At 66.3% G+C, this 54649-nt stretch carries 56 protein-coding genes and 2 pseudogenes (1 of these 58 cut by a window edge); 44 read left to right on the plus strand and 14 right to left on the minus strand.

Annotated elements, in window-relative coordinates:
- From BDO18943_RS06525 to argE, 7 genes and pseudogenes are all read left to right on the plus strand, one after another.
- Window positions 1–236, plus strand: the 3' portion of a protein-coding gene (locus tag BDO18943_RS06525; protein WP_265328598.1) for a transposase. Its footprint begins 208 nt before the window's first position; the window shows 236 of its 444 coding nt (coding positions 209–444); its start codon lies off the left edge, out of view; it ends in the stop codon at window positions 234–236.
- Window positions 237–513: 277 nt separating this feature from the next.
- Window positions 514–1749, plus strand: a complete 1236-nt coding sequence (locus BDO18943_RS06530; RefSeq protein ID WP_175021714.1) for a right-handed parallel beta-helix repeat-containing protein — start codon at window positions 514–516, stop codon at window positions 1747–1749.
- Between the two features lie 74 nt (window positions 1750–1823).
- Window positions 1824–1892 (plus strand): annotated as a pseudogene (locus tag BDO18943_RS42945) (tyrosine-type recombinase/integrase); the annotation flags it as partial.
- 208 nt (window positions 1893–2100) lie between these two features.
- Window positions 2101–3441 carry a flavin-containing monooxygenase gene (locus BDO18943_RS06540; protein ID WP_175021715.1) on the plus strand — a complete coding sequence of 447 codons (1341 nt, stop codon included), beginning with the start codon at window positions 2101–2103 and terminating at the stop codon, window positions 3439–3441.
- A gap of 75 nt (window positions 3442–3516) precedes the next feature.
- The gene (locus BDO18943_RS06545; RefSeq protein ID WP_011349682.1) at window positions 3517–3954 is read left to right on the plus strand and encodes a RidA family protein; all 438 of its coding nucleotides are present in this window, start codon (window positions 3517–3519) and stop codon (window positions 3952–3954) included.
- An 8-nt stretch (window positions 3955–3962) separates the two neighbouring features.
- Complete coding sequence (locus BDO18943_RS06550) at window positions 3963–4640, plus strand: DUF1028 domain-containing protein (protein WP_175021774.1); 678 nt, start codon at window positions 3963–3965, stop codon at window positions 4638–4640.
- Complete coding sequence (gene argE, locus BDO18943_RS06555) at window positions 4633–5796, plus strand: acetylornithine deacetylase (protein WP_175021716.1); 1164 nt, start codon at window positions 4633–4635, stop codon at window positions 5794–5796. The genes BDO18943_RS06550 and argE overlap by 8 nt, the downstream gene beginning before the upstream one ends.
- Before the next feature lie 58 nt (window positions 5797–5854).
- Here argE and BDO18943_RS06560 read toward each other — a convergent pair whose 3' ends face one another.
- Window positions 5855–6778, minus strand: a complete 924-nt coding sequence (locus tag BDO18943_RS06560; protein WP_043192025.1) for a LysR substrate-binding domain-containing protein — start codon at window positions 6776–6778, stop codon at window positions 5855–5857.
- 394 nt (window positions 6779–7172) lie between these two features.
- Here BDO18943_RS06560 and BDO18943_RS06565 point away from each other — a divergent pair, with 394 nt between their 5' ends.
- Entirely contained in the window at window positions 7173–8594 is a 1422-nt protein-coding gene (locus BDO18943_RS06565) for a purine-cytosine permease family protein (protein WP_175021717.1), read from the plus strand.
- Between the two features lie 330 nt (window positions 8595–8924).
- Window positions 8925–9311 carry a RidA family protein gene (locus tag BDO18943_RS06570; protein ID WP_175021718.1) on the plus strand — a complete coding sequence of 129 codons (387 nt, stop codon included), beginning with the start codon at window positions 8925–8927 and terminating at the stop codon, window positions 9309–9311.
- Between the two features lie 87 nt (window positions 9312–9398).
- On the opposite strand, the gene BDO18943_RS06575 is transcribed toward BDO18943_RS06570, so the two are convergent.
- From BDO18943_RS06575 to BDO18943_RS06590, 4 genes are all read right to left on the minus strand, one after another.
- Window positions 9399–11678, minus strand: coding sequence for an FdhF/YdeP family oxidoreductase (locus BDO18943_RS06575; RefSeq protein WP_175021719.1), 2280 nt, complete (start codon window positions 11676–11678; stop codon window positions 9399–9401).
- Window positions 11679–11803: 125 nt separating this feature from the next.
- Window positions 11804–14653 (minus strand): ATP-dependent Clp protease ATP-binding subunit, encoded by a 2850-nt coding sequence (locus BDO18943_RS06580; protein WP_175021720.1) that lies wholly within the window; start codon window positions 14651–14653, stop codon window positions 11804–11806.
- Window positions 14654–15274: 621 nt separating this feature from the next.
- Entirely contained in the window at window positions 15275–15544 is a 270-nt protein-coding gene (locus tag BDO18943_RS06585; RefSeq protein ID WP_175021721.1) for a hypothetical protein, read from the minus strand.
- A gap of 104 nt (window positions 15545–15648) precedes the next feature.
- Entirely contained in the window at window positions 15649–16464 is an 816-nt protein-coding gene (locus tag BDO18943_RS06590; protein WP_175021722.1) for a family 1 encapsulin nanocompartment shell protein, read from the minus strand.
- 487 nt (window positions 16465–16951) lie between these two features.
- On the opposite strand from BDO18943_RS06590, the gene BDO18943_RS06595 reads away from it, so the two are divergent.
- On the plus strand, window positions 16952–17305 hold the full coding sequence (locus tag BDO18943_RS06595) for a GIY-YIG nuclease family protein (protein ID WP_235995861.1): 354 nt from the start codon (window positions 16952–16954) through the stop codon (window positions 17303–17305).
- Window positions 17306–17484: 179 nt separating this feature from the next.
- On the opposite strand, the gene BDO18943_RS06600 is transcribed toward BDO18943_RS06595, so the two are convergent.
- Window positions 17485–18546 (minus strand): Dyp-type peroxidase, encoded by a 1062-nt coding sequence (locus BDO18943_RS06600; protein WP_175021724.1) that lies wholly within the window; start codon window positions 18544–18546, stop codon window positions 17485–17487.
- 368 nt (window positions 18547–18914) lie between these two features.
- Between BDO18943_RS06600 and BDO18943_RS06605 the strand changes: the two genes are divergently transcribed.
- The 6 genes from BDO18943_RS06605 to BDO18943_RS06630 all read left to right on the plus strand — a co-directional run bounded on the left by BDO18943_RS06605 (window position 18915) and on the right by BDO18943_RS06630 (window position 22607).
- Window positions 18915–19286, plus strand: a complete 372-nt coding sequence (locus tag BDO18943_RS06605; protein ID WP_175021725.1) for a LysR family transcriptional regulator — start codon at window positions 18915–18917, stop codon at window positions 19284–19286.
- Entirely contained in the window at window positions 19283–19732 is a 450-nt protein-coding gene (locus BDO18943_RS06610; RefSeq protein WP_043192008.1) for a phosphate-starvation-inducible protein PsiE, read from the plus strand. Before BDO18943_RS06605 ends, BDO18943_RS06610 begins: the two co-directional genes overlap by 4 nt.
- A gap of 54 nt (window positions 19733–19786) precedes the next feature.
- On the plus strand, window positions 19787–19984 hold the full coding sequence (locus BDO18943_RS06615) for a hypothetical protein (protein ID WP_175021726.1): 198 nt from the start codon (window positions 19787–19789) through the stop codon (window positions 19982–19984).
- Window positions 19985–20052: 68 nt separating this feature from the next.
- Window positions 20053–20508 (plus strand): DUF1269 domain-containing protein, encoded by a 456-nt coding sequence (locus BDO18943_RS06620; RefSeq protein ID WP_175021727.1) that lies wholly within the window; start codon window positions 20053–20055, stop codon window positions 20506–20508.
- A gap of 34 nt (window positions 20509–20542) precedes the next feature.
- On the plus strand, window positions 20543–20791 hold the full coding sequence (locus BDO18943_RS06625; protein WP_175021728.1) for a hypothetical protein: 249 nt from the start codon (window positions 20543–20545) through the stop codon (window positions 20789–20791).
- A gap of 391 nt (window positions 20792–21182) precedes the next feature.
- Window positions 21183–22607 carry an aminotransferase-like domain-containing protein gene (locus BDO18943_RS06630; protein WP_043192001.1) on the plus strand — a complete coding sequence of 475 codons (1425 nt, stop codon included), beginning with the start codon at window positions 21183–21185 and terminating at the stop codon, window positions 22605–22607.
- 37 nt (window positions 22608–22644) lie between these two features.
- Here the strand turns inward: BDO18943_RS06630 and BDO18943_RS06635 are convergent, their stop codons facing one another.
- Window positions 22645–23805 (minus strand): NAD-dependent formate dehydrogenase, encoded by a 1161-nt coding sequence (locus BDO18943_RS06635; RefSeq protein ID WP_175021729.1) that lies wholly within the window; start codon window positions 23803–23805, stop codon window positions 22645–22647.
- 239 nt (window positions 23806–24044) lie between these two features.
- Here BDO18943_RS06635 and BDO18943_RS06640 point away from each other — a divergent pair, with 239 nt between their 5' ends.
- A complete protein-coding gene (locus BDO18943_RS06640) occupies window positions 24045–25577 on the plus strand; it encodes an FAD-dependent oxidoreductase (RefSeq protein ID WP_175021730.1) in 1533 nt (510 codons plus the stop codon).
- 37 nt (window positions 25578–25614) lie between these two features.
- A complete protein-coding gene (locus BDO18943_RS06645; protein WP_175021731.1) occupies window positions 25615–25992 on the plus strand; it encodes a DUF5594 family protein in 378 nt (125 codons plus the stop codon).
- Window positions 25993–26029: 37 nt separating this feature from the next.
- On the opposite strand, the gene BDO18943_RS06650 is transcribed toward BDO18943_RS06645, so the two are convergent.
- Complete coding sequence (locus BDO18943_RS06650) at window positions 26030–26248, minus strand: DUF6566 family protein (RefSeq protein ID WP_011349700.1); 219 nt, start codon at window positions 26246–26248, stop codon at window positions 26030–26032.
- Window positions 26249–26382: 134 nt separating this feature from the next.
- On the opposite strand from BDO18943_RS06650, the gene BDO18943_RS06655 reads away from it, so the two are divergent.
- The 7 genes from BDO18943_RS06655 (at window position 26383) to BDO18943_RS06685 (ending at window position 31913) form a co-directional block, all read left to right on the plus strand.
- Entirely contained in the window at window positions 26383–27021 is a 639-nt protein-coding gene (locus BDO18943_RS06655; RefSeq protein ID WP_043191992.1) for a MarC family protein, read from the plus strand.
- 45 nt (window positions 27022–27066) lie between these two features.
- Window positions 27067–27531: a DUF1269 domain-containing protein gene (locus tag BDO18943_RS06660; protein WP_175021732.1), complete on the plus strand. Its 465-nt coding sequence runs from the start codon at window positions 27067–27069 to the stop codon at window positions 27529–27531.
- Between the two features lie 460 nt (window positions 27532–27991).
- Complete coding sequence (locus BDO18943_RS06665; RefSeq protein ID WP_175021733.1) at window positions 27992–29359, plus strand: sigma-54-dependent transcriptional regulator; 1368 nt, start codon at window positions 27992–27994, stop codon at window positions 29357–29359.
- Between the two features lie 239 nt (window positions 29360–29598).
- On the plus strand, window positions 29599–31059 hold the full coding sequence (gene rpoN / locus BDO18943_RS06670; protein ID WP_175021734.1) for an RNA polymerase factor sigma-54: 1461 nt from the start codon (window positions 29599–29601) through the stop codon (window positions 31057–31059).
- Window positions 31056–31322, plus strand: coding sequence for a DUF3008 family protein (locus BDO18943_RS43140; RefSeq protein ID WP_175021735.1), 267 nt, complete (start codon window positions 31056–31058; stop codon window positions 31320–31322). The genes rpoN and BDO18943_RS43140 overlap by 4 nt, the downstream gene beginning before the upstream one ends.
- 46 nt (window positions 31323–31368) lie before the next feature.
- Complete coding sequence (locus BDO18943_RS06680) at window positions 31369–31530, plus strand: DUF1328 domain-containing protein (RefSeq protein ID WP_011349711.1); 162 nt, start codon at window positions 31369–31371, stop codon at window positions 31528–31530.
- Window positions 31527–31913 carry a DUF3022 domain-containing protein gene (locus tag BDO18943_RS06685; protein WP_175021736.1) on the plus strand — a complete coding sequence of 129 codons (387 nt, stop codon included), beginning with the start codon at window positions 31527–31529 and terminating at the stop codon, window positions 31911–31913. Before BDO18943_RS06680 ends, BDO18943_RS06685 begins: the two co-directional genes overlap by 4 nt.
- Before the next feature lie 208 nt (window positions 31914–32121).
- Here BDO18943_RS06685 and BDO18943_RS06690 read toward each other — a convergent pair whose 3' ends face one another.
- A complete protein-coding gene (locus tag BDO18943_RS06690; protein ID WP_175021775.1) occupies window positions 32122–32406 on the minus strand; it encodes a hypothetical protein in 285 nt (94 codons plus the stop codon).
- Window positions 32407–32748: 342 nt separating this feature from the next.
- Here BDO18943_RS06690 and BDO18943_RS06695 point away from each other — a divergent pair, with 342 nt between their 5' ends.
- On the plus strand, window positions 32749–32991 hold the full coding sequence (locus BDO18943_RS06695) for a DUF6566 family protein (RefSeq protein ID WP_175021737.1): 243 nt from the start codon (window positions 32749–32751) through the stop codon (window positions 32989–32991).
- Window positions 32992–33129: 138 nt separating this feature from the next.
- A pseudogene (gene sdhB / locus BDO18943_RS42560) lies at window positions 33130–33255 on the plus strand (succinate dehydrogenase iron-sulfur subunit); the annotation flags it as partial.
- Window positions 33256–33284: 29 nt separating this feature from the next.
- Here the strand turns inward: sdhB and BDO18943_RS06700 are convergent.
- Entirely contained in the window at window positions 33285–33722 is a 438-nt protein-coding gene (locus tag BDO18943_RS06700; RefSeq protein ID WP_175021738.1) for a hypothetical protein, read from the minus strand.
- A complete protein-coding gene (locus BDO18943_RS06705; RefSeq protein WP_175021739.1) occupies window positions 33698–34981 on the minus strand; it encodes a DUF6402 family protein in 1284 nt (427 codons plus the stop codon). The genes BDO18943_RS06700 and BDO18943_RS06705 overlap by 25 nt, the downstream gene beginning before the upstream one ends.
- Window positions 34982–35053: 72 nt before the next feature.
- Here BDO18943_RS06705 and BDO18943_RS06710 point away from each other — a divergent pair, with 72 nt between their 5' ends.
- Window positions 35054–35266: a hypothetical protein gene (locus tag BDO18943_RS06710; RefSeq protein ID WP_175021740.1), complete on the plus strand. Its 213-nt coding sequence runs from the start codon at window positions 35054–35056 to the stop codon at window positions 35264–35266.
- A 244-nt stretch (window positions 35267–35510) separates the two neighbouring features.
- Window positions 35511–35816 carry a hypothetical protein gene (locus BDO18943_RS06715; protein ID WP_175021741.1) on the plus strand — a complete coding sequence of 102 codons (306 nt, stop codon included), beginning with the start codon at window positions 35511–35513 and terminating at the stop codon, window positions 35814–35816.
- Window positions 35817–35882: 66 nt separating this feature from the next.
- Here BDO18943_RS06715 and BDO18943_RS06720 read toward each other — a convergent pair whose 3' ends face one another.
- Window positions 35883–36557 carry an HAD family hydrolase gene (locus BDO18943_RS06720; RefSeq protein ID WP_175021742.1) on the minus strand — a complete coding sequence of 225 codons (675 nt, stop codon included), beginning with the start codon at window positions 36555–36557 and terminating at the stop codon, window positions 35883–35885.
- A gap of 204 nt (window positions 36558–36761) precedes the next feature.
- On the opposite strand from BDO18943_RS06720, the gene BDO18943_RS06725 reads away from it, so the two are divergent.
- On the plus strand, window positions 36762–37946 hold the full coding sequence (locus tag BDO18943_RS06725; protein WP_175021743.1) for a sugar transporter: 1185 nt from the start codon (window positions 36762–36764) through the stop codon (window positions 37944–37946).
- 64 nt (window positions 37947–38010) lie between these two features.
- Here the strand turns inward: BDO18943_RS06725 and BDO18943_RS06730 are convergent, their stop codons facing one another.
- Window positions 38011–38787 carry an SDR family NAD(P)-dependent oxidoreductase gene (locus tag BDO18943_RS06730; RefSeq protein ID WP_175021744.1) on the minus strand — a complete coding sequence of 259 codons (777 nt, stop codon included), beginning with the start codon at window positions 38785–38787 and terminating at the stop codon, window positions 38011–38013.
- Window positions 38788–38971: 184 nt separating this feature from the next.
- On the opposite strand from BDO18943_RS06730, the gene BDO18943_RS06735 reads away from it, so the two are divergent.
- From BDO18943_RS06735 to BDO18943_RS06800, 14 genes are all read left to right on the plus strand, one after another.
- Window positions 38972–39874: a LysR family transcriptional regulator gene (locus tag BDO18943_RS06735; RefSeq protein WP_175021745.1), complete on the plus strand. Its 903-nt coding sequence runs from the start codon at window positions 38972–38974 to the stop codon at window positions 39872–39874.
- A gap of 231 nt (window positions 39875–40105) precedes the next feature.
- Window positions 40106–40543, plus strand: a complete 438-nt coding sequence (locus tag BDO18943_RS06740; protein ID WP_143331216.1) for a hypothetical protein — start codon at window positions 40106–40108, stop codon at window positions 40541–40543.
- Between the two features lie 314 nt (window positions 40544–40857).
- Entirely contained in the window at window positions 40858–41571 is a 714-nt protein-coding gene (locus BDO18943_RS06745; RefSeq protein ID WP_043191963.1) for a helix-turn-helix transcriptional regulator, read from the plus strand.
- 102 nt (window positions 41572–41673) lie between these two features.
- Window positions 41674–43146, plus strand: coding sequence for an indoleacetamide hydrolase (gene iaaH / locus BDO18943_RS06750; protein WP_175021746.1), 1473 nt, complete (start codon window positions 41674–41676; stop codon window positions 43144–43146).
- Window positions 43147–43713: 567 nt separating this feature from the next.
- Window positions 43714–44850: a muconate/chloromuconate family cycloisomerase gene (locus BDO18943_RS06755; protein WP_043191961.1), complete on the plus strand. Its 1137-nt coding sequence runs from the start codon at window positions 43714–43716 to the stop codon at window positions 44848–44850.
- A 52-nt stretch (window positions 44851–44902) separates the two neighbouring features.
- Entirely contained in the window at window positions 44903–45838 is a 936-nt protein-coding gene (gene catA / locus BDO18943_RS06760) for a catechol 1,2-dioxygenase (protein WP_089454381.1), read from the plus strand.
- A gap of 114 nt (window positions 45839–45952) precedes the next feature.
- On the plus strand, window positions 45953–47311 hold the full coding sequence (locus BDO18943_RS06765) for a Rieske 2Fe-2S domain-containing protein (protein ID WP_175021747.1): 1359 nt from the start codon (window positions 45953–45955) through the stop codon (window positions 47309–47311).
- Window positions 47308–47796, plus strand: a complete 489-nt coding sequence (benB, locus tag BDO18943_RS06770; RefSeq protein ID WP_089454383.1) for a benzoate 1,2-dioxygenase small subunit — start codon at window positions 47308–47310, stop codon at window positions 47794–47796. The genes BDO18943_RS06765 and benB overlap by 4 nt, the downstream gene beginning before the upstream one ends.
- A 40-nt stretch (window positions 47797–47836) precedes the next feature.
- Window positions 47837–48859 carry a benzoate 1,2-dioxygenase electron transfer component BenC gene (gene benC, locus BDO18943_RS06775; RefSeq protein ID WP_175021748.1) on the plus strand — a complete coding sequence of 341 codons (1023 nt, stop codon included), beginning with the start codon at window positions 47837–47839 and terminating at the stop codon, window positions 48857–48859.
- 2 nt (window positions 48860–48861) lie between these two features.
- Window positions 48862–49632, plus strand: a complete 771-nt coding sequence (benD, locus tag BDO18943_RS06780; protein ID WP_175021749.1) for a benzoate diol dehydrogenase BenD — start codon at window positions 48862–48864, stop codon at window positions 49630–49632.
- Window positions 49633–49723: 91 nt separating this feature from the next.
- Window positions 49724–50122 carry a RidA family protein gene (locus BDO18943_RS06785; protein WP_175021750.1) on the plus strand — a complete coding sequence of 133 codons (399 nt, stop codon included), beginning with the start codon at window positions 49724–49726 and terminating at the stop codon, window positions 50120–50122.
- Window positions 50123–50353: 231 nt separating this feature from the next.
- Entirely contained in the window at window positions 50354–51166 is an 813-nt protein-coding gene (locus BDO18943_RS06790; protein WP_175021751.1) for a creatininase family protein, read from the plus strand.
- 61 nt (window positions 51167–51227) lie between these two features.
- Window positions 51228–52406 carry a YVTN family beta-propeller repeat protein gene (locus BDO18943_RS06795; protein WP_175021752.1) on the plus strand — a complete coding sequence of 393 codons (1179 nt, stop codon included), beginning with the start codon at window positions 51228–51230 and terminating at the stop codon, window positions 52404–52406.
- A gap of 242 nt (window positions 52407–52648) precedes the next feature.
- On the plus strand, window positions 52649–53131 hold the full coding sequence (locus BDO18943_RS06800; RefSeq protein WP_175021753.1) for a DUF1641 domain-containing protein: 483 nt from the start codon (window positions 52649–52651) through the stop codon (window positions 53129–53131).
- 159 nt (window positions 53132–53290) lie between these two features.
- On the opposite strand, the gene BDO18943_RS06805 is transcribed toward BDO18943_RS06800, so the two are convergent.
- A complete protein-coding gene (locus BDO18943_RS06805; protein ID WP_089454390.1) occupies window positions 53291–54001 on the minus strand; it encodes a response regulator in 711 nt (236 codons plus the stop codon).
- Window positions 54002–54649 lie beyond the last annotated feature (648 nt).

Consider the following 54649-nt stretch of genomic DNA (forward strand, 5'->3'; position numbering starts at 1 on the left):
CAGAGATTCGACGGGTCGTTTACACGACCAACGCCATTGAGAGCCTGAATATGCAACTGCGCAAGATCATCAAGACGCGCGGCCAGTTCCCGAATGACGAGGCCGCGATCAAACTGCTTTGGCTGGCGCTGCGCAATGTGCTGGCCAAAACGGTACGCGCTGCCTTCGACTGGAAATCAGCGATGAACCAGTTTGCTATCCTGTTCGGCGAGCGGTTTACGCAGGCGCGCGGATAACCTGTTGTTCAACCGCCTTGCCCACAAAAATGCGGACAGGTTCGCTGAATCAGGTGCGCTGATTGACCTCCTCTGCTCAGATTGCTTCGCAATCCATTAATCCGCGCGCGCATTTTCGAGTACCGCACTGCGATCTCACCAAATCGTTATTTTTCTGCGCGCCATCATTATCTTCACCTTGATTCCATTAATGTGACCTGGCGCGCTGACGCATCAGGTTCACAACCTATAACGTCATTACGCTTCACCCAACTTCACACCCAATAAGAGATCCGATATGAATCGACCATTCCGAATCGCCGCCGTATCTATCGCCGCGCTGTGCGCCGTGTCATTCCAGATCGCGCGCGCCGCGCCCCCCGACGTCACGGTCTATCCGGCTGCCAATGGCAGCGATCAGTCCGATGCGCTGCAACAGGCGTTCGACGCGCTGCAGCCCGGCCAGCGGCTCGTGCTCGCGCCCGGGCAGTACGCGGTGAGCCGCTCGCTGACCGTGAAGAATCCGCAGGTCGTGATTTCCGGCTATGGCGCGACCCTCAGCGCCACCCGCAGCGAGGACCAGACCATCGTGATGAGCGGCAAGAACTCGACGCTCGTCGGCGTGACGCTGGTCGGCACCGGCACGACCCGGCTGACGACGCCCGAGTCCACCAAGGTCGAGGTCACCGGCATCGGCGTGCAGGTGCTCGACGTCTCGGTGCGCGGCGGCAGTAGTGCCGGGCTGTTCGTGTTCGGCGGCAAGGACGTCGCGCTGGTCGGCAACGACGTGCGCGACACGCTCGCGGACGGCATCCACACCACCTACGGCTCGCGCAACGTGCTGGTGCAGGACAACACGGTGACCGGCACCGGCGACGACCTGATCGCGGTCGTCAGCTACATCCCCGACGGCGCGATCAGCAGCAACGTGCTGGTCCGGAACAACAATGTGTCCGGCAACTACTGGGGGCGCGGCATCACGGTGGTCGGCGGCGCGGACGTGACCATCACCGGCAACACGGTGCGCGGCGTGGAGAAGGCAGCCGGCATCCTGGTCGGCCAGGAGGACGGGTACAACACCTACGGCGCGAACAACGTCGTGGTGTCGAACAACACGATCTCCGACATCTCCTTGCCCAATCCCGGCAACCCCCGGCCGGAAACCGGCATGGCCGGCATCGACCTGAACACCTACTCCGGCAAGGTCACCCGTGTCGCCGTGCTGGACAACCGGTTGTCCAGCGTCCGGTACTCCGGCGTCCGCGCGCTCGGCAACGTGTGCCAGTTCCGCATCGAACGCAACACGCTCACGTCGATCGGCGGCACGGCGCTCGACCTGATACAGGCCCCCAGCTGCGCACCGAGCCAGATCGTCTGCGCGGCCAATACGCTCGATGGTCGGGCGTTGACGCCAACGGGCTGCGTGGCGAGCGCGACGCTCGACATCACCGGCGCGAACGTCTCGAGCTTGCCGGTGGTGCGCGATGCGTTGCGGCAGCCGCGCAACGCGGCGGCCACGGCGCAGGCGCACTGACATCGCGACGCGGCGCGGCGCGCGCGGCGAGGCGACCCGCCGACCAACTGGCGACCGCGTACCCGTACGCGGCCGTGGACCTACGCCGCGCCAGCACGCACTGGCTGCGCCACACCTTTGCGAACCACGGTCTGGACGCCGGCGCCGACATCCGTGATATGCAGGAGCTGCTCGGCCATGCGAGCCTTGGCACCGCCACGCTCACCACCCCCGCCATCCCCAGCTTTTTGTTCGTCAACACCAACAAAAATCATCATTTCGCGCCCGCCTGCGCATCCGCAGAATGTCTCCATTCCAACTCACGCGACAGCACGAGCGTCGCACTGAGCCGCACTTCAGAAGGAGACAGCCGTGGCAGTCGAAACAACCTCAATCGATACGCTCGTCGTCGGCGCCGGTCAGGCCGGCGTGGCCATGAGCGAGCACCTGGGCAAGCTGGGCGTACCGCATCTCGTGCTCGAGCGCAACCGCATCGCCGAACGCTGGCGCACGGGGCGCTGGGATTCGCTGGTCGCGAACGGCCCCGCGTGGCACGACCGTTTCCCGGGGCTCGAATTCGATGGTCTCGATCCCGACGCGTTCGCGTCGAAAGACCAGGTCGCCGACTACTTCGAAGCGTATGCGCGCAAGTTCAACGCGCCGATCCGCACCGGTGTCGAGGTGAAGCAGGTCGTGCGCAATACGGGCAAGCCGGGGTTCGTCGTCGAGACGTCCGACGGCACGATCGAGGCGAACCGCGTGGTCGTCGCGACGGGGCCGTTCCAGCGCCCGGTGATTCCGCCGATCGCGCCGGACGACGCGCGCTTCGTGCAACTCCATTCCGCCGACTATCGCAATCCGGGCCAGCTTCCGGAAGGCGCGGTGCTGGTGGTCGGCGCGGGTTCGTCGGGCGTGCAGATCGCCGACGAGCTGCAGCGCGCGGGCCGGCAGGTCTACCTGTCGGTCGGCCCGCACGATCGTCCGCCGCGCGCGTATCGCGGCCGCGACTTCTGCTGGTGGCTCGGCGTGCTCGGCGAATGGGACAAGGAAGTCGCGACGCCCGGCCGCGAACACGTGACGATCGCTGTGAGCGGCGCACGCGGCGGCCACACGGTGGATTTCCGCAAGCTCGCGAACCAGGGCGTGACGCTCGTCGGGCTGACGAAGTCGCTCGACGGCGGCGTGGCCGTGTTCGAACGCGATCTCGCGATCAATCTTGCGCGCGGCGACGAGAACTACCTGTCGCTGCTCGACGCGGCCGACGCCTATGCGGCGCGCAACGGCCTCGACCTGCCGGAAGAACCGGAAGCCCGCCGCATCCTGCCGAACCCCGACTGCGTCGCGCATCCGATCCTCGCGCTCGACCTTGCCGGCGCGGGCGTCACGTCGATCATCTGGGCGACGGGCTACGCGGTCGACTATGGCTGGCTGAAGGTCGACGCGTTCGCCGACAACGGCAAGCCGCAGCACCAGCGCGGCGTGTCGAAGGAGCCGGGCATCTATTTCCTCGGGCTGCCGTGGCTGTCGCGGCGCGGCTCCAGCTTCATCTGGGGCGTGTGGCACGACGCGCGGCACATCGCCGATCACATCGCGATACAGCGCACCTACCTCGAATATCACGACGCATCGCGGCGCCGCCCGACGTCGCGCCCGGAGCAGGACGGCGCCGCGTCGCACGCCGACGCGCACCCGCTTGCCGACGCGGTGAACTGACCGACTCCATGCCGTCTGCCGCACCGCGTTCGCTTCCGGTGCGGCGGCGTGAACATTCACGACTGAAGGATTTCGATGAGCCAACCCACCCATACCCGTATCCGCATGTTCAACACGAAGGATACCTACCCGAACCAGACGCTCGACAACGACCTGTGCCAGGCCGTGCGGGCCGGCAACACCGTCTACGTGCGCGGCCAGGTCGGCACCGATTTCGACGGCAAGCTGATCGGCCTCGGCGATCCGCGCGCGCAGGCCGAGCAGGCGATGAAGAACGTCAAGCAGCTGCTGGAGGAAGCCGGCAGCGACCTCACGCACATCGTGAAGACGACGACCTACCTGATCGACCCGCGCTATCGCGAGCCGGTGTACCAGGAGGTCGGCAAGTGGCTGAAGGGCGTGTATCCGATTTCGACGGGGCTCGTCGTGTCGGCACTCGGCCAGCCGCAGTGGCTGATGGAAATCGACGTGATCGCCGTGATCCCGGACAACTGGCAGCCCAACCGCGCGTAGGAGGCGACATGACTTTCTCCATCGTCGGGCGCTGCCCGGAGACGGGCCAGCTCGGCATCGCGATCAGCTCGTCGAGCATCGCGGTGGGGGCGCGCTGCCCGTGGGTGCGTGCAGGCGTCGGCGCCGTGGCGACGCAGAACATCACGCTGCCGGCGCTCGGCCCGCAGATCCTCGACCTGATCGAGCACGAACAGCTTGCGCCCGCCGCGGCGCTCGACCGTGCGCTCAGTGCGAACGGCTGGAGCCAGTACCGGCAGGTCACGGCGATCGACGGGCAGGGGCAGACGGCGTGCTTCACGGGCAAGGAAGCGCTCGGGACGCATCACGCAGTGCGCGGCGAACAGTGCGTGGCCGCCGGCAATCTGCTGGCCGCGCCGGCCGTGATCGACGCGATGGTGCGTGCCTTCGCACAGGCGCCGGGCCTGCTCGCCGATCGCCTGCTGGCCGCGATGCACGCGGCGATGGCGGCCGGCGGCGAAGCAGGGCCGGTGCATTCGGCCGCGCTGAAGGTGGCCGGCGACGTGATCTGGCCGATCGTCGACCTGCGCGTCGACTGGGCCGATGCCGATCCGGTCGGGCAGCTCGATGCGCTGTGGCAGGCGTATCGCCCGCAGATGCAGGACTACCAGACGCGCGCGCTGAACCCGACCGTCGCGCCGAGCTACGGAGTGCCGGGCGATGAATGACACGTCGAGCCGCACGCTGCTCGAACGGCTGATCGGTTTCGCGACGGTCAGCCGCGATTCGAACCTCGAGATGATCGGTTTCATCCGCGACCATCTCGCGGGCCTCGGCGTCGAGAGCGAACTGTTCTACAACGCGGAACGCACGAAGGCGAGCCTGTACGCAACGATCGGGCCACGCGATCGCGGCGGCATCGCACTGTCGGGCCATACCGACGTGGTGCCGGTCGACGGGCAGGCGTGGACGGTCGAGCCGTTCCGGCTGACCGAGCTCGACGGCCGCCTGTACGGCCGTGGCACGGCCGACATGAAGGGGTTCATCGCATCGGTGCTCGCGGCCGTGCCGGCGTTCGTCGCCCGGCCGCTGAGCGTGCCCGTGCATCTCGCGTTCTCGTACGACGAGGAAGTTGGCTGCCTCGGCGTGCGGCCGATGCTCGACACACTGGCCGCGCGCGCGCACCGGCCGCGTCTGTGCCTGATCGGCGAGCCGACCGAACTGAAGCCGGTGCTCGGTCACAAGGGCAAGCTCGCGATGCGCTGCCACGTGAAAGGCGCGGCGTGCCACTCGGCGTACGCACCGTCGGGCGTCAACGCGATCGACTATGCGGCGAAGCTGATCGGCCGTCTCGGCGAGATCGGCGATGCACTCGCGCGGCCCGAACGGCACGACGAACGCTTCGATCCGCCGTTCTCGACCGTGCAGACGGGGCTGATCAAGGGCGGCCGCGCGCTGAACATCGTGCCGGCCGAATGCGAGTTCGATTTCGAAGTGCGGGCACTGCCGGATTTCGATGCACACGACGTGCCGAGGAAGCTGCAGGACTATGCGGAATCCGAGCTGTTGCCGAGGATGCGCGCGGTGCAGCCCGATACCGACATCCGGCTGCAGCCGCTGGGCGCGTATCCGGGGCTCGCGACCGCGCCGGACAGCGAAGCCGCGCGGCTGCTCGCGATGCTGAGCGGCTCCGATGCATTCGGGACGGTGGCGTTCGGCACCGAAGGCGGGCTGTTCGGGCAGGCCGGCATTCCGACCGTGGTGTGCGGGCCTGGCAGCATGGACCAGGGACACAAGCCTGACGAGTTCGTCACGCTCGACCAGCTTCACGGCTGCGACGCGATGCTTGCCCGGTTGGCTGAGCATCTCTCCACACCCGTCTGACATTGCCACCGCCAACACGCACGCACCGCATCCCGCGGCGCGTGCGTTTTCCTGTTCCTTATCGCGCCGTTTCCGCGACGATCTGCGCGAGCCGTTCGCGGCAGAAATCGACGAACGACTGCGCCTGCTTCGTGAGCTGACCGCGCTTCAGCCGCGCGCTGACGAGCCCCGACGGGCTCACCGTTTCGCTGAGGCCGATCGTCACGACCCGCTGGCCGTCGTATGTGTATTCGGAATGCGGGCGCGTGACGAGCAGCGAGAAGCCGAACCCCTGGCCGACCATCCCGCGCACCATCTCGATCGACGGCGATCCGAACACGATGTTCGGCGTCAGCCCGAGTTCGTGAAAGAGGCTGACGAAATACGTGCGGCTCGGCTGTACGTCGAGCAGGATCATCGGCTCGACGCAGAGGTCGCGCAACGACACGTGCGACTGGCCCGCGAACCGGTGGTTCTCCGGCAGCAGCACGTACGGCTGCTGCGGCGGCATCAGCGGTTCGGTCTCGATCGTGCCGTCGAGGTCGTGGTCGTACATGAGCGCGAGATCGAACGTGCCGGACGTCAGGCCCTGCACGAGTTCCTGCTGGTCGCCGTCGCGCAGCCGGATGTTCACGCCCGGGTAGCGCTCGCGAAAGCCCGCGATCAGTTGCGGCAGATAGAGCGGCGCGACCGTCTCGAAGCAGCCGATGTCGATCTGCCCGGTGATGACGTCGTTGTCGGCGAGCGCGTTCTGCTCGAACTCGTGCGAGATGCGCAGCAGTTCCTGCGCTTTCCGGTAGAAGCGCGTGCCGCTCGGCGTGAGCGACACGCCCTGCGCGTGATGGCGGATGAACAGCTTCACGCCGAAGCTTTCCTCCAGCCCCTTGATCGCGCTGGAGATCGACGGCTGCGCGATGAAGAGCTGACGCGATGCCTCGGCGACACTGCCGGATTCCACCGTCGTCACGAAGTATTTCAGTTGCCGCAAAGTGTAGTGAGCCACAAGCACCTCTGATGCACGGCCCCGGCGTGCCGCCGCGGGCGCTATCTGTCCATGGTTTGCGTAGCACCTTACCTGAAAGCTCCCCGGCGCCGAAATGTCCGCTGCAGAGCTTTTTCGTATGTCCCGGAAATATTTTTAGTATTTTCCGGCCGCGATGCGCGTGGCGCACCATCGTCTCCAACCTGGATCACGACGTTCACGAGGCGGCCGTGCATGCGCCGGCGGGAGAGTTATTCCGTCCCCGCATGCGCATCGTCCGTTTCGTTCGACACCGCCGCGCGGGCACGCGGTGCGTCGTCGCTCGCGTATCCGGACCCGATGGCAGGCGCGTCCCCCAACGCGCGCCGGCTGACACGGCACGCGCGCATCGCCGCGCAGGACAGGAGACATCACCATGACGAACGTGGACCGCAATGCGTCCCCGATGATAGAGAAGCACACGATCGGCTACGTGCCGCCCGCGGAGCGCCACGGCAAGGTGCGCGACCTGTTCACGCTCTGGTTCGGCGGCAACATCGCGCCGCTGCCGATCGTGACCGGCGCGCTTGGCGTGCAGATCTTCCACCTGAACTTGATGTGGGCCATCGTCGCGATCGTCGTCGGCCAGGCGGTCGGCGGCGTGCTGATGGCGCTGCATTCGGCGCAAGGGCCGCAGATGGGCATCCCGCAGATGATCCAGAGCCGCGCGCAGTTCGGTTCGTGGGGCGCGCTGCTCGTGACCGTGATCGCGGCCGTTATGTACGTCGGCTTTTTTGCGTCGAACATCGTGCTCGCCGGGAAGTCGGTGCACGGCATCGCGTCGTCGGTGCCGGTGCCGGTCGGCATCGTGATCGGCGCGGTGGGGTCGGGGCTGATCGGGATAGTCGGCTACCGGTTCATCCACATCCTGAACCGGATCGGCACGTGGGTGCTCGGCATCGGGATCGTTGTCGGCTTCTGGATGATCCTCACGCACGTGACGACCGACGATTTCCTGACGCGCGGCGGCTTCGATTTCGCGGGCTGGCTCGCGACGGTGTCGCTGTCGGCGTTGTGGCAGATCGCATTCGCGCCGTACGTGTCGGACTATTCGCGCTATCTGCCGGAGGACGTCGGCGTGGCGTCGACGTTCTGGGCGACCTATCTCGGCTGCACGATTGGTTCGACGCTCGCGTTCATCTTCGGTGCGGTCGCGGTGCTCGCGGTGCCGGCCGGCGCGGACACGATGGATGCGGTCAAGCAGGCGACGGGCCCGCTCGGCCCGCTGATGCTCGTGCTGTTCCTGCTGAGCGTGATCAGCCACAACGCGCTGAACCTGTACGGCGCGGTGCTCGCGGTGATCACGTCGGTGCAGACGTTCGCGTACAAGTGGATTCCGACCGCGAAGGCGCGCGCGGTGGTGTCGGTCGTGATCTTCGTCGCCTGCTGCTACGCGGCGATCGGCGCGTCGACGAACTTCGTCGGCAACCTCGTCGATCTCGTGCTCGCGCTGCTCGTCGTGCTGGTGCCGTGGACGGCGATCAACCTGATCGACTTCTACGTGATCCATCAGGGCAAGTACGACATCAAGTCGATCTTCATGGCCGATGGCGGGATCTACGGCCGCTTCAATCCGCAGGCGCTGCTCGCGTATGCGATCGGCATCCTCGTGCAGATTCCGTTCATGAACACGCCGATGTATGCAGGCCCGATTCCCGCGCATCTCGGCGGCGCGGACCTGTCGTGGCTCGTGGGGCTCGCGCTGACGTCGCCGCTGTACTACTGGCTCGCGACGCGCGACAGCGCGTATCGGCGCCGGCAGACGGGCGCGACGATACCGCCGACGGCGGCGCGTTGATCGGCGCATGGCTCAGTGCGCGGGAGGCGGGCAGGGTGCCGTCTCCTGCGCTGCGTGGTGGAGGGGGCGATGAATGCCGAATACCGGATGCAGGCTTGCCGTGCGGTCATCGCACCGCGGTCCCGGATCCGGCAGGTAACGCGTCCGGTCGTTCGCGACGAGATGGGGAAACCGCAGATGGAGTAGAGTGCATCGTCCGGTCCGGCCGGATGTGCGGGAAACGCAGCGATGCGACCGCGCATACGGCCACACGCGACCGGATCGCATCTCCATCCGCCGATGCCGACAACCGGCCGAGGCGGGCCCGACAATCGATCGTGGAGCAGGAACATGCCCCTTCAGCTGCATAATCCGGCCGGCGTCGCCGAGCCGTTTTCCCATTACAGTCACGGCGTCTCGGCGCCGGTCCAGGCACGCTGGCTGCACATCTCCGGCCAGGTCGGGGCCGCGCCCGACGGCAGTGTGCCGGAGGATCCCGAGCAGCAAATGGAACTGGCCTGGGACAACCTGTTCGCCGTGCTGGCCGATGCCGGCATGGTGGCGTCGGATCTGGTCAAGGTGGACGGGTTCCTGACCCGTCCGGATCTGGTGCCGCTCTATCGCACCGTGCGCGAGCGGCGGTTGGGCGGCCATGCGAGCGCATCGACCGTCGTGATCGTCAGCGGCCTGGTCGTGCCGGCACTGCTGGTCGAGATCCAGGCGGTCGCGGCGAAGTAGCCGGGCGAGCCGTGCGCGGCACGGCGCCCGCGGCCGGCGGCAGGCCCGCGGGGCGCGCCGATTCGCGCCCGCGAACCTGACGCTGCTTCAGACCACCGCGGAGCGTGCGACGCGCACCGGCACCGACTTGTACGACGGCGTGCCGCTTTCCTTGTCGATGTAGTCGAGCGGCACGAGCACGTTCGCTTCCGGGTAGTACGCGCCGACCGACCCCGGCGCGATGTCGTACTCGATCGCGGTGATCTTCTCGAGACGCAGCGCGCGGCCCGATGCGGTGACCGTCTCGATGTCGACGAGGTCGCCGTGTTCGAGCCCGTACTTCGCGAGATCGGCGGGGTTCATGAACAGCACGTCGCGCCGCCCGAACACGCCGCGATAGCGGTCGTCGAGTCCATAGATCGTCGTGTTGTACTGGTCGTGACTGCGCAGCGTGATCAGCCGCAACACCTGCTCGGCGCCGAGCACGTCGGCATCTTCCTTCACGCCCTTGTAGACCGAGAACATTGCCTTGCCGGTCGGCGTCGGCCACACGCGCTCGGTGGGCGGCAGCGGCAGGCGGAAGCCGCCCGGCGTGCGGATGCGCTCGTTGAACGCCTCGAAGCCGGACACCGTGCGGTCGATCAGGTCGCGGATGCGGTCGTAGTCGGCGATCAGGTCGAGCCATGCGACCTTGCTGTTCGGCAGCGTCGCATGCGCGATCCCGGCGACGATCGCGGGCTCCGAGCGCAACTGGTCGGACGCCGGCTTGAGCTTGCCGGCCGATGCGTGGACCATCGACATCGAATCCTCGACGGTGATCGACTGCCGGCCGGTTGCCTGCATGTCGAGTTCGGTGCGGCCGAGCACGGGCAGGATGAAGGTTTCCTTGCCGACCAGGAGGTGCGAACGATTCAGCTTCGTGCCGAGATGCACGCTCAGGTCGAGTTTCGCCATCGCCGGGAACGACAGCTCGGGATCGGGCAGCGCGACCGCGAAGTTGCCGCCGAGGCACAGCAGCGCCTTCGCGCTGCCGTCGATCATTGCCTGCATCGCTTGCACCGCATCATGCCCGTGATGCGCGGGCGGCGTGAAGCCGCACACGTCCTCGATCTTCTTCAGGAACTCGGCCGACGGCTTTTCGGTGATGCCGACCGTGCGGTTGCCCTGCACGTTCGAATGGCCGCGCAGCGGGCAGACGCCGGCGCCGGGTTTGCCGATGTTGCCGCGCATCAGCAGCAGGTCGGCGATCAGGCGCACGGTTGCAGTGCCCTTGTTGTGCTGCGTGACGCCCATGCCGTACGTGACGATCGTCGCGTTCGACTTCGCGTAGGCGAGCGCGACCTGTTCGAGCTGCGCCTGGCTGAGCCCGCTCGCACGCTCGATGTCGTCCCACGACGTGGCTTCGAGGTCAGCCGAGAACGCGTCGAAGCCGTTCGTGTGCTGCGCGATGAAGTCGCGGTCGAGCACGTCGCCGCGCTCGGCTTCGAGCTGCAGCAGCGCCTTCATGATGCCCTTCAATGCGGCCGCGTCGCCGCCGGCGTCGACCTGGTAGTACGTCGATGCGATCCGGGTCGAGCCGAACGACGCCATCTCGATCATGTCCTGCGGATCGGCGAAGCGTTCGAGCGCGCGTTCGCGCAGCGGGTTGAACACGATGATCGGCACGTTGCGGCGCGAGCACTCGTGCAGCGTGCCCATCATCCGCGGGTGGTTCGTGCCGGGGTTGTGGCCGATCGAGATGATCAGCTCGCAGTGGTCGAAATCCTCCAGCGATACGGTGCCCTTGCCGATACCGATCGACTGCGGCAGGCCGACGCTGGTCGGTTCGTGGCACATGTTCGAGCAGTCGGGAAAGTTGTTGGTGCCGAGCTCGCGTGCGAACAACTGGTACAGGTACGCGGCTTCGTTCGATGCACGGCCCGACGTATAGAACTCGACCTGCTCGGGCGGCAGCGCGCGCAGCACTTCGCCGATGCGCGCGAACGCGTCGTCCCATTCGATTGCGCGGAACGTGTCGGACGCGCGGTCATAGACGAGCGGATGCGTGAGCCGGCCCATGTTCTCCAGCTCGTAGTCCGACATGCGCAGCAGCGACGACACGGTGTTCGCCGCGAAGAACTCGGGCGTCACGCGCTTGGTCGTCGCTTCCCACGTGACGGCTTTCGCGCCGTTCTCGCAGAACTGGAACGTCGATTTGTGTTCCTTGTCGGGCCATGCGCAGCCGGGGCAGTCGAAGCCGTCGGGCTGGTTGGTCCGCATCAGCACGATCGGTGCTTCGATTGTTTCCATTTGCGTGCGCACCGCATCGGCTGTCGCGCGAAGCGCGCCCCAACCACCGGCGGGCCCGTCGTACTTCCTGATGCCTGGCACTTCGCGTCGATTTGTCATGTGAATCTCCATCTGCCGGTCCCGATGCGGGCGGCTCGGTTTGCGCCGTGTCGCGGCGTGGGGCGGCTCCGTCGCATGGACGTAGCCGGTCATGCGTGCCCCGGGCGAGCGGGGCACGCGGGGTTTCAGTGCGCGTCCTTCTTCGCGCCGGACGACTTCTTGCCGGACGGTTTCGCGGCGGGCGCGGGCGGCGGTGCATCGGCGGGCGTGTCGCCTGCCTTGGCCTCGCCGGTGGCCTTGGCCGCCTTGCCGTTCGGTTTCGCCTTGCCGTCGGCGTCCTTCTTAGCGTCCTTGGCCTCCTTCGCTTCAGGCGCCGCGAGCTTGTTGAACTTCACTTCGTCGCTGGCCTTGTCGTAGTCGACTTCGCATCGATCGCCCGACTGCAACCGGTCGGCAAGGATCTCCTTTGCGAGCCGCGTCTCGATGGTCTGGCGGATCTGGCGTTTCAGCTCGCGCGCACCGAACTCCGGCTGGTAGCCGGCTTCGGTCAGGTGCTCGACGAGCGAATCGCCCATCACGAGCGTGATGTCCTGCGCGGCGGCCGTGCGCACCACGCGGTCGAGCTGGATCTGCACGATCGCGCGGATGTTCTCCTTCGACAGCGCGTGGAAGACGATCACCTCGTCGATCCGGTTCAGGAACTCGGGGCGGAAATGGCCCTTCAGCACCTGCATCAGTTCTTCGCGGATCGCCTTGTCGGTCTTGCGCGCGGCTTCCGGCTGCGTGAGGTTGTCCATGATGATCGCGGCGCCGAGGTTGCTGGTCGCGATGATGATCGTGTTGCTGAAGTCGACCACACGGCCCTTGCCGTCGGTCAGGCGGCCGTCGTCGAACACCTGCAGCAGCACGTTGTAGACGTCCGGATGCGCCTTCTCGATCTCGTCGAGCAGGATCACGCTGTACGGGCGGCGCCGCACGCGCTCGGTGAGCTGGCCGCCTTCGTCGTAGCCGACGTAGCCGGGCGGCGCGCCGATCAGCCGCGCGACCGCGTGCCGTTCCATGTATTCGGACATGTCGATGCGGATGATCGCCTGCTCGTCGCCGAACACGGTCTCGGCGAGCGCCTTCGCGAGTTCGGTCTTGCCGACACCCGTCGGCCCGAGGAACAGGAACGTCGCGATCGGCCGGTGCGTCTGGCCGAGCCCCGCGCGGGACAGCCGCACCGCATCGCTGACGGCTACCACCGCGTCGCTCTGGCCCACCACGCGCTCGCGCAGTTGCTCTTCCATCTTCAGCAGCTTCTGGCGTTCTTCCTGCGTGAGTTCGGACACCGGGATGCCGGTCAGCCGCGACACGACCTCGGCCACCGATTCGACGGTCACTTCGAGCGTCTCGGAGCCGGTCTTGCGCTGCCACGCCTCCATCATCTCGTCGACGGCTTTCTGTTTCTCGTTGATCTGCTCCTCGAACTGCTTCGCCTGGTCGAAGCGCTTGCGCGACGTCGCGTAGTCCTGTTCGCGCTTCAACTGCGCGATCTGCGCTTCGCCTTCCTGGATGTCGACCGGGCGCGACGTCGCACCGATCCGCACGCGCGCGGCGGCCTGGTCGATCAGGTCGATCGCCTTGTCGGGCAGGAAGCGCGACGTGATGTAGCGGTCGGCGAATTCCGCGGCCGCGACGAACGCATCGTCGGAGAACGTCACCTGGTGGTGTGCCTCGAGGCTGTCGCGCAGCCCGCGCAGGATCACGATCGTCTGCTCGACGCTCGGCTCCGGCACGAACACCGGCTGGAAGCGCCGTTCGAGCGCCGCGTCCTTCTCGATGTACTTCTGGTATTCGTTGAGCGTCGTCGCGCCGATCAGGCTCAGCTCGCCGCGCGCGAGCGCGGGCTTCAGCACGTTCGCGATGTCGAGACCGCCTTCGCCGCCGCCCTGGCCCGCGCCGACGATCGTGTGCAGCTCGTCGATGAACAGGATCAGTTCGTCATGCTTCGCAGTGACTTCGTCGATCAGCTGCTTCGCGCGCTCCTCGAACTCGCCGCGATACTTCGCGCCGGCCACCATCGAGTTGATGTTGACTTCGACGAGCCGCTTGCCGCGCAGCACCTCGGGCACGTCGCCGTTGACGATCCGCTGCGCGAGCCCTTCGACGATCGCCGTCTTGCCGACCCCCGGCTCGCCGATCAGCACCGGGTTGTTCTTCTTGCGGCGCGCGAGCACCTCGATCGTGCTCTCGATTTCCTGCGCGCGGCCGAGCACCGGGTCGAGCTTGCCCTGGCGCGCGATCGCGGTGAGGTCGCGGCCGAACTTGTCGAGGTTCGGCGTGCCGGTCGGCGCATCGACGCGGCCGTCCTCGGCACCCTTGCCGACCACCTTCACGACTTTCTGGCGCAGCGCCTCGGGCGTCACGCCGTATTTCTTCAGCAGCGTGCCGGCGATGCTGTCCGGTACCGACGCGAGCCCGATCAGCAGGTGCTCGGGGCCGATGTACGAGTGACCGAGATCGCGCGACGCCTGGAACGCGTACTGCACGGCCTTCTTCACGCGCGGCGAGATCGACAGCTTGTCGAGCGGCGCATCGGGGTCGGCCGTGCCGGTGTGCGCATGCTGGTCGATGTACGACCGGATGTCCTGCGGCGACAGCTTCAATTCTTTCAGCAGCGCGGCGCACACGTCGGTGTCCGCGAGCGCGTACAGCAGGTGTTCGGAATCCAGCTCGCTGCGGCGCAGCTCGTGCGCCTTCTCGGCCGCGCGCTGCAGCAGTTCCAGCGTCTGCTCGCTGAACGCGTCGGTCGGGTCGACCGATTCGCGCGGAATCTCGGCGGCGAGCGGCGCTTCGTCGTCGAGCCCGCCGAACAGCGACGACGAGCCGCCACCGCCCAGCAGCGAGTCGAACGGGTTCAGCATGCTTTGATGCCGCATCAGCTGACGGAAGTGGTAATCGCAGATCGAGATCGTCTTGCGCTCGCCGTCCTGCATCACGGTTGCGCGCGCGACGGCCGGCCGGGCGTGGCAGATATCGCAAAGTGCGGGCATGGTGGTCTGGCTCCTGTCGGTGAAAGTGGGTCGAAGGGTGAAGTCCCGATGCGGTGCGGCGCTTGGCGCATCCCGACCGCGAACGCACGGCACGCAACACGGCGGCGCGCGGGCAGCGCTCGGGCTGTCGTGCAGCGCGCGTCGGCGTCGTGCACGGTCGCGGTCAGGGCGGCAAGCGTGCGTGCCGGGAGGAGCCCACGGCATCGCTTCGACTGCGTTCAAAATAGCGAATCGGCGGAGGCCATCCAAGACACAGTTCCGCAACGGCCCGGCCGCGAATTGCACCCTCGTATGCGGGTGCGCACGGGTGGCAAGGAGTACAGACGGGCGGGCGCGTGGCGGCACGGGCGTGCGCGGCGGATGCAGCGGGTGAGGGCAGGAGGCGGGAACGGGCAGAACGCGAGCGGATCGCGGTGCGACATCGGCGCGCAGGGCGCTGCTTGCGGGCGGGGCGGCGGCGATGCGGGAGGACAAGCGCGGCGCAAGCGCCGCAGCGTGTGCGTGCCTCGACCGGCTATGCGCAACCCCACACGCACCGCAGACGATGCGGGTGTGACGGCCGAAAGAGAGGGCGAGTTGCACGGTCCGGGCCGGACACGGCGCAACCGTGGCGTGCCGCGGTCAATCCGGGAGGGTCATCGCGAGCCGTTGCCGGGCGATCTGCTTCACGTCGGTTGACAGTGCCGCATTCGGTAGACCATTGGCCCAGACGGAGAACGAATCCTCGATCAGGTTGCGCGTGTCGGGCGGCAACTCCGCCAGAACCAGCGACATGACGGTGAACAGCACGGCGGTGTCGCCGGCCTGGCTGCCCGCGTTCGCGTCGACCGCCTGCTTCAGGTGGTCGACCGACGCCTGCAGCGCCTGCAATGCCTCATTCGAATCGCTCATCACACACTCCATGCAAGATGGGTTCGATCGGCGACGAACATGCGGCCGGCGGTGCGGCTGGTCGCGCGCGACGCCCGGCGGGCATCGCGCGCGGGCAATCGCGGTCAGGCCGCCGTGTTGCCCTGCGGCGCCACGGCGACTGATGCTTCGCTCGTCAGCATCAGGAACGTGAACGTTTCGCGCAGGTACAGGCGGACGACCTTGTCGGTATGGCTCGTGTAGCCGATGGATACGTCTTCCCCGAGATGCAGTTCGTAATCGCCGCCGCGCGTGGACAGCACGCAGCCGCCGCTGATCGCCGGCGCCCAGATGATCTCGCCGCTGACGATCCGCTTGATGTGGCCGAGGACCGGATAGCCCTGGTCGCGCGCCTCGCTGAGCGCCGTGTACGCGTCCGAGCCGAGCACCACCGAGTACGGGCCGTCGACGCCGGCGAGCCGCAGCGCCTCGAGCGCGTCGCTGATCGCGTCGGGATACGCGCCGACGTCCGCCGGCAGCGTGAGCTTGCGGTTCGACGTGCCTTCGCGGATGCCGACGATGCCTGCTGCCTGGTAGCCGTCGAAAATCGCGTCGTCTTCGGCGAACGCGAGCCGCTGCGCGGCGTCCTTCGCCGGCTGCCAGTCGGCGTCGCGCGCGCCGCGCTCGACGCTGTCGATCGCATCGCGGCTCAGCTCGAACGGCACCGTCAGCTCGACGATCGTGCGGACTTCGCGCAGCCGCGCATTCACTTGCTCGCGCGGGGCGGCGACTTCGACGAGGTGCCCGGTGCCGACCGCCGACAACTCGGGGCCTTCGGGGCCGTCGACGTCGACGACGCGGCGGCCGGCCACTGATCGTTTGAACGTGCGTGCCACTTCCTCCTCGATTTGTTCCCAGGCGGAAGACGAGATCGGGGCGAGTTCGCGGTGCAGGTTATTCATGGGTTCTTGTTGCCTCACGTCTGCGAAAACACTTCATGGTGGGCCAATCGGCTGAAGGACTGCGCCTGATGCCAGGCATGCCGATCGCGGGCGAAAATGCATATTAGCAGGCTCTATTGACACCACTGCAGCACAAATCGAAACGACACCCTGCGGTGGCGCAACTGTTCTGCAATTCGCGTGTGGGGCGAGGGTGTGTGCGCGTGCGGCATGCGGCGATGGGATGGCCGCGATACCAGGGGCGGGCCGGCGGTAACGCCGTTCGGGCTGCGTTCGATGCTGTGCGGAATCAATTCCGGTCGACGGCCTGTCGCGTGTCGTGCATTCTTACGAACATTCATCCGGCAGGGTTTCCGGAAGCCGGGGTTGGGCGGCGTTCAGTCGTCGCGACCGGGCGCGGATGAATCATAGACACAGCCTATTGAAGCTTCACAACACGTGGAGGTCGTTCATGGCACTACAACTCGTTTCGCCCGAAGACAAATACATGCTGAAGACGGGCGTGATCAATCACGAGGATGTCATCGGGCATTTGCGGCAGGTATTGAACTCGTTTGCCGCGAAGCCGGAGTACAGCAAGTTCTATATCGGCATCACCAGTGACCTGTACACCCGGCTGGCGAAACATCGAGCCACCAAGCCCGATTTCAAACTGATGTGCCCGATCTACCTCGAAGCGCACAACCTGGTCGGGAACGCGTTCGACCGGCTGGAGCGCAAGGCGATCGAGACATTCCGTACCGGCATCACGCACCCTCGATCCGGTGAGCGGCTGCTGGCATGCAGCAACGGCCCGGGTGGGGCGCTGCCGAAGAACTGGCTGTATATCCTGGTCGGCTGATTCGTCGAGGCCGAGCGCCGGGAATGCATGCCTTTGCGCGTCACGGCCTGCACGCGAGGGGCGGCCCCTGTGCAGCGCCGCACGCCCTTTGCGCACGCGCGCCCCGGCCGACTGAACGACGGCCGTTCCGGACACGCCCGGCGCGGGGTTGCGCGCCGGACTGCCGTCGGCACCTTGCCTTACGACGGCACGCCTTTCAGCGAGCCGATTTTCAGCGAGCCTTCGCGATGCGGCGTGGCTGACGTCGCTTCCGGCTGCGCGGCGTCTGCGGCCGGCGCCGCGCGATCGGCGAGCGCTTCGAGCAGATCGGCGGACGGCACGAAGAACAGCGAGCCGGTGACCGCGCGGCTGTAGTCGAGCAGGCGGTCGTAGTTGCCGGGCGGGCGGCCGACGAACATGTTCTCGAGCATCTGCTCGATCGGCGCGGGCGAGCGCGCATAGCCGATGAAGTAGGTGCCGAATTCGCCTGAACCCGGGCGCCCGAACGGCATGTTGTCGCGCAGGATCTTCACTTCCTGGCCGTCCTCGTCGAGCGTGGTCAGCGAGCTGTGCGAGCACGACGGCTTCACGTCCGGCGCGAGCTCGATGTCGGCGAGTTTGGTGCGGCCGATGATGCGCTCCTGCGTCTCGACCGCAAGCGCGTTCCAGCCGGCCATGTCGTGCAGGTACTTCTGCACGATCACGTAGCTGCCGCCCGCGAATTCGTCATCCTCGTCGCCGATCACCGTGAAGTCGACCGCCTCGCGGCCTTCCGGGTTCTCGGTGCCGTCGACGAAGCCGATCATCGCGCGCTGGTCGAAATTGCGGAAGCCGTGCACCTCGTCGACGACCGTGACGGCATCGCCGAGCGCGCCGAGCAGCTGCGTCGCGAGTTCGAAGCACAGATCCATCGCTTCCGCGCGGATGTGCAGCAGGATGTCGCCCGGCGTCGCGACCGCGACACGCTGCCCCGCACCGAATTCGCGGAACGGATGCAGCGCGGCGGGGCGCGGGTTGCCGAACAGCGCATCCCAGGCGTCGGCGCCGAAGCCGCACACGCAGGTGAGGTTGCCGCCCGGCACGCGCTTGCCGACCGAGCGCACGAGCGCGGCGATGTCGCCGCACCATGAACGGATCGTGTCGGCGTGATCGGCGCCGGGATTGATCGTCGCCACGAGGAAGATCGCGCTGCGCGTGATCGTGCTGTGAACGTTTTGGGAGAGCGGGGGAGGTGTCTGCATCGTGGCCTGCCGGTCAGTCATGTCGGGACGGAAGTGCCGTGGCGCGCGAAGGCGAACGGTTGAACTGTGTCATGCGACTGTTCTCTTTGTGTCATGCGGATGAAGGACGTTGCGCGGATCTCGCGCAACGGGCCGCAGCGGTGGCGGCCGGCCGCGCGGCGCGTGACCTGCCCGCACCGCGTAACGTCGTCGAGCAAGCAATCTAGCAGCTTCGGCCAGTCTTTGGAACACGTATTGCCAATCTGTCATTCGAATGCGTCAAACAGGGCCGGATTTCGTGCGATGCCCGCGCAGCTGTACTCCTGGCGTGCGCGGCGCTGTGCTCTTGAGCGCCGGTGCCGCGTGCAGTAGATTAGGTCCCGCTGCGCCCGCCGACGAGGAGCGTCATCATGAACCTGCTGGAAGCGATGCGTGTGTATGTCGCGGTGGTCGAGCATGGCGGCCTGTCCGGCGCCGCCTCCGAACTGCGGATCGACGAAGCGCAGGTGAGCGAACGGATCGACGGTCTCGAACGGTATCTCGGCTGCCGCCTGCTGCTGTGCCGCGAGCACGACGATGTCGCCTGCACCGACGCGGGCGACGCGTTCCACGTGTGCTGCCGCCGGACGCTGTCCGCGGTCGAGCAGGCGATCGGCGCGGCTGATCCTCAAGCGCCGGATGGGCCGAACACGCACGATGCCGCGCATGCCGCCGCGCGTGATGCGGTTTTCCCGCCGCCGCCCGGCGCCGCCCATGCCTCAACACAGCGACTGTCACCTTGAATACGACCACCATTCCCTGCTCGCCCGCCGAGCGCATTCGCCGCCGCTTCGGCCATTTCCTTCACGCGGCCGAACTGGCCGGGCTGATCGTGATCGGGCTCGCGACCGCGTTCGCGATGACGCAGGAAGCGTGGAAGGTCGTGCTCGCGGGCGAAGTATCGCTGACCGACCTGCTGCTGATGTTCCTGTATCTGGAAGTGCTCGCGATGGACGTGCGCTACCTGCGGCTCGGCCGGCTGCCGGTGCGGTTTCCGCTGTTCATTGCGATGACGTCGCTCGCGCGCGACCTGATCCTGCGCGGCGCGACCGACAGCCCCGAACGGATGCTGATGACAACGTTCGGCATCGTGCTGCTCGCGGTGGGCGTGCTGATCCTGAGTTTCGGCCAGCATCGGTTTCCGGCCGACGTCGACGATGTCGAGGAGGATGCGCATGCGCGCCGGTGACGCACGAGCGGCAAGCCGTATGCATGGTCCATGTCTCTGCCAGGAGGGTGCCGGATGAGCACGCATACCGTTGAAACGAAACAGGCGATCGAACTGCAGCATGCGGCGTCGAACGCTTACCGGCTGGCGCGCGACACGCGCGATGCCGATCCGGTGCTGGCTCGCGCGCCGTCCGTCGCCGGGCTGCAGCGGGCGGCTGCGCACGCGTATGCCGATGCGGCGCGTGCGCGTGCGGCGGCCACCGGCATCTGAATCGAATCCGGCCGTGCCGCATGTGCGGCGGCGGCTGCAACTGACTATCCAACCGAGCGAGGTGTCGAATGACCAAGCAACTGATCGTCGCCGTGTTCGGCAGCGTCGACACGGCCCGAGAGGCCGCGAACGATTTCGAGGCGCTGTCGGAGAAAGACGAAGGATTCCACGTCGAGAACGGCGTCGTCGTCGAGAAGGACGCGACCGGCAAGCTCTCGGTACTCCACGCCGAATCGCGGCCGTTCAAGGGCGGCGTGATCGGCGCGATCGCGGGCGGCCTGCTCAGCCTGCTGGCCGGGCCGCTCGGCGTGGTCACCGGCATGGCGGCCGGCGCGGGGGCCGGCATTCTCGCGGAAGCGGCCGGCAACGCGCTGCTCGACGGCACGTTCGTCGAGACGGTTGCGGCACGGCTCGTGCCCGGCAGCGTCGCGGTCATTCTGGAAGCGAAGGAAGACACGCCGTTCTCGGTGGACAACGTCGTGACGGGATTCGGCGGCAAGGTCTACCGTCAGGCACTCGATTGAGACCATCCCTTTCGAACGGCTTCGGGAGAACCGCATGCGCATCGATCAATCGTACCGTCGCTTTGACATCGCGGCGACGCTGTCGCCGCTGCCCGGCAACCGCGCGATCGTCAACGTCGACGTGACGACCGACGATCCGGCCCGCGTCGCCGATCTCGGCACCGGGCAGTTCCTGCAGATCCGCAAGTGGGTCGAGTCGAACGACGTCGCGATGCTGACGGTGGTGTTCGACGAGTGCAAGGTCGCGATCGATCACTACGCGGACAACGTCGACGACGCTTGAGCGCACGCGAGGCCCGCGCACGGCCGGGCTTCGCGTGACTGCCGCCCGGCGGCCATCGGTAATCCGTGATGATGCGCGCCGGGATCGCGCCCGGAGCGTGACCTCGTGCGATCGCGCGAGGCCGTTCGCCGTCGCGTTCTAATCTGTTCACCACGCCGGCCGGATTTCACGTTTCCTCGCCAAACTGTCACTTACATTCGTCGAAATGACGCAGTAGGATGCCGAACCTTGTCTTGATGAGATTCGCATTGCTATCCGCCTTCAATTTCGATAACGGACGAGGTTCGCACCGGGACGCCCGCGCCCGGGCACGGCTATCCGGCTTCGTGCACCGGCGCGGCCATGCCGCCCATGCATCGCAGGCCGGTTCACCGCTGGCGGGGCGAGGCGGATGAAGCTCTACGAGAAATTTGCAAACGACGTAGAGCGACTCATCCGGCAAGGCGTATATCGACACGGCGATCGTGTGCCGTCGGTGCGGCAGGCGAGCCAGCAGCACCGGATCAGCATCACGACCGTGCTGCATGCATATCTGCTGCTGGAAAGCCGCGGGCTGCTCGAAAGCCGCCCGCAGTCAGGCTATTTCGTGAACCTGCGGCGCGACGACAGTCATGCACCGGTACGCGAGCTGCGGCCGTCGAAACCGATCGCGATCTCGTCGTCGGTCGACGTGAGCCGGCTCGTGCTGTCGACGCTGCGCTCGATCGGTACCGACGACGCGGTGCCGCTCGGCTCGCCGTATCCGGACCCGAGCCTGTTCCCGTTCGAGAAGCTGAACCGCTACGCGTATGCGGCCGGCCGCGACAAGTCGCTGTGGGGCGTGACGGACGGGCTGCCGCCCGGGCATCCGCGGCTGATCCGGCAGATCGCGCGCCGTTACCTGGAAAACGGGATGTCGGTCGACCCGAACGAGATCATCGTGACGGTCGGCGCGACGGAGGCGATCAACCTGTGCCTGCAGGCCGTTGCGAAGCCCGGCGACACGATTGCGGTGGAATCGCCGACGTTCTACGCGATGCTGCACGCGATCGAGCGGATGGGGATGAAGGCGATCGAGGTGGCCACGCACCCGGAATACGGGATCGACATCGCGGCGCTGGCCGCGATCGCGAAGTCGCAGCCGATCGCGGCATGCATGGTGATGCCGAACTTCCAGAACCCGCTCGGCTTCCAGATGCCTGACGAGCGCAAACGCGAACTGGTCGAGTTCGCCGCGAAAGCGGACCTGCCGATCATCGAAAATGGCGTGTACAACGAACTGTACTTCGGCAACATGCATCCGAGCACGCTGAAGTCGTTCGACCGTCACGACATCGTGCTGCACTGCGCGTCGTTCTCGAAGAGCCTGACGGCCGCGTACCGGATCGGCTGGGCGTTGCCGGGACGCTATCGCGAGCAGGTCGAGAAGCTGAAATTTCTGAACACGCTCGCGACGCCGTCGCTGCCGCAGCTCGCGATCGCGGAGTTTCTCGAACGCGACGGCTATGAGCATCACCTGCGGCGGATTCGCAAGGCGTATGCGCAGCAGGCGAACCTGATGCGGACGATGGTGTCGCGGTTTTTCCCGGAAGGCACGCGCATTTCGAGCCCGGCGGGCGGGTACGTGCTGTGGATCGAGCTGCCCGTGCAGGTCGATGCGATGCGGCTGTACCAGCTCGCGCTGGAGCAGGGGATCACGATCGGGCCCGGCTACATGTTCTCGATCGCGGACAGCTACCGGAATTTCATCCGCCTGAACTACAGCAGCCCGTGGTCGCCGGAGATCGAGCAGGCGGTCGTGACCGTCGGCAAGCTCGCCGCCTACTGTCTCGACTGAATGGTCCGCCGTGCGTCGAGCGTCCAGCGTGGCGTCGTCACGTCAGCCGGTACGACTGCGCACCCGTTCCCGCGAGCGTGCCGCCATCGACGATCAGGTATTCGTTGCGGATTGGCTTGCCGTCGAACCAGCATTGCAGGATCTCCAGCGTGCCGGCCGCGTAGCGTGCCTGCGCGGACAGCGACGTGCCGGAGATGTGCGGCGTCATCCCGTTGAACGGCATCGTGCGCCACGGGTGATCGGCCGGCGCCGGCTGAGGAAACCACACGTCGCCGCCGTAGCCCGCGAGATGCCCGGACGTGACGGCGTTCACGACCGCGTCGCGGTCGACCAGCTTCGCGCGCGCGGTGTTGATCAGGTACGCGCCGCGCTTCATGCGCGCGATCATCGCCGCGTCGAACAGGTGCTCGGTCGACGGGTACAGCGGGATCTGCAGGTTGACGATGTCGACGGCGCTCGCGAGCGACGCGGCGTCGGCGTGATACGTGAGCGCGAGTTCCTGCTCGATCGATGCATTGAGCCGGTGGCGTTGCGTGTAGTGCAGATGCAGCCCGAACGGTTTCAGCCGGCGCAGCACCGCGAGCCCGATGCGCCCCGCGCCGACCGTGCCGAAATGCATGCCTTCGACGTCATAGCTGCGCGACACGCAATCGGCGATGTTCCAGCCGCCCTGCTGCGCGATCGCATGCGACGGCAAGTAGTTGCGCACCAGCGCGAGCGTCGTCATCACCACGTGCTCGGCCACGCTGATGCTGTTCGAGCCGGTGACTTCGGCGACGGTGATGTGCGCACGCGCGGCGGCGTCGAGATCGACGTGATCGGAGCCGATGCCGGCCGTCAGCGCGAGCTTCAGCTTCGGCGCGCGCGCGATCCGTTCGGCCGTCAGGTACGCGGGCCAGAACGGCTGCGAGATCACCACGTCTGCTTCGGGGAGCCGGCGCTCGAATTCGGAGTCGGGGCCGTCCTTGTCGCTCGTGACGATCAGCGTGTGGCCGTGCGCTTCCATGTAGCCGCGCAAGCCGAGCGCGCCGGACACCGAGCCGACGAGTTCGCCAGGCCGGAAGCCGGGCGGGCCGGCGGGTGTCGGCACGGTTTGACCGTCCGCGTAATGCGTGACGACCGGAATCGCATCGCGCACGTAGCGCGGCGGATAGCCGTCCACGGGATCGGGGTAGAGCACGCACAGGACGGTAGCCATCGGGTAGCACTCCGGGTGACGGGGGGAAGGCGCGCGGCAGGCGGATTGCGCAGGACGCGCGACGCGCGCCTGGGGCGGCACGCGTGTTGCGCCGCAGCGTTGGTGACGTTCTACGCCCGTCATGGATCTCGTACAAGCTACAGTCCGTGTTTGCGTGCGCTGCGGGGGCGTCTGTACCTGTTCTTTTCATGAGGGACGCCGATAATGGGATCGTTACCTGACTCTGCGGGAGCGATGTCATGTCCGGAAGCGATTCCTCGTCTTCACGTCCCGATCTCACGCAAGGCATCGCGCTCGACGATCTCGGCGACGGTGCAATGATCGAGGGCCATGTCGGCGATGCCGCGGTGCTGCTGGTGCGCCGTGCCGACGAACTGTTTGCCGTGGGCGCGCAATGCCCGCACTACGGCGCGCCCTTGGCCGACGGCCTGCTGGAGGGCGACACGATCCGCTGCCCGTGGCATCACGCGGCGTTCTGCCTGCGCACCGGCGAGTTGCTGCGCGCGCCGGCGCTCGACGGATTGCCGTGCTGGCGCGTCGAACGCCGCGACGGTCGCGCCGTCGTGCTCGATGCGCAACCGGCTGCCGTGCCGCCTGCGTTGAATGCGGCCGGACTGCCCGCATCGGTGGTGATCGTCGGCGGCGGCGCCGCGGCGATCGCGGCCGCCGTGACGCTGCGGCAGGAAGGCTATCCGCATCCCGTCACGCTGCTCACCGCCGATTCCGATCCGCCTTACGACCGGCCGAACCTGTCGAAAGACTATCTCGCGGGCACGGCCGACGCCGACTGGCTGCCGCTGCGTTCGCCGTCGTTCTACACCGATCACCATATCGACGTGCGATGCGACACGCGAGTCGCGCGGATCGACCCCGCACAACGGGCGGTCGAACTGGCCGATGGCAGCCGCGTCGGATACGGCGCGCTGCTGCTTGCGACCGGGGCCGAGCCGAACCGGCTGACCGTGCCCGGCGCGGATCTGCCGCACGTGTGCGTGCTGCGCTCGCGCGCCGATTGCGACGCGCTGATCGCCAAGCTGAAAACGGCGCGTCGCTGTGTCGTGGTCGGGGCGAGCTTCATCGGACTCGAAGCTGCCGCCGCATTGCGCACGCGCGGGCTCGACGTGCAGGTCGTCGCGCCCGATGCGCTTCCGATGGCGCGCGTGCTCGGCGAAGCGCTCGGCGGCACGATCAAGGCATTGCACGAGTCGCACGGCGTCGTGTTCCATCTCGGCGCGACGCCCGCGCAGATCACGCCGGACAGCGTGACGCTGTCGACCGGCGACGTGCTGCCGGCCGATCTCGTGGTGGTCGGCATCGGCGTTCATCCGAACGTGGCGCTCGCGCAGGACGCGGGGCTGGCCGTCGAGCGCGGCGTGACGGTCGACCGCTTCCTTCAGACGAGTGTGCCCGGCATCTACGCGGCCGGCGACATCGCGCGCTGGCCCGATCCGCTGACGGGCGATCGTATTCGCGTCGAGCACTGGGTCGTTGCCGAGCGGCAGGGCATCGTCGCGGCGCGCAACCTGCTCGGGCAGCAACGGCCATTCGACGCGGTGCCGTTCTTCTGGAGCCAGCATTACGACCTGACGATCAACTATGTCGGGCATGCGGAGCAATTCGATCGTGTCGAGATCGATGGCGACCTCGGTGCACACGATTGCTCGATTGCGTACTGGCGCGGCAACACGCGCCTCGCTGTCGCGACGATCGGCCGCGATCTCGACAGCCTGAAGGCGGAAGCGGCATTCGAGCGGCAGATTGCAGCCGCGTGACAGTGGCGTGACGACATGATTCGAACCCGGAGGCGAGATGAATCCCGATGTCCGTACACGTTTCGAAACCGAGTTTGCGCCGCGCATCGCGGCGCGCGTGCTCGGCCTGTATCAGCCTGGCGAAGTGAGGGTGGACGTCGTGCCGCATGACGGGCAGGGCAGCCCGACCTGTGTGGATGTCATCGGCCTCACGTCGACGGTCGGACTGCCGAACCGGCTGAACGCACGGCTCGCGTGGCGCGACGACGCGATCGATGCGCTGCTGGCCGAGCCCGACCGCAGCCGCTTCGACCGCTATCTCGCGGCGCTGCCGGTCACGATCGAACGCTGGCAGATGGAATTGCCGGTCGACTTCAGCACGCGGACCCAGCGCGATCGCGAGATCCTGATCGGCGATCTGGAATTCGATGCGTGATTGCGTCGGGTGCAGACCGCCGATGAGCCGCGCGCCGTCAGCGGTCGCGCGTCTTGATGATCACGCGGCCCTGGTCGATGCCACCGCGCAGCGCTTCGTCGCACGTGAGCCATTCGGGTGTGACGAGCTCGGGCGCCGGCAGGTCGACCGGCGCGCCGTCGCGGAAGATCCGCACCTGCGCGACCCACGCGCCGTTCGCATTGCGCGTCGCATCGACGCGAATCTCGTGATCCATGAAGGTGTCGGTGGCTTGCATCGGTCGGGGCCCTCCGTCGTGCGTGATCGCGGTGCGTCGATCGTAGCAGCATGGCGCGCGCCGTGTATCGGAAACCATGCGGAACCTGCGCGCGATTCGAAGCACGTTTCGTCGCGCGAGACGGGAGCAAGCCTGTGGCCTTCGACCTGACCTTTTCCATCAAGGTATTCGCGGCGCTGTTCGCGATCATGAACCCGATCGCGAACATCCCCGTGTTCCTGTCGCTGACGGAAGGTGCGGCGGACGGCGTGCGCCGCAAGGTCGCGCTGACGGCCGCGATCGGCGTGACGGTCGGCTGCATCGTGTCGGCGGTCGCGGGTGGCGCGATCCTGCATGTGTTCGGCCTGACGATCGACGATTTCCGCCTCGCGGGCGGGCTGCTGGTGCTGCTGATCGCGTTGTCGATGCTGCACGGCGCGCCGAGCCGCCAGCATTCGCCGGGCGACGGCGAAGGCGCCGACCCGGCGGCGGCCGAGAGCGTCGCGATCTATCCGCTGACGATCCCGCTGCTCGTCGGCCCCGGCACGATCGCGACGATGATCGTGCTCGGGCACAGCGCGTTCTCGACCGGGCAGGAACTCGCGTTCGCGCTCGGGCTCGCCGCGTTTCTCGTGCTGCTGGCGGTTTCGCTGCTGTCGGCACCGCTGATCGGTCATTACCTGTCGCCGCGCGTGACGGCGGTGACGCAGCGCCTGATGGGGATGATTCTCGCGGCGATCGCGATGCAGATGATCGTCGCGAGCCTGAAGGCCGCGTTCGGGCTGCCGCATTGAGCGCGGCGCATCCTGAACCGGCCGCCTGATTTCACGGAGTGGCGGATGAATACGCTGATTGCATTGTCTTATCCCGACCTCGCGGCCGCCCATCGTGCGCTCGCCGAACTCGATACGTTGCGTGACCGGCACGTCGTCGCGCTGTCGGGCGTGGCGCTCGTCGAATGCACAACCGATGGACAGTTGCGTGCGCATGCGGTTGACCCCGCGCGCACGCCGCCCGGATCGCTGCTCGACAGCGTGGTCGAGCACATCGAATCGTCGCTCGATGCATGGCGCGAGCGGCCGGTGGACGACGCGCTGATCGACCGCGTCGCGCGCAAGGCGCGCCCCGGCACCGTGTCGCTCGGGCTGGCCGCGACACAACTCGACATCTACGCGCTGAGCACGGCGCTCGCACCGTTCGGCGGTGAAGTGATCGACACGACGCTGTCGATCGACGACGAACTGAAGCTCGTCGAAGCGATCTCGAAAGCACGTGACGGCGGCAATCATGCCGCGGCCGACTGACTGACGAAGGGCACAAGGGCACTCGGTGCGCGGCGAGTGAATCGGCAGGGTCTGAAGCGAACGCCAGCCGTCGAGCTGCCGCGTATCGTCGCTCGTGGTTTTCGACATGCGAAGAGTCAGACCGGAAAGTTTGACCGCATCTGTCGAAGAAGTGCGCAAAAGATGTGATCGGGGCGACTTCATGCCGCATGATCCGCACGAAAACGATGACGTTCTTACCGATTGCGACGCATTGAATCTGGCAATGCGGGTGACCTGCGCGGATAGATTTATTCGATGATCGGCGAATGCGCGACATGGCTCTTCTATACTGACAGGGACTGCTTTCCACGGGAGGACAGCCAGTCCGCACGAGCGCGTCGATCGTGCCATGTCGTCGTGCGACCGGCGGCCGGACTTCGCTGCAACCCGCCGCGGCCTCGGCCGACACACGCGCCGGGCCGCTTCACAAGGAGCCACGATGCCCTACGTCCTGATCGTCGAAGACGACGCCGATACGCGGACGATGCTCGCGGCGCTCGCGCGCATGCAGCAGCTGTCGTGCGATACGGCCGCGACGCTCGAAGAAGCACGCACGCTCGTCACGACACTTACCCCCGATCTCGTGCTGTGCGATCTCGTGCTGCCGGACGGCAACGGGATGGAGCTGTTCGATGCGTTGCCAAAGAATTCGCACTGCGAAATGGTGATGACCACCGGCCACGCGAGCCTCGAAACCGCGATCGACGCATTGCGGCGCGGCGCGACCGACTACCTGGTGAAGCCGCTGAACATGCAGCGGCTGAACAGCATCTTCGCGCGCGTGCCGCGCACCACGGCGCTGCACGAGGAAATCGCCGAGCTGCGCTCGGAACTGCAGCGCCTTGGCCGCTTCGGCCGCATGCTCGGCAGTTCGCCCGCGATGCAGGCCGTCTACGACGCGATCGGCCGGGTCGCGCGCACCGAGGCGTCGGTGCTGCTGACGGGCGAATCGGGCACCGGCAAGGAGCTGGCCGCGCAGACCGTGCACGACCTGAGCCTGCGTCGGCGCGGCCCGTTCCTCGCCGTGAACTGCGGCGCAATCGCCACGAACCTCGTCGAGAGCGAGATGTTCGGCCACGATCGCGGCAGCTTCACGGGCGCGGAACGCCAGCACAAGGGCTTCTTCGAACGCGCGGACGGCGGCACGCTGTTGCTCGACGAGATCACCGAGATGCCGCTCGAATCGCAGGTCAAGCTGCTGCGCGTGCTCGAGACGGGGCGCCTCACGCGGCTCGGCTCGACGCGCGAGATCGACGTCGACGTGCGCATCGTTGCGGCGACCAACCGCGATCCGGAAGCCGCGATGGCGGACGGCAAGCTGCGGCCCGACCTGTTCCACCGGATCAACGTGTTTCCGATCCTGCTGCCGTCGCTGCGCGAGCGCGGCGACGACATCCCGATGCTGGCCGATGCGTTCCTGCAGCAGTTCAACGCCGAAAGCGGCCGGAACCTGCGCTTCGCGCCGGCCGCGCGTGAAGCGTTGAAGACCTATGCGTGGCCCGGCAACGTGCGCGAGCTGCGCAACTTCGTGCAGCGCGCGAGCATCTTCAGCGACACAAACGTGATCGATACGCTGCCGCCGCCGATCATGGACGAGCTGTCGAACCTGGCCGATTCGCACGAGGATCGCGTGACCGTGCCGTTCGGCACGTCGCTCGACGAAGTCGACCGGCGGTTGATCCTCGGCACGATCGCGCAATGCGGTGGCGTGAAGGCGCAGGCGGCCGAGGTGCTCGACGTCAGCCTGAAGACGATCTACAACCGGCTCGCGCAGCTCGAAGACGAAGCGGACAAGCCGGAATCCTGATGCCGCTGCGACGCGCGTGCCGCCTGCCGGATCCGCGTGCGATCGCGGTCGAACGGGCCGGTGCGCGAAATGCGTGCCCAAAACTTGCCGCGGGCTTGTAAAAAAAACGGTTCCGGCGCGCGCGCGGCCGGGAGCGAACGCGCGCGAACCGCGACGCGTGGCGACCGGCCCGCCTGGCATGAAAGCTGCGTGAATGCTGTATCCGAAGCGAAACCCGCGAAACGTCAGGAGGACCATCGATGTCCGTCTCGCTTGCGCTGCAGATGCGACAGCATCTGGCACTTACGCCGAGGCTTCAGCAGTCGCTGCGGTTGCTGCAGTTGTCCTCGCTCGAATTTCAACAGGAGTTGCGGCAGGCGCTCGATCAGAATCCGTTTCTCGAGGATGGCCAGGGCGACGAGGAGCCTGCGGCCGACGCACCGGGGCAGCAGGCCGATGCCGCTGCACCCGAAGCGGTGCCGGAAACCGACGACGCACGCGTGCCGGACGGCGAGGTGCCCGAGGTGCCGGAGGTGTCCGAAGTGTCGTTGACGGCTGCGCCCGCGCCGCGCGGCACGCGTCGCCAGGGCGAAGATGCCGGCGGCCTGTCGCCCGGCGAATGGCTGGCCGTCGAACCGTCGCTTCACCAGCAACTGCACGATGCGTTGCGGCTCTATCAACTGAACCGGCGCGACCGCGAAGCCGCGCGCATCGTGATCGACGCGCTCGACGACGACGGCTACCTGCGCCAGGAACTGGCCGAACTGCTGGCCGCGGCCGACCCCGCGCTATTGTTGTCGGAGCAGGATCTCGCGGTCGCGCTGCGGCTCGTGCAGATGCTCGACCGGCCCGGCATGGCCGCGCGGTCGCTGTCCGAGTGTCTCGTGCTGCAACTCGATGCGATCGCGGCTGGCACACCGGCGCTCGCGGAAGCGAAAGCGATCGCGCGCGAGCATCTCGAACGGCTCGCGCGCCGCGAGACGGCCGAGATCCAGCGGCGCATCGGCTGCAACCCGCAGACGCTGCATGCGGCCTGCGCGCTGGTGCGCGGCCTCGACCCGCGCCCCGGCAATCATTACGGCGGCACGCGCGGCGACTACGTGGTGCCCGACGTGATCGTGCGCCAGGTGCGCGACGACTGGATCGTGACGATCAACCCGGCCGTGCTGCCGCGCGCGCGGCTGCACGAACGCTATGCGACGCTGTTCGCGCAGTCGAGCGGCGAGCGCGATTCGCCGCTCGGCCAGCAGTTGCAGGAAGCGCGCTGGCTGATTCGCAACGTGCAGAAGCGCTTCGACACGATCCGGCGCGTCGGCGCATGCATCGTTGCGCGGCAGCGCGATTTCTTCCGCTATGGCGAGATTGCGATGAAGCCGCTGGTGCTGCGCGACATCGCCGAGGAACTCGACCTGCACGAATCGACCGTGTCGCGAGCGACGGGCAACAAGTACATGGCCACGCCGCACGGCACGTTCGAGTTCAAGCACTTCTTCCCGCGCAAGCTCGAGACGGCCGGCAAGGGCGTGTGCTCGGCGGCGTCCGCGAAGGTGCTGATCCGCGACATGATCGCGGCCGAGCGGCACACCGACCCGCTGTCCGACGTCGCGCTCGCCCACAACCTCGCGGGGCGCGGCATCCTGCTTGCGCGCCGCACGGTGACCAAGTATCGCCAGGCGATGAAGATTCCGCCGGCCGACTTGCGGCGCCGCGACGCCGCATGACGGTCGCCGGCGAGCGCATCGCGCGCACGTGCCGACCGTCGCGTCGACGTGCGCGCCAACGACAGGCGCGCAATCATGCCAGCGCAATCGCAGGCCGGCAGCGCGCGGCAGGCGACGCGCGGTCGGCCAGGCGCGGCAGTACGAACCTCAGGGACCTCGAGCCGCCGGAGAGGTCGACGACCAGGTCGATGAGCGAAAAGCGTCTCGAAACAAGGGCGTCCATACCGGGCCGCGGCAAACCGGAGCACCCGCACGATGCGTGAACGGCGACGACGTGTACTGACGACAGCTGCCATCCAGGAGGTATCCATGCTGCGATACGCGGTCATCTTCTTCATCATCGCGATCGTCGCGGCCGTGTTCGGCTTCGGCGGCATCGCGGCCGGCGCGGCGGAGATCGCGAAGATCCTGTTCTACATCTTCGTCGTGATCTTCCTCGTCACGCTGCTGCTGGGCGTGGTGCGACGATGAGCGGCGCACCCGGCCGGCCGCAGCGCATCGCGGAACTCGAGCACGCGCTCGCGAACGGCTTCCCGTCGCAGTCGACCGTCGTCGTGCATGCGGACGACGCATCCGGGCGGCTGACGATCCAGGTGTCGTGGGTGCGCGAGCCGGCCGACGAGGGCGCGCGCGAATGGCGTTGCACGGTCGATCTGCAATTCGATCCGGACGTGATCACGCGTTATGCATCGCTCGGCGCGGCCGACCGGCTGCGCGTGCGCACGCATCTGTGCGACAGCGCGCGGCGCGCGGTGGACGAACGCAAGCCGCGCGTCGAGGATGCGGTGATCGAATGCGACGTGACGCTCGACGTGACGCGCGCCGAACTCGACGCGGCGTTGCGCGCGCCCTGACGCCGCCGCCGCGTACAGGGTGGCGGCGCGGCAATGTGCGTGGCCGGCGCGTCCCGAACGCGGCGAGCGCATGTCGATGCCGATTCCTCCGTCAGCCGACCTGATGCCGCAACGCACGTGCCTGCCGGGTGGTTTCCCGTGCGGCGGGGCCTGCGCGGGATGCCGGTGGCCAGGGACTGTCGTTTTTACACGGTCGACGCTCGCGGGGTCATCGCGGGCCGCCATCCGGGTCGTCATCGATGCGCCGCAACAGCGCATCGCAACGTTCGCGCAGCGCGTGCAGTTCTGGCGAATCGGCGTCGAGTCGCACCCGTTCGCCGCTGTCCGGGTCGCGAGTCGTGACCGCCACGTCGTAGATTCCTTGCGCGATCATCGCGGACGCGTCCGCGATCCTGACCCGCGCAAGCCATCCGCATTCGGCGTGACGGCAAGCGAGCCACACACGCTGCGCATCGACGAGCTGATCGGCCGTGAGCCATGCGCCGGTCCGCATGCGCGCGGCCAGCTGGCTCGTCACGAGATAGGAGAGCAGATCGGTCGTTTGATTCACACGAGGCTCCTTCGCGAAGGGTCGGGACGTTCGATCCGCGAGCCCGGCCGCGGGAGCGGAGCCGGGAGGGCGTCGGTGCGCGGATCGTCGTCCGGTTGCAGGGGGAACCGCTTCGCGGGCTCGCGGCGCGTGCCGGTGGCGGTTCGACGCATGATCGGCGCGCAAGCCGCGTGCCGGCGGGCAGGTACCGGGCACGGCGCGTGCGCACCGGGCCGACGGGGCGTGCGGCGATCATGCGGCGCGCATTTTTTGCATCGTCATCGCAGACAGGTACAGGAGGCCACCGTGCAAAATCAACAGGACGCACAGATTCGCGACCCGTATCGCGGGCACGAGATACGCGTGTGGGCGCGGCGCAAGGACAGCGGCGCGTGGCATGACGAGGTGCAGGTGTATGTCGGCGGGGAGCGCATCGAGCTGGTCGTGCCGGCGGCGGACAGCCCCGACTGGATGACCGAGAACGAAGCGCTGCTCGCGGGCGTCGAGCGTGGCCGGTATCTGATCGACAAGCGCGTGGACGACGATTGACCGGCATGGCGCTTGCGGCGTCATGGACCGCGGCGGCATCGGCCCGCGCCGGGAGGAGCCGATGAACGATCCGCGCACCTTGCATCTCTGCCGCCACGACTCCGATCGCAACGTCCGGCCCTGCCAGTGGCGCTTCGCGAGGATCCGTACCGGCTGTTCCGCCGCCGGACGATCATGAACTGCACCGACGTGTGCCGGAAAGGGCTACATCCGACAAAGGCGATGCCGGAGATCCGGACGATGCCGGCCAGGCGGACGGTGTGACGCGTGAGTCTGAATGCTTGCTCTCTAACTTATGAAAGTAACGCGATCAATCGTTGCAGCAAAGGTAGTTGCGCCGTCCACCCGTCCATCGTGGAAGGCGGCATGGCGATGAAGCGCAACGGAGACGCCTTCGATTGGTCGTAGTAGAAAATATTGTCGTCGCCGTACTCCAACTCCCGAGGGGCCGCATCGTTAATCGTGCGCACCGTAAAATATCTCTCTGCCAGCACATTCCCTGCCGGTCCGGTCACTTGGAGCCGAATTTCGTCGCCGTCGCCAAAAGAGCGAGGTGCCCCACACAGTTCGATTTTATATTTCTTGCCGCCCAGCTCTTTCGTTCCTCCGTTAAGAGCCTGAGTATAGCTTTTGCACCCCTCATATGATTTTCGCAGCGTAAGAGACGAAATCGCCAGTGCCAAAACGAGCGCGATCGCGACCGAGATTAAATTTTTTCCGGTGACCTGCATATTTCACCCAGGCTCAATTTAATGGGATTTGTCAACTTGAGGTATCGCAATTTTGAATATATCGCAAAATCCTCTCCGCGATTATGCTTGATTCTCCAGTCGTCGTAGGTTTTGTTGAAAACAGGATAGTGCACATCACACGCCCTGAATTTCTTGATCAGACCTTTCCGTGCATCAATCGGCTTATCAAGAAAATCATCAATCAGATACCTCCACTTAATCCTCGACTCAATATCGAGAGAGTCACCAAGATTCGAATTGATGCCACTTCGATACAGGAGCTCCCTGATCCTTCCTCCATTCGTGATAATCATGCCATTTTTATTCCAATGCCCCAAATACTGGCTGCTCGACGGCGATTTTCCGTCGTTGAAGGAGTAGCTATCTTTTATGTATACGTAGATATGTGTTATGGATGCAGTCAAGTCGGTGCAGTAGGACTTGGTTTTTCCGAGGTTGTCGTATTTGTAGTATCTGTCTCCAGAAAACTCCGCGCGCCCAATGGCGGCATAGATATTGAAATTTGCCAGAGCAGCGGTCAAGTCTGTCGGTGCGTACGGGATCCCCCCTGTCGTGTCAAAGCTGGACACATTAACGAGTTGAAATTGCCACTTCCTGCAAAACTCGACGGGATTGCTTTTGTCACTGACTGTCTGAAAATCGAAGGCCACCGAAGATACGAATTTCTCCTTCACCACATGTCGTAGCAAATCTCTCAACCTTACTCTGGCATTTTCGTTGTAGATATTTTTCGAGATAAGCTCGTCATATCGTTCTTTGACCTTCCCGAACTTGAGCGCCCAATCCAGAGTGACGGTGCTGTTGTCAAACGGCTGGTCCGTTTTGAAGCTGTTGTCCCAAACGTGCTTGGGGCCACTGAACCATCGTCTGGCGAGCTTGGCCGCAACAGGCCATTTCATTCGTTCCATCACCTCAGGAACGTCCAGCAGATCAAAGGGCGGGGGATTCTCGCAATCTTCCGCATCGGCTGGCTCGGACGACTCGCGAGGTGGCGCTTGCTTGGGTGGAGAAGTCTTTGCAGGCTCAGGCGTTTTCATCGCCTCAGGCTTTGCTGGTTGGGGTTCCGGAGGCTTGAAAGGTTTGGGTTCGCCCGGAGCAAGCTTGTCCATGCAAACGCCGTGTGGTGTATTCAAGGGAACACACCCGTTCACGCCAGCGTATTCCTTCCACTTCGGCAATGAGAATGGAATCGATGATGCCTTGATTTCATAGTAGGGCACTTTTTTGACGTTCAACATGGAGGTTTGGATGGTGAATTTTTAAATGGCCGAATACAGATTGATCAATACAAAAGAGAACGAGCGGCAACAATGAAAACAACTGTCAAGTCAGCGCGCATGCTCGATGGGCATAAAGCGTCGGACAGCCCGCCGTCAAAGGCGAACATCAGTTCGAGGCGATTGGTGTGTGCCGCTCGATGCGACATCGGCATCGACCACGACGGCAGCGCATGCGTGCTGCCTCAGCCCTTCCGCTTTCAACTGCAACTTTTCGAGTTCCGCTTTAACAGGCTGATAGAGTAGCTCTTGCCGTCGTGTTGGCTACTCCCGTTTGTTCATCGAGACCCGTCTAGCTACCGGAATGCAGCAGGGCGGCCACAAATACCCGCGACAATAATTTAATAATCGATCGACGAATTGAATGAGCACATCCATTCGTGAATTGCTGGTTGCGGTTATCGGATGCGGGAAACACGCTCGTTCACCGAGATTCATGCATGAGCGTTATTCGTTGGCAACTTGAAATAACGGGAGAAAGAGGCAGGCGGTGCTCGCAGCGAGCGTTGATCCCGGCGTTGTACGCGTCACGCTCGTTGCGCCGACCGCGAAGCCCGACGTCGATTTAGCGCATCGCGATGAACCGGAGGGCAATCTGCCGTTGCTGGTTGCTGTGACGGCAACGGTCGATGCCAATTTGTGCGGATATAGCGGGCTATTCCTGACAGCCGAACGGCGGCCGTGCTATCTGGTGGTGCGCGGAGTGCCAGACACCGCCGAGCAGGGCGCCAAGGTGTATTTCGGTTGGGCGCGCACCATTCACGTCAAGCTTGTCACCCACCCAAGCTGCCGATAAGTTGCGTGCGATCGCTGCACCGGTCCTCGTGCGGATCCGCTGTCAACGTCACAGGCCGGCCGGCGCCTACGGCCGCGCGGCAATCTCGTCGAGATGCCACAGCAGATCGGCCGGATCGTCGTACACGCGCAGCGCGCCCGCGCGTTCGAGTTCGTCGCTGCCGTATCCGCCCGACAGCAGCCCGACGCCGAGCGAGCGGCAGCGGGCAGCCGCCAGCATGTCCCAGATGCTGTCGCCGACCACGACCGTATGCTCGATCGGCACGTTCAATTGCGCGGCGGCCGTCAGGAACAGGTCGGGATCCGGCTTCGCATACTTGACCTGGTCGCGCGTGACCACGACGTTTTTCGCCGGATCGACGCCGAGCGCCTCGAGATTGATGGCGGCCGTTTCCATCCGCCCGCTGGTCGCGATTGCCCAGCGAATGCCGGCCGCCGACAGCGCGGCCAGCAGTTCGCGCGCGCCCGGCAGCGGCCGGACCTGCGCGCGCAGCCGCTGGTACGCAGCCGCATGGAGGCGGGCGAGTCGCTCGACGCGCTCGGCGTCGAGGTTGCCCGACGTCTCGCGCAGCAGCTGATTCAGGAACAGGCCGCCGCTCATGCCGATCTTGCGGTGGATGCGCCACACCGACAGTTCGATGCCTTCGGCATCGAGCGCTTCCTTCCACGCGAGCACGTGCTGGTAGACGCTGTCGACGAGCGTGCCGTCGAGATCGAACAGAAAGGACGTTTCAATGCGCATGTGAATCTCCTGGCTCGATGGGGCTCGAGCGAACGGGTCGTGAGAAGCCGGTCGGCACATTATCGGCGCGTGGCCGTGTCATGACCATGTCCCGCGGCCATCCCGCGCCGCGCCGTGTCATATGCCGCTGGTACAATCGCGGCGATCGCCGGGCCGGGTTCTCCGCGCCGCGCGCCCCCAACCCTCGTCTCGCCGATTCCAGGTATGGCTACACCGGACGCCGTCAGTTCCAAGCACTCGTGGTGGGGCGTACTGGCCCTGGCACTCACCGCCTTCATCTTCAATACCACCGAATTCGTGCCCGTCGCGCTGCTCAGCGCGATCGGCGACAGCCTGCACATGCAGCCGACCGACGTCGGCCTGATGCTGACGATCTATGCGTGGGCCGTGGCCGTCGTGTCGCTGCCGCTGACGCTGGCCACGCGCCATGTCGAGCGTCGCAAGCTGCTGACGGGGGCGTTGCTGGTGTTCATCGGCAGCCACGTCGTGACCGGCGTCGCGTGGAATTTCGCGGTGCTGATGGTCGGCCGGCTGGGCATCGCGTGCGCGCATGCGGTGTTCTGGTCGATTTCCGTGCCGCTGGCCGTGCGCCTCGCGCCGAGCGACCGGAAAAGCCGCGCGCTCAGCCTGCTGGCGATGGGCACGGCGATCGCGATGGTGGCCGGCATTCCGCTCGGGCGCGTGGTCGGCGAGACGTTCGGCTGGCGGGTCACGTTCCTGATCATCGCCGGTGCGGCGGCTGTCGCGTTGCTGCTGCTGCGCGCGACGTTGCCGGTGCTGCCGAGCCAGGGCGCCGGGTCGCTCAGCAGCATCGGCGTGTTCCTGCGCAAGCCCGCGCTGGTTGCGCTGTACGCGATCACCGTGCTCGTCGTGACCGCGCACTTCACGTCGTACACGTACATCGAGCCGTTCGTCCAGAGCGTCAATCACGCCAGCAGCAGCCGGATTACCTACGTGCTGATCCTGTTCGGTATCGCCGGCATACCAGCCGCGATCTGCTTCAACCGCATCTATCCGCACCGTCCGGACGACTTCCTGCTCGGGTCGATCGTCGCGCTGGCGGGATGCCTGCTGATCCTGTTCCCGTGCGCGCTGAACATCGTCACGCTGTCCGTGCATACGCTGGTCTGGGGCGGCGCGATCGTCTGCTTCGGCCTCGCCATGCAGGCATGGGTGCTGAAGCTGGCGCCGGAGGGCACCGACCTGGCAGTGTCGATTTTCTCCGGGCTTTACAACGTCGGCATCGGCGCCGGTGCGCTGATCGGCAACCATATCGCCGGCGACTTCGGGCTGCCGTGGGTCGGCACGTTCGGCGGCGTGGTCGGCGCGGTGGCGGTCGGGATCGCGTGGCTCGCGCTGCGGCTGCACGCGAGGCAGGCGGTGGCGTAGTCGAGGGACGCCGGCTTGTGGCGTGCGGCGAAGGCGGCCACGGCCCGGCCTCGCGCTTCACCGGTCATGCCACCGAGTAACCGCCGTCGGCCACGAGCGCATGCCCTGACACATAGCTGGAATCGTCCGACGCGAGGAACGCGACGATCGTCGCCATCTCCTCGGCGGAGCCCCAGCGTCCTGCCGGTGTCGATGCGGCAAACGCCTGTTGCGCCTCCTCCGACGGCCAGATGCCGCGATGATGGAACGGCGTTTCGATCAGCCCCGGGCACAGTGCGTTCACGCGCACGCCTCGCTTGAACCATTCGATCGAAGCGGTCTTCGTCATCCCGATCACCGCGTGCTTGCTCGCGATATAGACCGACGCATTCTCGAAGCCGATCAGCCCGCCCATCGACGCGTTGTTGATGATGCTGCCCGACCCCTGCCGCAGCATGATTTCGGCGGCGAACTTCATCGAATTGAATACGCCGCGTACGTTCGGCTCGAACACCCTGTCGAACCGCTCGGCATCCTGCTCGAGCAGCGGCGCGAACACGCCTTCCGTACCGGCATTGTTGAACGCGATGTCGAGGCGTCCGTAGGTCTCTACTGCGAAACCGAACAGCTTGCGCAGATCGTCTTCGTTCGCGACGTCCGCGACGAAGGCCCTGGCTTCGCCGCCGGCGGTGATGATTTCGTCGACCAGTTGATCGAGCTCGGGCTTGCGCCGCGCGGAGACGACGACCTTTGCACCGCGACGCGCGAGTTCGATCGCGGAGGCGCGGCCAATGCCGGAACTGGCGCCCGTCACCAGGGCGATGCGGCCGTCGAGTTGGGCCGGTTTCGTGCTTGCGTTCATGATGAGATGCTCCAGAGTGATGGATGAAAGCGCCGCATGTGGCTGAGTCGGATCGGTTGCGATGCACGCTTGATGTGCATTGTGGTCGCTCGCGCGTCGTAAAAAAATGGAACAATGGCGCATTCAGAATTCCCGTTTCGGGAATGAAAAGCGCGGCCGCCTGCGCGTGCCAGGAGCGTTCTCCATGCTCAACCGACTCGACATCCTGAAGATCTTTTCCGTGGCTGCCGCGGCGCCCACGTTCCGCGAGGCGGCAGCGCGCCTGGGTGTATCGCCGCAGGTCGTGACGCGTGCGGTGCGCGAACTGGAAGAGATGCTGGGCGAAACGCTGTTTCACCGGACGACCCGGAGCATCCGGATCACCGCGTTCGGGCAAGCGTTCGCGCGTGACGCGCACACGGCGCTGGCCGCCGTCGACGGGCTGTTCGGGCCCGCGACCGGCCAGGCCGACGAGCCGGTGGGCGTCGTCAGGATCACGGCGCCGTCGGGCATGGGGCGTCGTTACGTCCAGCCGATCCTGAGCGATCTCATGCGGCGCTATCCGGGGCTCGTGCCCGACCTGAGGCTGTCGGACGTGCCGTCGCCGGTGGTCGACGAACAGATCGATATCGGCGTGCGCGTCGGGGCGATCGGCGACAACCGCTTCGTTGCGCGGATGGTCGGGCCGTTGCCGATGTGGATCGTCGGCGCGCCGTCGCTGATCCGGCGGCTGGGTGAGCCCAAAAGCCGCAAGGACCTCGAATCGATGCCGGTGACGTGCCTGATCGATCGCGCGAGCGGCCGGGCGTGGCCGTGGATGTTTCGCGGGGAGCACCAGTTCGTCCCGTCGTCGCCGGCGTATCTGACCGACGACACCGAGGTAGAGATCGAGGCCGTGTGTGCGGGAGTAGGGCTCGGCCAGTGCTCGGAGTATCTCGTCCGGCCGTATATCGACAAGGGGCGACTCGTGCGGCTGCTGCCCGGCCTCGAGCCCGAGCCGTGGAAACTGCACGTCTATCGGCCGCGACGCGGGCCGATGCCCCGGCGCATCCGGGTCGTGTACGACGAGTTGGTGGCGAAGCTTGCGGACGCAACGTGGCGAGGGTAGCCGGTGCGGCCGCGCTGCCCGGCCGCTGATCGCGTTGGCGCGCAGCGGCGTCAACCACCGATCGACGGCATCGGCACACCAGAGCAGCAGGAACGTGTGCCGCGCTCGGGCATCCAGCCAAGGGTGGTTGCGCCATTCGCCGCCAGACACGCGACAAGCCGACATATTGCGGCATCATCATGGCGCCGCCGCACCCGCATTCGGTGCCCGATAATCGACTGGAGACTGTGCATGCCGATACCCCGGATTGAAACCCGCGACGCGATGGGCGATCCCGATGTGGTCTATCTCAACCCGGATCACGTGCTGTGGATGTCGCAGCCGACCGCTGCGCAGCGGCGGCCGGGCGGCACGGCCATTCGCGTGGACGACCGCGTGAAGGGCGGCTCGTTGCTGATGGCCGACAATCCGCCGGCCGCTCGACTTCTGCAGGATCTCGGGCCGTTCGTGACGGTGACGCTGGCGAATCCGTCGTCCGACTACCCGGACGGTCTCGTGCATGTGCGTGCGCATGCAATCGTCAAGATCGCGACCGACGACCACGACAAGCCGCTCGCCGAGCGCACGCTCGGCTGGGTCCACGTCCAGGACGGCTCCGCCTTCAAGGTCAGGGATTACGCCGGCGTGGCCGCGCAATGGCAGGCGTCGGTGGCGGCTGCCGGCCGCTGAGCGGGTCTTCACGCGTGCGCCATGACGCTGCGATCCGTCGTGCCGCAGTTGGCGGGCCGTGGTTCTCCCCGGGATACCGGCTGCCTTGCCTCGTGCGCCGGGGCGAACGGCCCAGGTGCCGGATGGCCGGGGCGAACCCTGCGCCCGCTCGGTGTCGTATTCGATACGCAATACGCAATACGCGATGCGTCGATCAGCCGGGTAACATGGCGCATCGTGACGAACCCGTGCTCGTTCGGGCCTTGGTCGCGGAATCGCCCGTCGAAGCGCTCGATACAGGTGTTCTCCACCGGCTTGCCGAGGAACCGTCCGCCATGAACCTTGCCGTGTCCGATATCACGCCGGAGGAACTCCGGCTGTTCGGCGACATCGTCGCCCGCCTGGAAGAACTGGGGCCGGTCGTCGATGTGAGGACGGTCGTGCTGCCCGCGATCACGCAGCTGCTTCGCGCGGATTTCGCCGCATCGTTCGATTGCGACGAGCAAACCGGCCTTTGGCGCAACGGGTTCGCGTACAACGTCGATCCGTTGCAGATCGCCCGGTACGAAGCATGGTTCCAGCATATCGATCCGGTGACGTCGCATCTGCGCGCGCGCCGCGTGGCGACCTGCGTCGACGAGGTGGTGAGCCGGCGCGAGCTGGAGCAGACCGAGTTCTACAACGATTTCCTGTGCCGCGACGGCATGCACCACGGCATCAACGTCTACGCGTTCGACGGCGCGACGCACGTCGGCGACCTGCGCATCTGGCGCGCACAAGGGCGGCCCGATTTCACCGAACGCGACAAGCTGCTGCTGAATGGCATCGAGCCGTTTTTCCGGCGCGCGCTGCTGCGGCGGCGCCACGCGTGCGCGGGGCTGACCGAGCGCGAGAGCGACGTCGCGCGGCTCGTCGCCGCCGGTTATACCGACAAGGACGTCGCGCGCACGCTCGGCATCGGGCTGTCGACGGTCCGCACCCATCTGCGGCGCGTGATGGCGAAAAAGGGCGTCGCCAACCGCGCGAGCCTGGCGGCCGCGCTGGCGTGACCGGCTGCGTGGCCGTCGGCCGGGGTCATCCATTGTGATGATGGGCGTCAAAATCGGCGCGCCCTACCTTGTGACGATCCCCTGTCACGAGGACCGACGACGATGCCCACCCTGGGACACCTGACGCTCACCGAAGCCCGGCACGCGCTCCTGCGCCGGGAGTTTTCCTGTGTCGAATACGCGTACGCAATGATCGAGCGGCACGCGCGCTGGCGCTACCTGAATGGTTTTACGTGCGTCGACGATGCGCGGCTGCTCGCCGAAGCGGCCCGCTGCGACCGCGACCTCGCGACGTCGGCCACCCCGCACGCGCTGCTGGGCCTGCCGATCGCGATCAAGGACAACATCGACACCGCCTGCCTGCCGACCGGCAACGGCACGCTGGCGCTGCACAACCGCGTGCCGCCGCAGCATGCGCCGGTCGTGGCGCGGCTGCTGGCGCACGGGGCGCTGATCGCGGGCAAGACCAACCTGCACGAGCTGGCATTCGGCGTGTCGGGCAACAACCGCGTGACGGGTGCGGTACGCAACCCGTATGACTTCAACCGGATGCCGGGCGGCAGCAGCAGCGGCTCGGGCGCGCTGGTCGGCGCGGGCGTGGTGCCTGCCGCGCTCGGGACGGACACCGGCGGTTCGGTCCGGATTCCGGCGGCGCTGTGCGGCGCCGTCGGCCTCCGGCCGACCGTGGGGCGCTACCCGTCGGCTGGCGTGGCGCCGATTTCGCGCACGCGCGACACGGTCGGCCCGATCGCGCGGTCGGTCGAGGACATCGCGCTGCTCGACGCGATTCTGTCGGGCACCGGCGCCGCAACGTCGCTGCCGACGCGCAACACAACGCGCCCGGTGCGCCTCGCGGTCCCGCGCACGACGTTCTGGCGCGGCCTCGCGCGGGATGTCGACGCGGTGGCGAATGCCGCAGTGGCTAAGCTGGCGCAAGCGGGATTCGAGTGCGTCGACATCGACCTGAACGACTATCCGGGGTTCTTCGACGACGAGCCGGCCATCATCGCGATGTATGAATTCCGTTCGTCGATGCACGCGTATCTGGTCGAGAACGGCTACGACCTGTCGGTCGACGACATCGTCGTGAACGTGGGGAGCCCGGACGTCGCGAAGATCGCCCGCCATATCACCGGCCCCGACGGTATCGGCGAAGCGGCGTACCACACCGCGCTCGACCGGCGTACCCGGTCGCGTGCCGCGTATCGGCAGTGCCTCGCCGACAGCGGCGCCGATGCGCTGGTCTTTCCGACCACGATCGCCACCGCGTGCCCGATCCCGTCGGGTGACGCGATGATGCTCGACGGCGAGACCGCGTCGGTGTTCTCGACCTACATCCGGAATACCGAGCCGGGCAGCAATGCCGGCGTACCGGGCATGACCATCCCGGCCGGCCTGACGGCGGCCGGGTTGCCGGTCGGTCTCGCACTGGACGGGGCGGCCGGCACCGATCGTGAACTCATCGCGGTCGCGCTGGAGGTCGAGCGGGCGCTCGGGCGGCTGCCGTTGCCGGACGATGGGTATGGGGCAGAGGGCCGGTTGGGCGGGTACCCGGGCGTCGATGGCGCGTCGTGACGCCGTGTTGCCGCGCCGGGGTGGTGTGGTGCGGCGGCAGAATGAATCGCCAGCGCCGGCGGCGCTCGCCACGATGCCGGCCGGGCACGTCCTGTGGATTGCCCAGACGCCGCCCCGCGCGCGTGCTCGACCCGGTGCGCAAGCACCGCTGCCGTGAATCTTGTCGGCGCCACATAAGCTTGCGCCGACAACCGGTCGAACGAACGGCCACGAAGCCGATTGCCGACCGCGCATGGCGAGAAATTTGCCCCCGAGCCCCCGTGCCAGGCATCAGGAAAACCCTGGCAGCGGCCCGCCGAGGCCACTTTTTTACGTCGCTGCGCGCGTGGCGACCGATGCCAAACCCATCTGCGGCCGCTCGCATCCCGGGTGGCCGCTCCCCTCGATCCAGCATGGCTTCCAGGTCGTATTGCCTGTCATGGAGGGTATGGTAAACCGCGAAATCAAACGAATATTCCCGAATTTCAATACCTGTCAGGTATTGAAATGGCCGCCTAAAAGTATTGGACGCTCGATCCGGCCGAGACGTATAAATCGCCTCAAGAACTTCACCCCACGGCGTGCCCCATGTCCTCCGTCACCATCGAACGCATCGAAACCCGCCTCGTCGATCTGCCGACGATCCGCCCGCACAAGCTGTCGGTGGCCACGATGTACGGCCAGACGCTGATGCTCGTGAAGGTGTTCTGCAGCGACGGCGTGACGGGCCTCGGCGAAGGCACGACGATCGCCGGCATGGCTTACGGCCCGGAAAGCCCCGAGGCGATGAAGCTCGCGATCGACACGTATCTCGCGCCGGCAATCGTCGGCAAGGACGCGACGCGCATCCAGACGCTGATGGCGTTCCTCGGCAAGCTCGCGAAGGTCAACCACTTTGCGAAGAGCGCGCTCGAAACCGCGCTGCTCGACGCGCACGGCAAGCGGCTCGGCGTGCCGGTGAGCGAGCTGCTCGGCGGCCGCCGCCGCGATCGCCTGCCGGTCGCGTGGACGCTCGCGTCGGGCGACACGGCCACCGACATCGCCGAAGCCGAGCGGATGCTCGACCAGCGCCGCCACAACGTGTTCAAGCTGAAGATCGGCGCGAAGGCGCTCGATACGGATATCCGCCACGTGGCCGAGATCAAGAAGGCCGTCGGCGATCGCGCGTCGGTGCGTGTCGACGTGAACATGGCATGGAGCGAAACACAGGCCGCGCGCGCGATTCCGGCGCTGGCCGATGCCGGCTGCGAACTGGTCGAGCAGCCGGTGGCCTCGGCCGCGGCGCTGGCGCGCCTGATGCGCCGCTTCCCGATTGCGCTGATGGCCGATGAAATCCTGCAGGGCCCCGACAGCGCATTCGACATCGCGAAGCATCACGGCGCGGACGTGTTCGCGATCAAGATCGAGCAGAGCGGCGGCCTGTTCGCCGCGCAGCGCGTCGCCGCGATCGCGGATGCGGCCGGCATCGAGCTGTACGGCGGCACGATGCTCGAAGGCGCGTTCAGCACGGTGGCGTCCGCGCACCTGTTCGCGAGTTTCGCGAACCTGCAGTGGGGCACCGAACTGTTCGGCCCGCTGCTGATCACCGAAGAGATCCTGACGCAGCCGCTCGATTACAGCGACTTCGAACTGACCGTGCCGGACGGCCCTGGCCTCGGCATCGAACTCGACGAGGACAAGGTCAGGCGTTTCACCCGCGACGGGCTGACGAAAGTCGCGCGATAACCCGAGCCAGGCAACGGCCGTCATTCCCCCTAATACACGTGGAGACACCATCATGAGCGTCAAAGTTTTCGATACCCGGGAAGTGCAGGATCTGCTGAAGGCCGCGTCGAACGCGGGCGGCAACGAAGGCAACGCGCGCACGCAGCAGGTCGTGCTGCGGCTGCTCGGCGACCTGTTCAAGGCGATCGACGATCTCGACATCACGCCCGACGAAGTGTGGGCCGGCGTCAACTACCTGAACAAGCTCGGCCAGGACGGCGAAGCGGCGCTGCTCGCGGCCGGCCTCGGTCTCGAAAAGTATCTCGATATCCGGATGGACGCCGCGGACAAGGCGGTCGGCCTCGATGGCGGCACGCCGCGCACGATCGAAGGGCCGCTGTATGTCGCGGGTGCGCCGGTGCGCGACGGCGTGTCGAAGATCGACCTCGACGCGGACGACGGCGCGGGCCCGCTGGTGATCCACGGCACGGTTACCGGCCTCGACGGCAAGCCGATCGCGGGCGCGGTGGTCGAATGCTGGCACGCGAACTCGCACGGCTTCTATTCGCACTTCGACCCGACCGGCAAGCAGAGCGATTTCAATCTGCGCGGCGCGGTGAAGACGGGCGCCGACGGCAAGTACGAATTCCGCACGCTGATGCCGGTCGGTTACGGCTGCCCGCCGCAGGGCGCGACGCAGCAGTTGCTGAACGGCCTCGGCCGCCACGGCAACCGCCCGGCGCACGTGCACTTCTTCGTCGACAGCCACGACCACCGCAAGCTGACGACGCAGTTCAACATCGATGGCGATCCGCTGATCTGGGATGACTTCGCGTATGCGACGCGCGAGGAGCTGATCCCGCCCGTGGTCGACAAGACCGGCGGCACGGCGCTCGGCATGAAGGCCGATGCGTACCAGGACATCGAGTTCAACTTCGTGCTGACGCCGCTGGTGCAGGGCAAGGACAACCAGATCGTCCACCGCCTGCGCGCAGCCGCGACGGCGTAACCGCCCGCCGGCGCGGCGCGGATGCGCCGCCGCCGGCCGGGTTCCCGCGAGATTCAACCGATTACCGATGCGAGCGTGCTTGCAGGACGCGGCACGCGCATGGGAGGAGCCAACATGTCCGCCACGATCGACCAAGCCACCGACCTGGATCACCTGCTCGCCACCGCCGTGCAGGACGACAAGGCAGCCGGCGTATTCCGCTGCCGCCGCGACATCTTCACGAACGCCGAGCTGTACGAGCTGGAGATGAAGCACATCTTCGAGAGCAACTGGGTGTACCTGGCGCACGAAAGCCAGATCCCCGCCAACAACGATTACTACACGACGTGGATCGGCCGCCAGCCGATCGTGATCACGCGCGACAAGACCGGCGAGCTGCACGCGGTCATCAATGCCTGCGCGCACAAGGGCGCGATGCTGTGCCGCCGCAAGCATGGCAACAAGGGCAGCTTCACGTGCCCGTTCCACGGCTGGACCTTCTCGAACACCGGCAAGCTGCTGAAGGTGAAGGACGAGAAGACGACCGAGTATCCGGTGCAGTTCAACACGCACGGCTCGCACGACCTGAAGAAGGTCGCGCGTTTCGAGAACTATCGCGGTTTCCTGTTCGGCAGCCTCAGCGCCGATGTGCTGCCGCTCGAGGCGTACCTCGGCGAAGCGCGCGTGATCATCGACCAGATCGTCGACCAGGCGCCGGACGGGCTCGAAGTGCTGCGCGGCAACTCGTCCTACATCTACGAAGGCAACTGGAAGATGCAGATGGAGAACGGCTGCGACGGCTACCACGTCAGCACCGTGCACTGGAACTACGCGGCGACGATGGGCCGCCGCAAGGAAGACGGCACCAAGGCCGTCGATGCGAACAGCTGGAGCAAGTCGGTCGCGGGCGTGTACGGCTTCGACAATGGCCACATCCTGCTGTGGACGCAGACGATGAATCCGGAAGTGCGGCCCGTGTATCAGCACCGTGAAGAGATCAAGGCGCGCGTCGGCGACGTGCAGGCCGACTTCATCGTCAACCAGACCCGCAACCTGTGCGTGTACCCGAACGTGTTCCTGATGGACCAGTTCAGCACGCAGATTCGCGTGGTGCGGCCGCTCGGCGTCGACAAGACCGAAGTCACGATCTTCTGCTTCGCGCCGAAGGGCGAGAGCGAGACCGACCGCACGGTGCGGATCCGCCAGTACGAGGATTTCTTCAACGTGACGGGCATGGGCACGGCCGACGACCTCGAAGAGTTCCGCGCGTGCCAGGCCGGCTATGCAGGCATCACGGCGATGTGGAACGACCTGTCGCGCGGCGCGCCGCTGTGGGTCGACGGTCCCGACGAGAACGCGAAGAAGATGGGGCTGAACCCGCGCATTTCCGGCGAGCGCAGCGAGGACGAAGGGCTGTTCGTGTGCCAGCACGAACACTGGGTGCATGTGATGCGCGATGCGCTGAAGAAGGAACGCGGGGAGGTGGCAGCATGAGCTTCGATTACCGGACTGTCTGCGCGGCGCTGTATCGCGAAGCGCGCCTGCTCGACGATCGCCAGTGGGACGCGTGGCTGACCTGCTACACGGAGGACGTCACGTACTGGATGCCCGCATGGGACGACGACGATCGGCCGACCGAGGATCACCAGAGCCAGATCTCGCTGATGTACTACCCGGACCGCGGCGGCCTCGAGGATCGCGTGTTCCGGATCAAGACCGAGCGCAGCGGCGCATCGACGCCCGAGCCGCGCACCAGCCACAACGTGACGAACGTCGAGGTGCTGGCCGAGCGCGACGACGAGGTGGACGTGCGCTACAACTTTCACACGCTGAACCACCGCTACCGCGTGACCGATCACTTCTTCGGCACGATGTTCGTCACGTTGCGCAAGGTGGGCGATGAACTGCTGATCTCGTACAAGAAGATCGTGCTGAAGAACGACTACATCCGGCAGGTGCTCGACGTGTACCACGTCTGACACCCGTTGCTTTGTCATGAAAGGAAGTGGAGGCGACGCCATGTCCAGTTACAAGATTGCACTGAATTTCGAGGACGGGGTAACCCGCTTCATCGACTGCAAGGCCGGCGAGAAGGTGCTCGATGCCGCCTTCCGCGCGAAGATCAACCTGCCGATGGATTGCTCCGACGGGGTGTGCGGCACCTGCAAGTGCCGCGCCGAAAGCGGCAGCTACGACCTCGGCGACGACTACATCGACGATGCGCTCACCGAAGATGAAAAGGACGGCGGCCTCGTGCTGACCTGCCAGATGGTGCCGCAAAGCGATTGCGTGATCGCGGTGCCGACGTCGTCGGTCGCGTGCAAGACCGGCCAGAGCGGGTTCGCCGCGACGGTGACGAAGGTCGAGCAGCACAACGACGCGGCCGTCGTGCTCGAACTCGATGTCGGCGCGGCCGCGCCCGTCTTCCTGCCGGGCCAGTACGTGAATATCGACGTACCCGCGAGCGGGCAGCACCGTTCCTACTCGTTCTCGTCGGCACCGGCCGATGCGAAGGTCAGCTTCCTGATCAAGAAGATTCCCGGCGGCGTGATGAGCACCTGGCTCGAATCGGCGCAGCCCGGCGACAAGCTGGAACTGCACGGGCCGCTCGGCAGCTTCTACCTGCGCGACGTGCAGCGGCCGCTGCTGTTCCTCGCGGGCGGCACGGGGCTTGCGCCGTTCCTGTCGATGCTCGAAGTGCTGGCGCGCACCGGGTCGCAGCAGAAGGTGCACCTGATCTATGGCGTGACGCGCGATCTCGACCTCGTGCTGGTCGAAGCGATCGAAGCCTACGCGGCGAAGCTGCCGAATTTCAGCTTTGCGACGGTCATCGCGGATGCCGCGTCGAGCCATCCGCGCAAGGGCTGGGTCACGCAGCACATCCCGGCCGGTGCGCTGAACGACGGCGACGTCGACGTGTATCTGTGCGGGCCGCCGCCGATGGTCGACGCGGTGCGCAAGTACTTCGACGACGAAGGCGTGAAGCCGAACAGCTTCCACTACGAGAAGTTCACCCCCAACGTCACGGCAAAGGCGGCGTGATCATGCAACGATTCTCTGGCAAGGTCATCGTCGTCACGGGCGCCGCACAGGGCATCGGCCGCGGCGTCGCGCTGCGCGCGGCGGCCGAGGGCGGCAGGGTGCTGTTCGTCGATCGTGCGGATTTCGTCGCCGAGGTCGCGGCCGAAGCGACTGGTTGCGAGACGGCCGGCTTCGTCGCCGATCTCGAAACGTACGAAGGTGCGCAGGCGGCGATCGCGCACGCCGTGCAGACGTTCGGCGGCATCGACATCCTGATCAACGGCGTCGGCGGCGCGATTCGCATGCGCCCGTTCGCCGAATTCGAGCCGGCACAGATCGATGCGGAAATCCGCCGTTCGCTGATGCCGACGCTCTATACCTGTCACGCGGTGTTGCCGCACCTGCTCGCGCGCGGCGGCGGCACGATCGTCAACATCTCGTCGAACGCGACGCGAGGCATCCGCCGCGTGCCGTACTCGGCGGCGAAGGGCGGCGTCAATGCGCTGACGGCGGCGCTCGCGATGGAATACGCGGCGCACAACATCCGGGTCGTGGCGACCGCGCCGGGCGGCACCAGCGCGCCGCCGCGCCGCGTGCCGCGCAACGCGGCCGGCGACAGCGAACAGGAACAGGCATGGATGGGCGAAGCCGTGCGCCAGGTTACGGAATCGACGTTCTTCAAGCGCTACGGCAGCCTCGACGAACAGATCGCGCCGATCCTGTTCCTCGCATCCGACGAGGCGAGCTACATCACCGGCACGGTGCTGCCGGTCGCGGGCGGCGACACGGGTTGAGCGGCGCGTCGTGACGCCGCTTGCACGTGTTCAACGTGTGTTCATCGACAACCAACCGGCCGGCGCGAAGACGCCGGCCACGGAGACCCCCATGCGTGATCGCAAAGCCATCGTTCCGGCAGGAATGGAAGCGGTGTACGAAAAGATCGGCTACGCGCCCGGCCTGAAGGTCGGCGATACGCTGTACGTATCCGGCCAGATCGGCCGCGATGCGGCGATGCAGCTCGTCGAAGGCCGTGAAGCGCAGATCGTGCAGGCGTTCGAAAATCTGAAGCTTGTGCTGGATGCCGCCGGCGCATCGTTCGCCGACGTGGTCGACCTGACGACCTTCCATACCGACATGCGCGACCTGCCGTTGTTCATGCAGGTGCGCGACCGCTACCTCGACACCCACCCGAAGCCGGCGTGGACGGCGGTCGGTGCGCACATGCTGGGCGGCGCGCCCGGCTATATCGTCGAGATCAAGGCGGTGGCCGTGTTGACGGCGTGAATCGCGTTGACGTGATGCTGGCGCGAGGAGCCGCCGTCCGTGCATCGAATCGTCCCGTCGCGCGCTGAAATGGCGCGAGAACCTTCGCGACGCACGACGGAATCCTGACGAAACGCTTTCTCTCGACCTGCGGCGTGAATCGTCGCGCCGCAGTCAGCGACAAGTCGGGCGAGATCGTTTATGGTGCGAGGGAACGCAGCGTCGTCTCTTTCCTTCCGTCGAGAATCCGCGATGAAATGCCTGCCACGCGCCATCTTCGCCGCCCTCGCTTTCACCGTCGCGCAAGCTGCGCTCGCCCAGGCGCCGGGAACGGTGCAGCTCGAAGACATGACCTGGACCGAACTACGCGACAGCATCCGGGCCGGCAAGACCACCATCCTGATTCCGATCGGCGGGACCGAGCAAAGCGGGCCGTACGTCGCGCTCGGCAAGCACAACGCGCGGGTCAGGGTGCTGTCCGAACGGATTGCGGAAGGCCTCGGCAACGCGATCGTCGCGCCCGTCATCGCCTATGTGCCCGAGGGCGGCTATGCGCCGCCGACGTCGCACATGCGCTTTCCGGGCACCATCACCGTGCCCGACGACGTCTTCGAAAAGACCCTCGAATCCGCGGCCAACAGCTTCCGGGTCCATGGCTTCACGAACATCGTGTTTCTCGGCGACCACGGCGGCTACCAGAACGACATCAGGCAGTCGGTCGCCCGGCTCAACAAGTCGTGGGCCGGCACGGGCACGCGCGCGTTCGTGCCGGCCGAGTATTACGGCACCAGTTCCGACGGTTATGACCGGATCCTGCGCGAGCATGGCGTGCCGGCCACGGATATCGGCACGCATGCGGGGCTGGCCGACACGTCGCTGCTGCTGGCGGTGGCGCCGCGCATGGTCAGGGTCGACAAGCTGCGCGACGCCGCGAAGCCCGGTGCCGTCGACGGCGTCTACGGCGGCGATCCGCGTCATGCGAGCGTCGAACTCGGCCGGCTCGGCACCGACGCCATCGTGTCGCGCACCGTCGACGCAATCAGAAAGGAAATCGCCGGCCGCTGATGCAGCCGCGCCATCGCGCTATTTTTGCCGTCGTTCCATTCAATCGAACGGGAACACCGCCATGCAACCGCGTTTTCGCCGTCACAACCGCTTCCCCCGTCTCGCGATCGTCATTGCGGCAGCGCTGGCCGGCTTCTGCGCTCACAGTGCGATCGCGGCGTCCGCCGTCGCGGCCGTACCCGGCATGCCGCCCGTCATCAATCCCGACAACCTGTACAGCGAGGCGCAGGCCGGCCGCATGAGTGTGGCGGTAGCGGGCGCCTTGCCGCGCATCTATGTGCCGAACCTGCGATCGAACGACGTCTACGTGATCGACCCGGCCACGTACAAGGTCGTCGACCGGTTCGCCGTCGGCCGCAGTCCGCAGCACGTCGTGCCGGCCTGGGATCTGCAGACGCTATGGGTCGCGAACAATGCGGAAGGGCGAACCGACGGCAGCCTGACGCCGATCGATCCGAAGACGGGCAAGCCCGGTCAGGCAGTGAGCGTCGACGATCCGTACAACATGTATTTCACGCCCGACGGCAAGGATGCGATCGTGGTGGCCGAGGCACATGCGCGGCTCGACTTCCGCGACCCGAAAACGATGGCGCTGAAATCGAGCCTCGATGTCCCGCAATGCAAGGGCATCAACCATGCCGACTTTTCGATCGACGGCCACTATGCGCTCTTCACGTGCGAGTTCGGCGGCAAGCTGGCGAAGATCGATCTGGTGAATCGCAAGGTGGTCGGCTACCTCGAGCTCGACCGGAAAGGGATGCCACAGGACATCCGCGTGTCGCCGAATGGCAAGGTGTTCTATGTCGCCGACATGATGGCGGACGGTGTATACGTCGTCGATGGCGACCGCTTCACGAAGGCCGGTTTCATCCCGACCGGCGTCGGGACGCACGGACTGTATCCGAGCCGCGACGGCACGAAGCTCTATATCGCGAATCGCGGCTCGAATCTGGTCCACGGGCCGCGCCACGGCAAGGGCGGCGTATCGGTGCTCGATTTCGCGACGCGCAAGGTGGTCGCGACCTGGCCGATCCCCGGTGGCGGCAGCCCCGACATGGGCAACGTCAGCGCGGACGGCAAGACGCTGTGGCTGTCGGGCCGCTTCGATGACGTCGTCTACGCGATCGACACCACGAGCGGCGCGGTCCGGTCGATTCCCGTCGGCATGGAGCCGCACGGCCTGACGGTGTGGCCGCAGCCGGGGCGCTATTCGCTGGGGCATACGGGAAACATGCGGTAGGGCGGCGGCTGGCCGGCGCGTACCGGCACGGCCGTTCGACAGGCGGGCCGCATGGCTCGTCGATGGAAACGGCGCAAGCAACCGCCGCGGGGCAAACCACGCGCGGTTCGCGCGCCTGTCTGGCCCCTTGCCGCGCATCGCGGCCGCTGCCGCCGGGCACGGGGCGTCCGACGAGCGAGACGCAACCGGCGCGCGTGGTCGCCGTCGCAGCTGCCACGTGGCGTCCCAACCGGAGAAAGCCGATGACCGAACGTCAGTCTCCCGACACGAACCCTCCGCACATGGAGCCCGGCGCGCACGACGCGCTCGAACACCTGCTCGGCAGCCTGCACCGGCATGGATTCCTGCATTTGGCGAGCGAGGTCGTCAGCGCGAACGCGCGGCTGGCCGACACGTTCGTCGATGCACTCGACAAGCCGGGCATGCAGAGCGGCATGCAGAATCTCGCGGTGCTCTTGATGGCGCTGTCGCGCATTCCGCCGGAGCAGTTCGGCAAGGCCGCGTTCGCGGCTGCCGACGCGCTGCACCACGTTGGCGCGTGGCAACCGGCGCAGCACGCGCATGTCGCACCCGGCGTGCGCGGCGCCTACCGGCTGCTGCACGACGAAGCGCTGTGGGACGCGCTGACGCCGTTGCTGGAAGGATTGAAGGTGTTCGCGCAAGGGCTTGCGCGCAATCCGGAGACGCCCGTCACCGCGCTCGGCGAGAAGACGACGGGCACGTGACGGTATCCGGTTGCCGGCCGGTATCGGCGTGCCCGACGCCAATCGGCAACTGCTGCAGGTGCTGCACACATGCAGTGGCAGGTGCGCGGCCGACCAACGCATGCGGTCGCGGGCCACGACAGGCCGCACGCGAAGCGGCGTGTCGACGCGTATGCCGCGTCATTCCCACGCATGCTTGCTGAACTGATAGCCCTTGCAGCGTATCGTCTTGATCCGCTTCGGTTCCGTGATGTCATCGAGCAGCTTGCGGCGCAGCTTCGAGATCCGGCCGTCGATCGAGCGATCGAAGCCGTCGAACTCGATGCCGCGCAACAGCACCGTCAGGTCTTCCCGGCTGACGACCTCGCCGGCGCGGCAGGCAAGGGCCCACAGCAGGTCGAATTCGGTCGACGTCAGGCGAGGCGCGCTACCGTCAGGAAGGCGAACCTTGCGATCCGCCCGGTCGATCGAAAACTTGCCGAACTCGAACCGCTGAGGGGAGGCCGGCACGTAGTCAACCGGTCGCATGCGTAGCCGCCGCAGGTGGGCCTTGATCCGCGCGAGCAGAATGCGCGGCTCGACCGGCTTGTGGAGAAAGTCGTCCGCGCCGAATTCCAGGCCGAGCAGCTCGTCGAACAGTTCGTCGCGGGCCGTCATCATGATGACGATGCCGTCGTACTGCAAGCGTGCTTCGCGGCAAATCTCGAAACCGTCCTTGCCCGGCAGGTTGATGTCGAGCAGCACCAGGTCAGGGCGGCGCGTGACGATCGTCGACACGGCATCGGTGCCGTCAAGCAGCGTGTCTACCTCGTACTGATGCTTGCGCAGATAGTCTGCGGTCAGTATGGACAATTGAACGTCGTCTTCGACGAGCAGGATTCGGATGGGCATCGCTAAACGAGGGGGCAAAACGGGAACATGGCGAGCGGTTAGGCCCAGTCCGAACGCGTGGTAGCCGAAGCGACGCGGATAATACTGCGTAACATTCCAGAGGAATGTGACGAAATCTGCATCGCCCGCTGATCCTGTCCGCGCGGAAATCTTTGCCGACTTGCCGCAAATGCCGACGAACGGCTCGACGAACGGGCAAAATGCGTCGGCGCGATATCCGGCGCGTCGCCGGGAGAGAACCACGCCCCGGTGCCGTTCGGGCAAAAGCGTTGGCGAACGTCAGCTTGTGCGGACGCCGCTACGCCACTCGATTCGGGCCAGGTAAAGGTTACTCGACAGATCATTACGAAATATTACACGATCTGTTGTCAATGGCTCCTTACAATCCCCCAACCGAAGAGAAAAAAGAGGAGCCGCGTTTCCGGCCCGACGTCAAAGACCTGGTGAAGACGACGGCGATAACCGGTACGCGCAGTGACCCGCCCCCGGTGCGTGACTGCTGCCATTGCAGGCGTGCGGATCCGCGTTGACGCCGCATTGGCTTTCGAGGGGAAAAGTTGTCGACGGGACGATGGACAAATAGGAATGCGAAATGGAGCCGTTGCAAGTCATCCACGGTCTCAAGGTGTGGAGCAAAATAATGCTGTC

Source organism: Burkholderia aenigmatica (assembly GCF_902499175.1).
Lineage (GTDB): Bacteria > Pseudomonadota > Gammaproteobacteria > Burkholderiales > Burkholderiaceae > Burkholderia > Burkholderia aenigmatica.

Excerpts from the sequence above, each read along its gene's own strand:
- BDO18943_RS06530 (WP_175021714.1), top strand. The coding sequence starts at position 514 with ATGAATCGACCATTCCGAATCGCCGCCGTATCTATCGCCGCGCTGTGC.
- BDO18943_RS06545 (WP_011349682.1), top strand. The coding sequence starts at position 3,517 with ATGAGCCAACCCACCCATACCCGTATCCGCATGTTCAACACGAAGGAT.
- BDO18943_RS06550 (WP_175021774.1), top strand. The coding sequence starts at position 3,963 with ATGACTTTCTCCATCGTCGGGCGCTGCCCGGAGACGGGCCAGCTCGGC.
- argE (WP_175021716.1), top strand. The coding sequence starts at position 4,633 with ATGAATGACACGTCGAGCCGCACGCTGCTCGAACGGCTGATCGGTTTC.
- BDO18943_RS06565 (WP_175021717.1), top strand. The coding sequence starts at position 7,173 with ATGACGAACGTGGACCGCAATGCGTCCCCGATGATAGAGAAGCACACG.
- BDO18943_RS06570 (WP_175021718.1), top strand. The coding sequence starts at position 8,925 with ATGCCCCTTCAGCTGCATAATCCGGCCGGCGTCGCCGAGCCGTTTTCC.
- BDO18943_RS06575 (WP_175021719.1), bottom strand. The coding sequence starts at position 11,678 with ATGACAAATCGACGCGAAGTGCCAGGCATCAGGAAGTACGACGGGCCC.
- BDO18943_RS06580 (WP_175021720.1), bottom strand. The coding sequence starts at position 14,653 with ATGCCCGCACTTTGCGATATCTGCCACGCCCGGCCGGCCGTCGCGCGC.
- BDO18943_RS06585 (WP_175021721.1), bottom strand. The coding sequence starts at position 15,544 with ATGAGCGATTCGAATGAGGCATTGCAGGCGCTGCAGGCGTCGGTCGAC.
- BDO18943_RS06590 (WP_175021722.1), bottom strand. The coding sequence starts at position 16,464 with ATGAATAACCTGCACCGCGAACTCGCCCCGATCTCGTCTTCCGCCTGG.
- BDO18943_RS06595 (WP_235995861.1), top strand. The coding sequence starts at position 16,952 with ATGCTGAAGACGGGCGTGATCAATCACGAGGATGTCATCGGGCATTTG.
- BDO18943_RS06600 (WP_175021724.1), bottom strand. The coding sequence starts at position 18,546 with ATGACTGACCGGCAGGCCACGATGCAGACACCTCCCCCGCTCTCCCAA.
- BDO18943_RS06605 (WP_175021725.1), top strand. The coding sequence starts at position 18,915 with ATGAACCTGCTGGAAGCGATGCGTGTGTATGTCGCGGTGGTCGAGCAT.
- BDO18943_RS06615 (WP_175021726.1), top strand. The coding sequence starts at position 19,787 with ATGAGCACGCATACCGTTGAAACGAAACAGGCGATCGAACTGCAGCAT.
- BDO18943_RS06620 (WP_175021727.1), top strand. The coding sequence starts at position 20,053 with ATGACCAAGCAACTGATCGTCGCCGTGTTCGGCAGCGTCGACACGGCC.
- BDO18943_RS06625 (WP_175021728.1), top strand. The coding sequence starts at position 20,543 with ATGCGCATCGATCAATCGTACCGTCGCTTTGACATCGCGGCGACGCTG.
- BDO18943_RS06630 (WP_043192001.1), top strand. The coding sequence starts at position 21,183 with ATGAAGCTCTACGAGAAATTTGCAAACGACGTAGAGCGACTCATCCGG.
- BDO18943_RS06635 (WP_175021729.1), bottom strand. The coding sequence starts at position 23,805 with ATGGCTACCGTCCTGTGCGTGCTCTACCCCGATCCCGTGGACGGCTAT.
- BDO18943_RS06640 (WP_175021730.1), top strand. The coding sequence starts at position 24,045 with ATGTCCGGAAGCGATTCCTCGTCTTCACGTCCCGATCTCACGCAAGGC.
- BDO18943_RS06645 (WP_175021731.1), top strand. The coding sequence starts at position 25,615 with ATGAATCCCGATGTCCGTACACGTTTCGAAACCGAGTTTGCGCCGCGC.
- BDO18943_RS06650 (WP_011349700.1), bottom strand. The coding sequence starts at position 26,248 with ATGCAAGCCACCGACACCTTCATGGATCACGAGATTCGCGTCGATGCG.
- BDO18943_RS06660 (WP_175021732.1), top strand. The coding sequence starts at position 27,067 with ATGAATACGCTGATTGCATTGTCTTATCCCGACCTCGCGGCCGCCCAT.
- BDO18943_RS06665 (WP_175021733.1), top strand. The coding sequence starts at position 27,992 with ATGCCCTACGTCCTGATCGTCGAAGACGACGCCGATACGCGGACGATG.
- rpoN (WP_175021734.1), top strand. The coding sequence starts at position 29,599 with ATGTCCGTCTCGCTTGCGCTGCAGATGCGACAGCATCTGGCACTTACG.
- BDO18943_RS43140 (WP_175021735.1), top strand. The coding sequence starts at position 31,056 with ATGACGGTCGCCGGCGAGCGCATCGCGCGCACGTGCCGACCGTCGCGT.
- BDO18943_RS06680 (WP_011349711.1), top strand. The coding sequence starts at position 31,369 with ATGCTGCGATACGCGGTCATCTTCTTCATCATCGCGATCGTCGCGGCC.
- BDO18943_RS06685 (WP_175021736.1), top strand. The coding sequence starts at position 31,527 with ATGAGCGGCGCACCCGGCCGGCCGCAGCGCATCGCGGAACTCGAGCAC.
- BDO18943_RS06690 (WP_175021775.1), bottom strand. The coding sequence starts at position 32,406 with ATGCGGACCGGCGCATGGCTCACGGCCGATCAGCTCGTCGATGCGCAG.
- BDO18943_RS06700 (WP_175021738.1), bottom strand. The coding sequence starts at position 33,722 with ATGCAGGTCACCGGAAAAAATTTAATCTCGGTCGCGATCGCGCTCGTT.
- BDO18943_RS06705 (WP_175021739.1), bottom strand. The coding sequence starts at position 34,981 with ATGTTGAACGTCAAAAAAGTGCCCTACTATGAAATCAAGGCATCATCG.
- BDO18943_RS06710 (WP_175021740.1), top strand. The coding sequence starts at position 35,054 with ATGAAAACAACTGTCAAGTCAGCGCGCATGCTCGATGGGCATAAAGCG.
- BDO18943_RS06720 (WP_175021742.1), bottom strand. The coding sequence starts at position 36,557 with ATGCGCATTGAAACGTCCTTTCTGTTCGATCTCGACGGCACGCTCGTC.
- BDO18943_RS06725 (WP_175021743.1), top strand. The coding sequence starts at position 36,762 with ATGGCTACACCGGACGCCGTCAGTTCCAAGCACTCGTGGTGGGGCGTA.
- BDO18943_RS06730 (WP_175021744.1), bottom strand. The coding sequence starts at position 38,787 with ATGAACGCAAGCACGAAACCGGCCCAACTCGACGGCCGCATCGCCCTG.
- BDO18943_RS06735 (WP_175021745.1), top strand. The coding sequence starts at position 38,972 with ATGCTCAACCGACTCGACATCCTGAAGATCTTTTCCGTGGCTGCCGCG.
- BDO18943_RS06740 (WP_143331216.1), top strand. The coding sequence starts at position 40,106 with ATGCCGATACCCCGGATTGAAACCCGCGACGCGATGGGCGATCCCGAT.
- BDO18943_RS06745 (WP_043191963.1), top strand. The coding sequence starts at position 40,858 with ATGAACCTTGCCGTGTCCGATATCACGCCGGAGGAACTCCGGCTGTTC.
- iaaH (WP_175021746.1), top strand. The coding sequence starts at position 41,674 with ATGCCCACCCTGGGACACCTGACGCTCACCGAAGCCCGGCACGCGCTC.
- BDO18943_RS06755 (WP_043191961.1), top strand. The coding sequence starts at position 43,714 with ATGTCCTCCGTCACCATCGAACGCATCGAAACCCGCCTCGTCGATCTG.
- catA (WP_089454381.1), top strand. The coding sequence starts at position 44,903 with ATGAGCGTCAAAGTTTTCGATACCCGGGAAGTGCAGGATCTGCTGAAG.
- BDO18943_RS06765 (WP_175021747.1), top strand. The coding sequence starts at position 45,953 with ATGTCCGCCACGATCGACCAAGCCACCGACCTGGATCACCTGCTCGCC.
- benB (WP_089454383.1), top strand. The coding sequence starts at position 47,308 with ATGAGCTTCGATTACCGGACTGTCTGCGCGGCGCTGTATCGCGAAGCG.
- benC (WP_175021748.1), top strand. The coding sequence starts at position 47,837 with ATGTCCAGTTACAAGATTGCACTGAATTTCGAGGACGGGGTAACCCGC.
- benD (WP_175021749.1), top strand. The coding sequence starts at position 48,862 with ATGCAACGATTCTCTGGCAAGGTCATCGTCGTCACGGGCGCCGCACAG.
- BDO18943_RS06785 (WP_175021750.1), top strand. The coding sequence starts at position 49,724 with ATGCGTGATCGCAAAGCCATCGTTCCGGCAGGAATGGAAGCGGTGTAC.
- BDO18943_RS06790 (WP_175021751.1), top strand. The coding sequence starts at position 50,354 with ATGAAATGCCTGCCACGCGCCATCTTCGCCGCCCTCGCTTTCACCGTC.
- BDO18943_RS06795 (WP_175021752.1), top strand. The coding sequence starts at position 51,228 with ATGCAACCGCGTTTTCGCCGTCACAACCGCTTCCCCCGTCTCGCGATC.
- BDO18943_RS06800 (WP_175021753.1), top strand. The coding sequence starts at position 52,649 with ATGACCGAACGTCAGTCTCCCGACACGAACCCTCCGCACATGGAGCCC.
- BDO18943_RS06805 (WP_089454390.1), bottom strand. The coding sequence starts at position 54,001 with ATGCCCATCCGAATCCTGCTCGTCGAAGACGACGTTCAATTGTCCATA.